Consider the following 57,671-nt stretch of genomic DNA (forward strand, 5'->3'; position numbering starts at 1 on the left):
ATCGGAGTGAAAGGCTAATCAAGCTCGGAGATAGCTGGTTCTCCTCGAAAGCTATTTAGGTAGCGCCTCATGTATCACTGTAGGGGGTAGAGCACTGTTTCGGCTAGGGGGTCATCCCGACTTACCAAACCGATGCAAACTCCGAATACCTACAAGTGCCGAGCATGGGAGACACACGGCGGGTGCTAACGTCCGTCGTGAAAAGGGAAACAACCCAGACCGTCAGCTAAGGTCCCAAAGTTATGGTTAAGTGGGAAACGATGTGGGAAGGCTTAGACAGCTAGGAGGTTGGCTTAGAAGCAGCCACCCTTTAAAGAAAGCGTAATAGCTCACTAGTCGAGTCGGCCTGCGCGGAAGATGTAACGGGGCTCAAACCATACACCGAAGCTACGGGTGTCACGCAAGTGACGCGGTAGAGGAGCGTTCTGTAAGCCTGTGAAGGTCAGTTGAGAAGCTGGCTGGAGGTATCAGAAGTGCGAATGCTGACATGAGTAACGACAATGCGAGTGAAAAACTCGCACGCCGAAAAACCAAGGTTTCCTGCGCAACGTTAATCGACGCAGGGTTAGTCGGTCCCTAAGGCGAGGCTGAAAAGCGTAGTCGATGGAAAACAGGTTAATATTCCTGTACTTCTGGTTACTGCGATGGAGGGACGGAGAAGGCTAGGCCAGCCTGGCGTTGGTTGTCCAGGTTTAAGGTGGTAGGCTGGGATCTTAGGTAAATCCGGGATCCTTAGGCCGAGAGCTGATGACGAGTGCCTTCGGGCATGAAGTGGTCGATGCCATGCTTCCAGGAAAAGCTTCTAAGCTTCAGGTAACCAGGAACCGTACCCCAAACCGACACAGGTGGTTGGGTAGAGAATACCAAGGCGCTTGAGAGAACTCGGGTGAAGGAACTAGGCAAAATGGCACCGTAACTTCGGGAGAAGGTGCGCCGGCGAAGGTGAAGGGCTTGCCCCGTAAGCTTTTGCCGGTCGAAGATACCAGGCCGCTGCGACTGTTTATTAAAAACACAGCACTCTGCAAACACGAAAGTGGACGTATAGGGTGTGACGCCTGCCCGGTGCCGGAAGGTTAATTGATGGGGTTAGCGCAAGCGAAGCTCTTGATCGAAGCCCCGGTAAACGGCGGCCGTAACTATAACGGTCCTAAGGTAGCGAAATTCCTTGTCGGGTAAGTTCCGACCTGCACGAATGGCGTAACGATGGCGGCGCTGTCTCCACCCGAGACTCAGTGAAATTGAAATCGCTGTGAAGATGCAGTGTATCCGCGGCTAGACGGAAAGACCCCGTGAACCTTTACTATAGCTTTGCACTGGACTTTGAGCTTGCTTGTGTAGGATAGGTGGGAGGCTATGAAGCGTGGACGCCAGTCTGCGTGGAGCCATCCTTGAAATACCACCCTGGCAACCTTGAGGTTCTAACTCAGGTCCGTTATCCGGATCGAGGACAGTGTATGGTGGGTAGTTTGACTGGGGCGGTCTCCTCCCAAAGAGTAACGGAGGAGTACGAAGGTGCGCTCAGACCGGTCGGAAATCGGTCGTAGAGTATAAAGGCAAAAGCGCGCTTGACTGCGAGACAGACACGTCGAGCAGGTACGAAAGTAGGTCTTAGTGATCCGGTGGTTCTGTATGGAAGGGCCATCGCTCAACGGATAAAAGGTACTCCGGGGATAACAGGCTGATACCGCCCAAGAGTTCATATCGACGGCGGTGTTTGGCACCTCGATGTCGGCTCATCACATCCTGGGGCTGAAGCCGGTCCCAAGGGTATGGCTGTTCGCCATTTAAAGTGGTACGCGAGCTGGGTTTAGAACGTCGTGAGACAGTTCGGTCCCTATCTGCCGTGGACGTTTGAGATTTGAGAGGGGCTGCTCCTAGTACGAGAGGACCGGAGTGGACGAACCTCTGGTGTTCCGGTTGTCACGCCAGTGGCATTGCCGGGTAGCTATGTTCGGAAGAGATAACCGCTGAAAGCATCTAAGCGGGAAACTTGCCTCAAGATGAGATCTCACTGGAGCCTTGAGCTCCCTGAAGGGCCGTCGAAGACTACGACGTTGATAGGTGGGGTGTGTAAGCGCTGTGAGGCGTTGAGCTAACCCATACTAATTGCCCGTGAGGCTTGACCATATAACACCCAAGCAATCTGTGTAAGCACAGAGCGCGGCGGTGAAGACACACCGAAAATTGGCGACATCACAAACATCACATACCCAGATTCGCGACCGCGTGCAAACGGGGCCGCTACCGAATTTCTTGACGACCATAGAGCATTGGAACCACCTGATCCCATCCCGAACTCAGTAGTGAAACGATGCATCGCCGATGGTAGTGTGGGGTTTCCCCATGTGAGAGTAGGTCATCGTCAAGATTCAAACCCAGAACCCCTGATCGCCCTGCGATCGGGGGTTTTGTCTATAAGTAGAAGTACCAAGAATTTTGCCGATGCGCCTCTGGCGACTCGGCTACCGAATTTCTTGACGACCACAGAGCATTGGAACCACCTGATCCCATCCCGAACTCAGCAGTGAAACGATGCATCGCCGATGGTAGTGTGGGGTTTCCCCATGTGAGAGTAGGTCATCGTCAAGATTCAAACACCAAAAGCCCTGGCCGCTCACGCGACCAGGGCTTTTGTCTTTCGGGGATACCTTACGCTGCGTTTAACACCCGCGCAGCTTCAGCCATTGCGCCATCCGCGAAGGCCTGCAGAAAGCCCCTGAAGGCCTCTGTATCCTGCAAGTCCCCGTACGACAACGGCTCGGCCTGGATTGTCCATACTGCCCTGGAGCGGGTCTCGTCCAAAGCTTCGACCTGCATAGCAGCCCAGAGGTTACCTACGGGAAGCGAGGTATGGATAAGGGTCCAGGTCATGCTCATCCCCACCGCATCGTAAGTGTTCAATTGTTCAATGGCGAAATTGCCGTCCTTGAACGTCTTGTTTCGGACCTGACCCTCTCCAGTGCCTGTGACCTGTATGCATTCCAGCGCGGGTATGAAACGTTCAAACCCGCCAAAGTTACCAATCAGGGCCCACGTCTGCGCAGCAGGTGCAAATACGTCTACTGCGGATTGAATGCGTACGCCGGCAGGGTTATGGATACGAGTGTCTGGCTGTAAGTGATTCATGGTTGCTGCTCCTGTTTAGCGGTTTGGTTAGATGAAGCCGATGGACCGAAGGTAGGTAGTGCCAGATGCCAGTAGCGCTGCGTTCTTCACGGGGTATTGGTCGCCCATTCGGGTTACTGCTGCAGCGGCGCTGGAATGATGGATGCGGGAAATGTCGCCGATGTCCTCCTCGAAGCCATTGAGGTAGAACCCGAGAACGCCAAACAGCGCGTTGTCTTTGTCCACCTCCCGCAGCCTTGCTTGCCAGGTGGTGATCGGAACCAGATCGAAGTTGTGCCCGAGTGCCCCAAAAGAAGCGACGTAGTCTGTCCAGCTCAAAGGCTGGGGGTTGTGCAGATTGAAAACGGCGGCGCCTGGTTCGTAGCGGCTACTTTGAAAGGCGATAAGCTTCGCCAGAAAGTCCACCGGCATAAGGTCGAAGCTCATATCCAACGCTGGAACTGCGGCGAGCTGGAGCGAGCCCTTGAGCATCAGCATCAGTCGATTCTTGTGGGGCTGGCATACACCAGTAGAGCTGTTGAAGCTGATATTCCCCGGGCGGAATATGTTCACGAAGCATCCCAAGGCGCTCGCGCGGCCCAATAGCCGTTCACCGACCCACTTGCTCAGGTTGTAGCCATTGCGGATATAGATCGGCGGCGTTTCAGTAGCGCCGGTTTCAAGCACGTCACCGTTGTTATCCACAGCGCTGCAGGCGGAGAGTGTGGACACAAAATTGAGAATCTTCTTGCGGCGACCCTCGCAGAATCTCAATAGCTCAAACAACGGTTCAACGTTATCGGGCACCAGCGACGCGTAATCCAGTACGTGATTCACATTGGCAGCGTTGTGGATAAGTGAGCCGTAATGGTCGTCCAGATACCTATGCTCAGCTCCACTCAATCCAAACAGGGGCTGGGTCAAGTCTGCGGCAAATACTTTTATCCGGGATTGATCCACCTCCAGCCTGTTATCCACAAGCGCCCCAGCGAACCGCTGCCGGGCGCTTTCCGTACTTGATGCACGTACAAGGCAGGCCACTTCGCTGGCCCCCCAGTCAAGCAACGCCGCTACGATGTGCACACCGACGAAACTGTTCGCACCGGTGACAATGACCTTATGCACGTCTCCCATTTGGGAAAGGGGTAGGGGGTTAACGTCGATCGCGCGCTCGGCGTCCCGTAGTGCTTTTGGAGCAACAAGGCCTGCGGTATTGCCCTGTTCCGCCTGCAGAAGCTGCTCAAGGCGTTCAATGGTAGGCAGCTCTATAAAGCGGTTGATGGAGACGCTACGGTCAAACCGCTCTCTCAGCCCGAGCAACATTTTCGAGAGCAGAATGGAATGACCGCCGAGGTTGAAGAAACTTTCGCTTGTGGATATCTCCTCGGGTGCAAGTTCCAGCAGTTCTGCCCACAGGCCCTGAAGCACCGTCTGGCATTCGGTAAGCGGCACAGCTGCTTCAGTAGCGGCAAAAGGAACGGGAAGGGCGCACAGTGCCTGGCGGTCTACTTTTCCATTAGCAGCTGCGGGAAGTGTGGATAACTCAATGTAGTGGGCCGGATGCATGTAGGCCGGCAGGTGAGCGGCCACGTAGTCCCGGATAGCAGCATCCCCCGAGAGATCAGGCGAAAGCGGGCGAGCTACGAATGCAAGGATCCGTCGACGCTCATCGATGATGACCGCGACTTGCTCGAAAAGCCGGGCTTCTCGCAGGCAATATTCGATTTCCTCGGGTTCAACCCGGAACCCCCGGATTTTTACCTGATTGTCTTTCCGGCCTACCAACTCGAGCCCGTCCGCGCCCCAACGTCCAAGATCGCCGGTTCGATAAGCGCGTACGCAATCGCCATCAGGCAACTGAATCTGCACATAACGTTCGAGGGTCTGGGTGGGATTTTCGATGTAGCCGAGGCCCACCCCAGGGCCGATTATGTGCAGCTCGCCAACTTCGTTGTTGCGTGCCGGCTTTCCGTCTTCCCCCAACAGCCATACCTGGCTGTTAGCGATAGGCCAGCCCAGCAAGCGATTCGAGCAACCTGGAAGGAACTGGTTGGCCGTGACCAGTACCGTCGCCTCGGTAGGTCCGTAAAGGTTGAGGAAGCGGCACCGATCGGCGAGGCTATCAATTACCCAGGGTTCACACACATCACCGCCTGTGGCAATGCACTGCACCTGCGCTAATTCATCCAGAGCAAGGATGCTGAGCATTGCGGGCGGGATAAAACCATGTGTAACCGCTTCCCGGGTAATCATGGCGGTCAACAGCGCCGGGTCGCGGCGTTCGTCATCGCTTGCGACGATTAGCGTTGCGCCACTTAACCAGGTAGGGAAGATATCAATGGTCGCCGAATCGAAGCTGAGGGTGGAGAACTGAAGCACCCGGGAAGCTTCATCAAGCTGCACGTAACTCGCATACCACGCCGTAAAGTGGCTCAGGTTCCGCTGGCTGAGCAATACCCCCTTCGGCTGGCCGGTGGTACCGGATGTATAAAGCGCCATACAGGGAGCGTCGGCTTTTGACGGTGGAGTAGCGAACAGGTAAGGCACTTTTGGAAGGCGACGCGGGTCTTGGCGCTGCCAACTTCCCAGCAGTGCTGGTTCATCATCGGGCTGAAAAAGTACCTGTGCGCCGCTGTTTTCCAGGATGTACCTGCGGCGCTCTATCGGATGGGCAGGCTCGAGCGGTAGATAAACCCCGCCGGCGAGAACAATACCTAACACGCAAGCGAACAACTCCGGGCTTTTGGCCATGCATACGCCAACCACCGTGGGCTGCGCCAAGGTGTTCAGGCTTGATACGTAGTGACGAACCGGCTCGGCGGCAGCGCGTAGCTCAGCGTAGGTCCAGGCCTGGCCGTTGCAGCGCAGCGCCGTCAGGGAGTTGTAACAGGTGACCGCGTTATCCAATCGCTGAGCCAGCGTCTGCTCCGCCACGCTCAGGAGTTCCGGCGCTGCGGTTGCGTTGCCCTGGTGGCGGTAGGCAATGGCATCGAAGGCGCGTAGATCCATCGAAGCGCGCGACCATGCGTGGGATATTCCTCGCGCCGCAAAGGCCGCCTCGTCGCGAGCGTACTCTCCCACTACCTCGGCCAACTCTGCTACCCAGCATGCCAAGGCTTGTTCGTGCAGGGTCCGTCCATTGCCGCCGTGCTCAACGCTTGCCTGGCAATACATAAGCCCTTGCTCTCCGAGCGAGGCGGCCAGTGCGACCTCTGGTAACCCGTAGGCATCGTCGCTCCCGATGCACACTTTCAGTGAAATCTGTACCGCTTGCCCCAGGTCGCGCCTGTGCGCACTGGCGAAGGGTACGCTACCGTCCTCGATCACCAGATCCAGAGGGAGTGAAGGCAAGGTGTGTACTGGAGCCGCCTGTGTCAGGCATTGATGACCGAAGCCGTTCAGCTCTTCATTCAACGCCTGTAATAGCTCGCTGCGGCCCAGCAGCCAGATGGTTAACCGTTTCATGGATATCTCCAGCTATCAGGGCAGATAAGGTGCGAGGGCAGCCTGTACGCAGGGGGTCTCGAGCAAGCCGGCGCGCTTGAAAAACCTGACGATGTTCTGCACCAGGGGGTGCTGTGGCCCGATAGGGAAAGCCAGGCTGAGTACCTCCTGTCGAAGCGCGGCCGCGACCTGCGCCGGTACAGGCAACGCATCGATAAGGCGCAGATCGAACGCCTTCTGGATGTCATTGGTGAGGTAGTGCTCAATGAAGGTCGGCAGGCACCGTGAGATGGCTTCCCGGTCATCTTCGCCAGCGCTGCTCCAATACAGCCGGGTAAGGTCAGTCCAGAAGCTGGAATGGCGGCCCTCATCGGCCAAATGATCGGCCATCAAGCCCTTGATCGATGGTTTAACGGTGTCGTCCTTGGCAAACGCCGCCACGTCGTTGGTGACCGTGTTTTCGGCTATCGCAACGCAGATAAGCTCCATGGCCGGTTGTAACCGCTGCGGGGCCCTGGACATGGCGGCGGGAATGGCTCGGCTGAGCTCGATCTCATCAGGCATCTCGATCGGCGCAATACCGGTACTCGCGATGGTCTGCTGCAGAAAGTCCATCGCTACCAAGGCGTGGTAGTCCTCGTCCACCACGACGGTCATGGCGTCATAACGGCAGGGGAGTGGGAATGTGAGACCAAACCGTCCCTTGGCGATGCTACGAGCGGTCTTGTCGACGATTTCGGTTTCGAAGATCACGATATCGTTGATGAACTTGTAGAGCGTCTGTACCAGCACGAAATCCCGCTGCTCGGGGCAGGCCTCTTGCAATATCGCGCTGATTGCCATGGGCTGCCGGCTCAAGGGGTAGATCAGCCGGTCATCGGCTTCAAGCGTGCGCCGGGGTCGCGTTCTGATAGTGGCGCGCCGCTCCCATTGGTCGGCAAAGGACACATAGCTGAGAGCGTTCATGCCAATGCCCCCTCACGCGCCTGCCTCAAGTAATCGCGAAGGCGGTCCCAGAACGCGAGACGACTTTCTACGGCAGCAATGGCCGCCTGCAATACCTCTCTTCGCAGTATCAGGTCGTTGCCGGTCAAACGCTGCAATAGCTGCTCGGCAGCCGGCCCGTGGTCGTCGCTGTCGACGTCGATATGCCGCTGCAGGTAATACCGGAAAGTGGGGGCCTGGCCGTTGGAGACACCCAGGTCGTCCAGCAACTGCTGGAACATCGCAGGGATCACACTTTCACGCCCGTGCAGGAACGCTGCGGCAACCTGATGAGCGGGCGCCTGGCAGGCGATCTCCAGGGTATGGCCTACAAAGTGAAGGGCAGCGTCGTTTGCGCCGACCGTTTTCAAGGCGGCCTGGTACCCAACCCCCTCCCGCTGCAACGCTACAAAGCGTTCGATGGGGGCCGTATCGGCACCTACTTCACGCATGGCATCCAGATAGAGTTCGAAATGGCTGTAGTGCCCGCCACTCACACGCTGATCTGACTCTTCGCCAAGAACAATATCGTTGATCAGTCGAGCCGAGGCAGGATCTTTCGGGGGGAGCCATGGCAGCGAAACCGAGGTTAACTCGATCTGCAATCGTTTGGTCAATGACATGAAGTCCCACACCGCATAAACATGGGTTTGCATGAACTGGCGGAGGTCTTCGAGGGTTGTTATTTCCGAGAATATCGGGTGACGACCTAGCGCTTCCTTACGACTCAACAACAAGTCTTCCAAATATTGCATGATAGATCTCCATTTCGATAAATGTAATTCGCCACCGCCATCAGAAGTTTCGGGCAAAGCGAAGCCGAAGCCTCTGGAACGGGGCGTTCCAGCGAGCGGTGAGTTTCATCGAGCGAAGCAGTGCCTCATGCGACAGCAAGGCTTATCGCACGCTTACAACGGCCGCTAAATGGATCCGCGTTGGCGTAATTAACTTAGTCCAGGGAAAAAGCACTTTGCAAGTTATTTATGTTTAAATTGATTGGCTGACTTTTTTGGCGTGAGTTAACCTGTTAAAACTTTAAGTAAAGTTTTAGCAGGCGTAAGGCTGCTCCTTTCGATCAAATATGATCAAAATAAAGTAGTGCGCTTTAATGGCGCGGTACGCATGTGATGAGGTATTCAAGAATGATTTCTTTGTAGTCGGCCTTACATCCCGGCCATTAGCGATCCTCCCGTCCTTGTTGCCGGTACCTTCAGAAAAGGCCCATGCTGATCCAAAGCCAAGAGTGTGCGCTTTGCGTGGCTAATGCCATGGTTGGTCACGCGTCGGGCTGGCCGAGACGCCAAAAAAAGCGCGAGCCAAGACTCCCCTCGGCGCTTGTGGCCAAGAGAGGAGCGGAGGAAGGGTTAATGCCAAAGGAGGGTGCGCGCCGGTTGGCCGGCGCTTCGGTTACTTCTGGGGATTGCTTTGGAGGTAGCGCGTAATGGCTTCTATACCGCGTTGCAGGTGTGCAGTAAGCAGTTCGACGGCCAGGTTTACATTGCCTTGGCGAGCCGCCGCGATCAGCTCGCGGTGATCATCCTGGGACACCTTACCCAAGCCCATCGCCTTCAGGTTGAAACGCAAAAAGCGTTCTTCTTCATCCAGGCCTGTTTCCACCAGCTTCAACAGTCGACGGTTGCGGACCTTGGCGTAGAGTGCCAAGTGAAACTGCTTGTTCAACTCCCCCATCACCGAATAATCGGTTTCGGCTTCCATTTGATCAACCAAGCGATCAGCCTCGCTCAATTCCGTTTCGGTAAGCTCCGGAACAGAAAGGCGCAGTGCCTCGGATTCGAGCAGTATCCGCAACTCATAGGTTTCCGTTGCATCCCAGGAAATCACCGGGGCAACTACGGCCCCCTTGTGCTGTTCAACCGCCAAAAGCCCTTGGGCCTCGAGTTGGCGGAGGGCTTCGCGCACGGGCATGCGGCTCACGCCAAACAGCGTGGCGAGCTCTTGCTGACGAACCGCGGTTCCCGTTGGCAGGCTGCCGTCCAGGATGGCGGTGCGCAACCGCTCTTCGATAATCGACCGGGCAAGATGCGGAGCCAACTGCTCGGCCGATAGCACGACGCTCAATGGGCTGGGTTTTCTAGGCACTTTGACTACCTTGATAAATGTGAAACCACTAAAGGCTATCGACCGAAGTCTCAGCGGATTTAGCTCCCTGCCAAAAGACATTCCGCATTATTTGTGGCGAGCTTGCGCCCGCCGTTGCGATGAACCGGAGCTTACGTCCTTTGCAGCAGCTTTTCAGCACTTATCATTGCCATTCAGGGTGTTATGCCGCTAATTGACAGCGGCCTTGTAAGGGTCGTTCAAGTGATCGCAAGTTGCCATTGTTTTTTGCGGTTTCTACCCGCACCATTCCATGCTTTCCAGTGTTCATCAGGCTGGCTGTGGTGGTGATGGCTCGTTCCGCAACTTTGCTGCTGCTTCGCCGCCTTGGCCTGGCGCTGGCGCTGAGCTTCGGCTTGCTTGGCCTGCTGCAGGCCGACTGGGATTTTTCGCTGATCAGCCGACGAGCCCAGGCACTGTATGGGCCCTTGGGTGCAGGGCAGCAGCGTATCGATGCCTGGCAGCGGCTGCTGGCTACCCAGCGCCAAGTGCCGGAAGCCGAGCAACTGAAGGTGGTGAATCTGTTTTTCAATCACCAGATGCAGTACCAGGAAGATATCGATCTCTGGCGGGAGGTGGACTATTGGGCCACGCCGATCCAGTCGCTCTGGAAGGGGGCCGGAGATTGTGAAGATTACGCCATCGCCAAATATTTCAGCCTGCGTCGCCTTGGGGTCTCGGGCGACAAGCTACGCATCACGTACGTCAAGGCGCTGCGCCAGAACCGTGCACATATGGTGCTCACTTATTACGCAAGCGCGGACGCGATGCCGCTGGTACTCGACAGCCTGATGGATGAAATACTTCCCGCCAGCCAGCGGGCCGACTTGTTGCCGGTCTATGCCTTCAACGCAGAAGGGCTGTGGCTGACAGGTGCGGGTGGCAACAAGCGGGTCAGTGATACCAAGCGACTGTCTCGCTGGCAGGACCTGCTGAAGAAAATGGCGGCGGAAGGTTTTCCCGCCGACCCTACCGAATAATCAGGAGCCCTGATGTCTCTGTTCAAGCAATTACTCATAGCCATCTGCCTGTTCCTGATCGTAGCGTTCGGCGGGAGCTTTACTGTCAGCCTGGAGAGTTCTCGCGCCCAATACGTGAATCAGTTGCGGTCGCATGCGCAGGATGCTGCCACGGCGTTGGCGCTCTCGCTTACGCCAAACATCGACGACCCGGCGATGGTAGAGCTCATGGTTACTTCAATCTTCGACAGCGGCTACTACTCGAGCATCCGGGTAGTAGACCTGACTGATAATAAAACCATGGTGGAGCGCAGCGCCGAACCGGACAGCACCGGTGTGCCTCAATGGTTCATTCGGTTGATAGGCCTGGAGCCGGCGGGTGGGGACGCTATCGTCAGCCGCGGCTGGCAACAGGCCGCGCGAGTAGAGGTAGTCAGCCATCCAATGTTTGCCTTGGCAAAACTATGGGAAAGCGCCTTGGGTAGCCTGGGCTGGCTGTTGCTGTGCGGCGCGGTCAGTGGCTTGCTGGGCGCACTGCTGTTAAAGCGGCAGTTGCGACCGCTCGATTACATGGTTGAACAATCCCATGCCATCGCGCGTCGGGAATTTCTTGTACTGCCGGAACTGCCGCGCACGCCTGAATTGCGTCGAGTAGTTCAAGCGATGAACCAGATGGTCGAAAAGCTCAAGGCGCTGTTCACCGAGCAGGCGGAGCGCAGTGAGCGGCTGCGGGTGGAGTCCTATCAGGACACCCTGACGGGCCTGGCCAACCGCCGCTATTTCGATATGCAGCTGCAGGCCCGTGTAAGCCATGCCGAGGAGAACGGCGCTGGCTACTTGTTGCTGTTGCGGGTAAATGACCTGGCCGGGCTTAACTTGCGCAAGGGTGCTGCCGCAGCAGATGCCCTGCTCAAGGAAGTAGCGGCAATGCTGGTGCGCCACTGTGCTCGCCACCCTGAAACCAGCAATCTGATCTGCCGCAGCCGCGGTGGAGAGTTCTCCGTGCTAGCGCCGGGGCTCACGCTGGAAGAAGCCCGCCAGCTGGCCCAGGCGCTGGATACTGCGTTGCATAGCCTGTATGAAACCGCGGCGTCGGACGTTTACCCGGTGGCCTGGATGGGCCTGGCGCCCTATACAGCTGGCGAGGCGCCACACGACCTGCTCAAGCTTGCCGACCAGGCGCTGGCGCAGGCGGAAGGGGCGGGCGAAGAGCATTGGGTGTGCCTGGATCAACAGGCGATGCAGTCTGGCGGCGACGACCATCATGCCTGGCACCGGTTGCTGGACGATGCGCTTCAATCGTCACGCTTGCAGTTGTTCTTCCAGCCGGTGGTCAATGCCGCCGACAACGCGCCGATGCATCACAAGGTGCTGTCGCGAGTCCTTGATGCCCAAGGGCAGGCGGTGGCGGCGGGGCGGTTCCTTCCGTGGATCGAACGCTTTGGCTGGTCCAGCCGGCTCGACCTGACCATGCTCAAACTGGTGATTACCCACCTTCAGGCACGGCCTGGCGTACTTGCCCTGAACCTGTCGGCCGCAACGCTGGATGATCCCCAAGCGTTGAATCGCATCTTCGATGTGCTCAACCAGCACGCCAGCCTGGGCCCTCGGCTGATTTTCGAGATCGGTGAGGAGCAGTTGCCAGAGCAGCAAGTGCTCGAGCAGGTCACGCGCCGCTTGCATGCGCTTGGGTTTGGCCTGGCCCTGCAGCACTTCGGTGGCCGCTTCAGCATGATCGGCAACCTGGCGCATCTGGGCCTGGCGTATTTAAAAGTGGACGGCAGCTATATCCGTGCAATCGACCAGGAAAACCACAAGCGGCTGTTTATCGAAGCCATCCAGCGGGCGGCGCACAGCATCGACCTGCCGCTTATTGCCGAGCGGGTGGAAACCGAAGGCGAGCTGGCGGTGATCCGGGAGATGGGCATCGAAGGCGTGCAGGGCCGCTTGATCGGCGAGCCCGGCCCCTGGCAATAAACAGCTCAACGCGCCATGCCCCAGCGTTTGATCGTGAGCCGTTCCAGGGTATTGAACACCAGGTTCTCCACCACCAGGCCGATCACGATCACCACGGCAAGCCCGGCGAAGACCTTGTCGGTGAACAATTCGTTGCGGTTCTGATAGATGTACCAACCCAGGCCGCCCTTGCCATTGGTAGCGCCGAATACCAGCTCAGCGGCGATCAAGGTGCGCCAGGCGAAGGCCCAGCCGATCTTCAGGCCTGACAGAATCGACGGCAATGCCGCAGGAATGAGGATCAGCGCCACTAGCCGTAGCCCGCGCAGGCCATAGTTACGGCCCGCCATGCGCAAGGTTTCCGACACGCCCATGAAGCCTGAGTAGGTGTTGAGCGCGAGGGGCCAGAGCACCGAATGCACCAGCACAAACACCAGGCTCTTTTCGCCCAGGCCAAACCACAGCAACGCCAACGGCAGCAAGGCGATCGGGGGCAGCGGATTGAGCATTGAGGTGAGGGTGCTCAGCAGGTCGCGGCCCAACTGGGTAGTCACCGCCAGGGTAGTGAGCACGAATGCGAGTGCGATCCCCAGCGCATAGCCTTTGAGCAGCACACCTAGCGACACCATTACCTTGGCCGGCAGCTCACCACTGGCCGTGTCTTCAACCAAGGCCCGTGCTGTTTGAGTGACGCTGGGCAGCAGCAGGTCATTGTTGGTGTAAAGCGCCGCGGCTTGCCATAGCGCGCCTATCACCAACAGGATGACTGCCTTGCGAAGCCAACCTTGTTGCCATAAGCGTCGCGGCAGTGAAAGGTTGCGCTCCAGCGGCACGTCCACCAGCGGGGCGAGGACGATTTCATATTCATGTCTCATGGCGTGCCCCTCAGTAAGCAATACGGATGTCAGTAAAAGCCGGCTCATGTTCACGGGGGGCATGCGGCTGCTCGTTGAACAACAGCTCATGGATGCGGCGAGCAGAGGCCTGGAAGCCGTCGCTGCCCAAGCTATGCAGGCCATAATGGTGGCTATGGACTTCAGCCCGTACACGGCCCGGGTGGGGCGATAACAGCAAGATGCGGTTGCCCACAACCAGCGCTTCTTCGATCGAATGGGTGACGAACAACAGCGTGAAGCGCACCTCTTCCCACAGCTCGAGCAGTTCCTCCTGCATCTTGCGGCGGGTGAGTGCATCCAGCGCCGCGAATGGCTCGTCCATCAAAAGCATTTTCGGTTGTGTGGCCAAGGCACGGGCAATGGCAGCACGCGCTTTCATACCGCCCGATAACGTATGCGGGTACGCGTCGGCAAAGGCGGCCAGCCCAACCTTGTTCAGGTAATGCACAGCGCGTTCCTCGGCTTCGGCGCGGCTGGCGGCTCGTGAGGCTAGCAGGGGAAACATCACGTTCTGCTTCACGGTTTTCCACGGCGGTAGCTGGTCGAATTCCTGGAACACCACCAGGCGATCCGGCCCGGGCCCGGTGACGCGCTCCCCGGCCAGGCGGATAGTGCCTTCGGCGGGTGACAGAAAGCCGGCAATGGCTTTGAGCAAGGAGCTTTTGCCGCAGCCCGAGGGCCCAAGCAAGACGAATCGGTCGGTGGCGTCGACCTCAAAGCTCACCTGATGCGTGGCGCGTACGATCTGTTTCGGCGTTCTGTATTCCAGGGTCACCTTGTCCACGGTAAGCAAAGGCACCGGCAGCAAGGGTTGCGAGAGGGCCGAATGGTCTGGGGCGGGGAGCGTCATGGGTCAAGCTACCTGATAGCAGCCGCCCTCGGTCTCGAAACCGTAGAGCGGAGAACCGAGGGGCAGGCCACGCGGCTGCGTGGCCGGATAGGCGGTTTGCCGAAGGAGGCCCTTAGAAGGGAGCGTCACCTTGGATAGTGGTGCGGTACAACTTGCGCCGCAGGTGGCTCGGGCAACCGGCGGCCAGGTGGATCAGCGAGCGGTTATCCCAGAAGACCATGTCGTGCGGCCGCCATTGGTGGCGATAAATGTTTTCAGGCAGCACGCTGTAGCGATAGAGCTCTTCCAGGATCTGCCGGCTCTCGGCCTCGGGCACGCCTACGATCCGGGTGGTAAAGCCCTCGCTTACAAACAGTGCCTTGCGCCCGTTTTCCGGATGGGTACGGACGATAGGGTGAATCACCTCCTGCACCTGGGCCAACTGCTCGGGGCTCAACCGGGGCCGCCAATCGCCTTCGAATTTCGGCTCGCTGTACCGCGCGGTGTAGGAGTGTGCTGCCTGTTTGCCCTCGATCGCCTTGCGCAGTTCGGCCGGCAGGGTATCGAGCGCCTTGTGCATGTCAGCGAACAGCGTATCGCCGCCTTCGCTCGGCAGTTCCTGGGCGTGCAGCATGGAACCCAGGCTTGGGAGGGGCTTATAAGAGAGGTCGGAGTGCCAGAACTTGCCAGCATCGCCCAGCCCGATAGGGTGGCCCTGCTCAATGATATTGGAAACGATCAGGATTTCCGGATGGCCCGCCAGCAGGAACTGCTTGAGCACATGGATCTGCAATTGGCCAAACCGGCGGCTGAAGGCGATCTGCTGTTCCGGCTTAATACGCTGATCACGGAACACCACCACGTGGTAATCCAGATGGGCGCGATGTATGCGGGCGAAGTCGGTATCGCTTAGCGGCCCGGTAAGGTCCAGGCCGATGATTTCGGCGCCAACTGCGCCATCGAATGGAAGGATCTCGAACGCCTGCCCGTTGGAAACGGTGGCAGCGTTAGGGGCCGAAGACATATTGACTCTCCACGCATGCGCTGATCACGCATGTACAAGAAACTCACGGGGGACGACCGTGTTCGTTCTGTTCGTGCGGCGCGCCGGTGGGCCGGCAGGTACGCGAGAGCCAATATAAAAGAATAAGAATTGGGGATTAAATACTGTTGCGGAATAACGATAGTACCGTTGCCTCTCATAGACCAAAACTGTTCTGGCCGGGACAACTTCCCACAGGGTGAACGTGCTACAGGGCCAAGTGATGGCCCTGTAGGACTGGGCGCAGCGCAGGCGGAGCCCGGGAACCGGTACTACCGCTCGTGCAGCGCCTCTGCCCGCGCCCGCAAGATTGGCTTGAGCAGGTAGCTGAGGATGCTCTTGTGGCCGGTGATGATGTCTACCGAGGCAACCATGCCCGGGATGATGAGCAATGGCTTGTCATCCGGCCCGAGGTGGTTGCGGTCGGTGCGCAGGCGGATCAGGTAGTACGTCTGCTTTTTATCTTCATCGGTGATGGTGTCCGCGCCAATCTGCTGCAGTTGGCCCTTGAGCCCACCATAAATGGTGTAGTCGTAAGCCGTGAATTTGATCATCGCTTCCTGGCCGGGGTGCAGGAACGCGATATCCTGCGGGCGGATCTTCGCTTCCACGATCAAGGTATCATCCAGCGGAACGATTTCCACGATATCGCTGCCCGGCTGGATCACGCCGCCCACCGTGTTCACCAGTACCTGCTTGATGATACCGCGCACTGGCGAGGACACCATGGTACGGCTTACGCGATCCTCCAGCCCCTTGGCCGTGGCGGTGTACTTGCTCAGGTCCGTACGGGCTTCGTTCAGTTGGGTCAGGGCGTCACTGCGGAACTTGCCGCGCGTTTCGTCGATCTTGCGCTGCACTTCCGAAATCGCCGCCTGGGCGCGGGGGATAGCCAACGTAGTAGCGTCAAGCTGCCCGCGGGTTTCCACCTCGGACCGCTTGAGGCGCAGCACTTCCACCGGCGATACGGCGCCTTGCTTCACCAATGGTTCGGACATGCCGATTTCCTGGCGCAGCAGGCTCAGGCTGTTGCGGTACTGCTCCTGTTTGGAACCAAACTCGCGCAGTTCCTGTTGCTTCTGCGTCAGTTGCGCCTGCAAGCCGCCGATCTCGTCAGCAAGCTGCTGGCGACGGCTGCGATACAGCTGCTCCTCGTCGCCGGCCTGCTTGGGCGCCGCCTTACGCAGGTCTGCCGGGATATTCAGCGGGCGGTCGTCCACCTCGGCGCTCAAGCGCTCCACGCGCAGCGCCATGCCGATACGGTCCGCCTCGGTTTCGCCCACATTGGAAGCGAAGCGGGTATCGTCCAGGCGAATCAGCGGCGCGCCTGGCTCTACGATCTCGCCTTCCTTCACATAAATCTGCGCGACGATACCGCCTTCCAGGTTTTGCACCTTCTGGATTTTCGAGGACGGAATAGCCTTGCCTTCGCCCTTGGTGACCTCGTCGATAATCGCAAAATGCGCCCAACCGATAAGGAACACAAAGAAGAGAATCACACCCCAGATGGTCAAGCGAACGATACGCGGCGCATCGTCGATCAACGCCTTGTTCACTTCAGGCAAAGGCTGGCCGGACAAGTTGTCCCGGCCTTTGAAGTAGGCGCCAATACCGCCCTTGTCTACTTTAAGCGACATTGACTTGCCCCTTCTTCAGCGCTTCGAGCACGGCGGCTTTCGGGCCGTCCGCCACAATCTGCCCCCGATCGATCACGATCAGGCGCTCCACCAGGGACAGCAACGAAGCGCGGTGGGTAACCAGTACCACGGTCTTGTCGCCAATGAAGGGCTGCAACCGCTGCTTCAAGCGTTCTTCACCGCTGTTGTCCATGGCGCTGGTAGGTTCATCCAGCAGCAATATCTGGGGGTTGAGCAACAGGGCGCGGGCCAATGCCACGTTCTGCCGCTGGCCACCAGAGAGGTTCTGCCCCCGCTCGCCTACCTGCAGTTCATAGCCTTGCGGATGCAGCCGGGCGAATTCATGCACACCGGCAAGCTCCGCCGCTTGCAGCACCATTTCGTCTTCCACGTAACGAGCGCCCGACACCAGGTTATCGCGCAAGGTACCTGCCAGCAGTTGGATGTCCTGAGGGACGTAACCGATGTTGTGGCGAAGCTCGCTCACGTCGATCTGGCGGATGTCCACGCCGTCGATGAGCAGGGCGCCTTCATCGGCCTCGTACAGGCCCACGATCAATTTGGCCAGCGAGCTTTTGCCCGAGCCGCTGCGGCCGATGATGCCGATCTTCTCGCCCGGGCGGATGCTGAGGTTGATATTGCGCAGGGCAACGTTCTGTTGGTTAGGGTAGGTAAAGCCCAGGTTGCGGAACTCAACCGCGCCCTGAAGAACCGGCCGGCTAAGCGGGCGCTCTTCGAAGTTGCGCTCCTGCGGCAGGTCCATCATCTGGTTGACCGACACCATGGTGACTTTGGTCTGCTGGTAGCGCGTGAGCAAGCCGGACAGTTGCGCCAGGGGGCCAAGGGCGCGGGTGTTGAGCATATAGCAGGCGATCAGGCCACCCATGCTGAGGTTGTTATCAATGATCTGGTACACGCCAAAGATGATCATCGCCACGCCAGCCAGCTGCTGAATCATCAAGGTGAGGTTCATTGCCAGGCTGGACAGCACCTTTACGCGCAACTCCAGGCGGCTCAGCGTGCCAATGGTTTGCTCCCACTGGTATTGGCGCTCGCTTTCCGCGTTGTTCACTTTGATGCCATCAAGCCCGGCCAGCGTCTCGATCAGCGCGGACTGGCGCTCCGAGGCTAGCGCCATGGTGCGCTCAAGGGTAGCGGTCAGCGGCTTTTGCAGCAGATGGCCAAGGGTGAGTGCTAGCGGGAAGGCCACAACGGGAATCCACACAAGGTTCCCGCCAAGGATCGCGATCACCAGCAGGATCAGCAGCGTAAAGGGCAGGTCAATCAGGCTGGTAAGGGTAAGCGAGGTGAGGAAGTCCCGCATGCCCTGGAATTCATGAATGTTCTGCGCATAACTACCTACCCGGGCCGGGCGCATCTTCATGGCCATACCCACCACGCGCTCGAACAGCGTGGCGGAGATGATCAGGTCGGTCTTCTTGCCGGCAAGGTCCAGGCACAGCCCGCGCAGCCCCTTGAGCAACAGGTCGAACAGGTAGGCGCCGGTGATACCGGCGGCCAGCACCCACAGCGTGGCCGTGGCCTGGTTGGGTACTACACGGTCGTACACGTTCATCACAAACAGCGGCGCGGCCATGGCGATCAGGTTGATCACCAGGCTGGCGGCGATGGCGTCCATGTACAGCCAGCGGGAACGCTTGAGGGTGTCTTTGAACCACGACTTCGCTCGGGGAATCAGCGAGCCATGGCTTACGTCGAATTTGTGCTGGGGCTGAGCGAAGAACACGCGGCCGCTGTAATCCTCTTCCAGCAACTCGCGGCTCACACTCACTTCGCCACCGTCGCTTTCGCTCAGCAACAGGCGGGCCTGGTCGCCTTCCCAGCCCACCAGCACCGCGCTGCGGTTGTCTTTCAACAACAGCAGCACAGGCATGGCGATGGCGGGAATCTGCTCCAGCTTGCGCGTAAGCAACCGGCCCTGCAGCCCGGCGCGTGCAGCAGCGCGGGCAAGCAAGGCAGGTGAAAGGCGTTGGTCTGGCAACGGCAAGCCTGTAGTGAGCATGGCTCGGCTGGCCGGCTTCTGGTGCAGGTAACAGAGCGAGAGCAAACCGTCCAGCAACGGATCGTCGTGCAAACTGCGTGGATCATGACTGGGTAGATTTCGACCGGCTTCTGAGTCCACGCTGCGCTCTCTGTTTTTTCGAAGTTACGAAGGGCTGATCCGTCAAGAATCAGTTCATGCCGGGCAGTTTAACCTCCGGCTTGATGTCCTGCTGCACAACCGATGCCAGCGGGGGCACAACGCCCTGGCTGCGCAGCAGCTGACCCATCACTGCCTTGATCCGGTACTGGCTGAACAGCTTGAGGTTCTGAACCTCTGCCAGGCGGCGGGCAGCGGTGAAGGTTTCGTTCTCGCTGTCGAGCAGGTCGAGCAGGGTACGCTCGCCAAGGCTGAACTGCGACTGGTAAGCCGTACGCACACGGGTGTTACGTTCAACGTATTGCTGGGCGATCGGCAACTGAGCAGTGGCGTTGTTATAGGCGTTCCACGCCAGGCCAAGCTCTTCGTTCAGCTGGCGCAGTGCGTTGTTGCGGATATCCAGCGCCTGGCCCGACAGGTAGGACTTGGATTCCAGGTCTGCCTTGTTCGCGCCGCCAGCGTACAGGTTGAAGGTCATGCGTACCATCGCCGACCAGCCGTTGTAATGGCCTTCCTCGCCGCTGATGTTGTTATCGGCGCTGCGCGACAGTTCTGCATCGAAGCGCGGATAAAACGACGAGCGGGCAGAGGAGTACTGCTTTTCAGTGGCAGCGATATCTGCTTCGGCAGAACGCAGTACCGGGCTGTCCGCAACCAGTTGCTCACGTGCCTGGTCCAGGCTGCCGGGCATGCCGTCTACAACCGGCGCGGGCATTTCCAGTTGGTCAGGCATCTGGCCCACTGCGCTGTAGTAGTTGGTCGTGGCGTCGGCCAGGTTGGTCTGCTCGGTCAGCAAATTATTGCGTGCTTGAGCGAGACGGGCTTCTGCTTGATCCAGGTCTGCGTTGCGGCCTATGCCGCGAGCAGTGCGCAGTTTGATCTGATCGAAAATTCGTTCGTGGTTCTTCAGATTTTCTTCAGCCAGCCGAACATATTCCCGACGAGTAAGCACATCCAGGTAAACCTGAACCACGGTCAAAGCGGTGCGCTCGGAAGTACCCAGCAGCGAATATGCCCGAGAATTGGCGGTGGCTTGTTGACGTGCCACTTCGTTCTGCGTCGCAAAACCGTCAAAGATCATTTGTTGCAAACGGACGCTGGATTCGCCTCGCGTCAGTACGTCGAACTTGTCGTCACCCGTTGTGTTGCGGGTGGTTGGGCTATCGGTACCCTCCCGACCATACCCCGCCAAAACATCGACACGTGGCAGGTAGCCACCCTTGGCGGCTTTAACGGCGTAGTCAGCAGCCGTCCGAGCATTGACGCCAGCTTGTACTTCAGGATGGACCTCAAGGGCGTGCTGGATGGCACCCGACAGGGTGTCAGCCTGGGCGAAATTGGCGGCAACGGCGAGGGGAAGCAGAGCGAAAATGTACGAACGCATTGTGAGGATTACCCAAAAAATCCTTTGAAAACAATAACTACGACCGAGAGTCGGAGCACGCGAGATTGGCAACCGAAGCGCGCGGATGTCGGCAAGTCCTTAAAGGAAACCGGGGACACACAATGCAGGCGGTTAGCCGGGTGAATATCAATGTGACATTACGCGGCGGATTGTTTAGGATGCCGGACAATAGGTCAATAGTTTGTCGGATAGTTAATTTCCTACAAGCTGCGTCATATAACTGACGCCACTCAATATCATCCCTTTATACATCACGCTCCCCACTGAAATGTCAGGGCTTTTCCCTGCCAGTCGTACGGAAGCGACCAGAACGGTAGTCTCGGAGAAGTCACATGAGCGTCGTCGCCATCGTAAAAAGCATTGTTGGCCAAGTGATCGCAGTTTCGCCCGAGGGGATCCGCCGGGTCCTTGTCGAGGGCGACCGATTGCTCGCTGGTGAGGTGGTTGAAACGGGCGCTTCGGGCGCCGTGACGCTGACGCTCAATGACGGCCGTAGCCTGGACATCGGGCGGGATTCCCAGTGGAGCGCGAATACTCCGGACATGACTCGCCCGGTCGAAGACCCGGCACATCAGGCGCCTTCCGTAGCCGAGCTGCAGAAGGCCATCGCCGCCGGCGCTGACCCGACGACAGACCTGGAAGCCACCGCTGCCGGCAACACCGTGGATACCGGCGGTTCGGGCGGCGGCAGCCATAGCTTTGTATTGCTGGAGGAAACCGCAGGCGCGGTAGATCCCACCATTGGCTTCAACACCGCCGGCATTAGCAGCGGTGATTCGATTACCGCCGAGCAAGCCAGCCCCACCGATAGCCCCACCCTCGTTGGCGCGGACACCGCTACTGTTGACGAGGACAACGCAGCTACCGGCAATGTGCTTACCAACGACAGCGATGCCGACAATGCGCTGAGCGTGACCGGTTATACCGTTGCTGGGGTTACCGGTACGTTCACGGCGGGCCAGGCCGCGACCATCGCGGGTGTTGGCACTATTACGATTGCGGCGAATGGTGATTACACCTTCACGCCAGTCGCTAACTACAGCGGCACAGTTCCTACGATCACGTACACCACCAATACCGGTGCGTCGAGTACGCTCGACCTGACAGTTACACCGGTGGCCGACGCACCAACGGTCGATAGCCAGACCGTTACCGGCAACGAAGACACCTCAGTTGCCCTGGGCGCCGTGGCCACCTATGCCGACAATGACGGCTCGGAAACCCACACCACTGTTATCAGCGGTATTCCGGCTGGTGCGACCATCACCGATGGCACCAACACCTTCACCGCCACTGCCACTAGCGGCAGCGTGGACGTGAGCAGCTGGAACCTGTCGGGCATCAGCTTCAACGCGGGCACTAACGTCAGCGGTAGCTGGAACCTCACCGTTACCGGCACTTCGACCGAAGCGGCCAATGGCAGTACCGCAGCCACCTCGAACACCATTACGGTGAACGTCACGCCAGTAGCCGATGCTCCGGTCCTGGATGAAAGCCGTGCCGTTTCCGGCAACGAAGACACCTCGATTGCCCTGGGCACCGTGGCGACCTACGCCGACAACGACGGCTCGGAAACCCACACCACCGTGATCAGCGGTATTCCGGCTGGTGCGACCATCACCGACGGCACCAACACCTTCACTGCAACCGCCACCAGCGGCAGCGTGGACGTGAGCGGCTGGAACCTGTCGGGCATCAGCTTCAATGCGGGCACCAACGTCAGCGGCAGCTGGAACCTCACCGTTACCGGCACGTCGGTAGAAGGCGCTAACAACAGCACCGACACCACCGTCGGCACCATCGCCGTGACCGTGACCCCGGTGGCTGACGCTGCCGTTATTAATGCTCAAGAGCTGACCACCGCCGAAGACACCAGCATCGCGCTGGGTACCGTGGCCACCTACGCCGACAATGACGGCTCGGAAACCCACACCACTGTTATCAGTGGCATTCCGGTTGGCGCCAGCATCAGCGACGGCACCAACACCTTCACCGCCACTGCGACCACTGGCAGTGTGGATGTCAGCAGCTGGAACCTGTCGGGCATCAGCCTGACCCCGGCGGCCAACTCCAGTAATACCGTCACGCTGACCGTCACCGGCACCTCGACCGAGAACGCCAACGGTGACGTCGCAACCACCTCCAATACCATTGTGGTGAACGTGACGCCGGTTGCTGACGCCCCTGTAATCAGCGAATCGCGCGAAGTCACCGGTAACGAAGACACCGCGATCAGCCTGGGTACTGTCGCTACCTACGCTGACAACGATGGCTCGGAGGCGCATACCACCGAAATCGGCGGTATCCCGGTCGGCGCTACTATCAGCGATGGCAACGGTCACAGTTACACGTCCGAAGCGGGCGGCGACGGCACTGTTGATGTATCGACCTGGGACCTGGGCGCGATCACCATAACCCCGCCTGCGAATGCCAGTGGCACTATCACCCTGACTGTCACCGGTACTTCGGCCGAGAACGCCAGCGCCAGCACTGCGACCACCACTGGCACCATTGTGGTGAACGTGACGCCTGTGGCCGATGCCCCGGTCATCGCCCAGCAGACGCTGACCACTAGCGAAGACACCCCAATTGCCCTGGGCACCGTGGCCACCTACGCCGACAATGACGGCTCGGAAACCCACACCACTGTTATCAGCGGTATTCCGGTTGGCGCCAGCATCAGCGACGGCAACGGCCACAGCTACACCTCTGAAGTGGATGGCGACGGTACCGTCGATGTCTCGACCTGGAACCTCAGCACCATCACGCTGACCCCGGCGGCCAATTCCAGCAACACCGTCACGCTGACCGTCACCGGCACCTCGACCGAGACCGCCAACGGTGACATTGCCAGCACCTCGAACACCATCGTGGTGAACGTGACCCCAGTGGCCGATGCTCCGGTCCTGGATGAAAGCCGTGCCGTTTCCGGCAACGAAGACACCTCGGTTGCCCTGGGCACCGTGGCGACCTATGCCGACAACGACGGCTCGGAAACCCACACCACCGTGATCAGCGGCATCCCGGCTGGTGCGACCATCACCGATGGCACCAACACCTTCACCGCCACTGCCACTAGCGGCAGCGTGGACGTGAGCAGCTGGAACCTGTCGGGCATCAGCTTCAATGCGGGCACCAACGTCAGCGGCAGCTGGAACCTCACCGTTACCGGCACGTCGGTAGAAGGCGCCAACAGCAGCACCGACACCACCGTCGGCACCATCGCCGTCACCGTGACGCCTGTGGCTGACGCTGCGGTCATCCCGGCTCAAACGCTGACCACCGCCGAAGACACCAGCATCGCGCTGGGCACTGTGGCCACCTATGCCGACAACGACGGCTCCGAGACGCACACCACCGTCATCAGCGGCATTCCGGTTGGCGCCAGCATCAGTGACGGCAATGGCCACAGCTACACGTCCAAGGCAGATGGCGACGGCACCGTCGATGTCTCGACCTGGAACCTCAGCACCATCACGCTGACCCCGGCGGCCAATTCCAGCAACACCGTCACGCTGACCGTCACCGGCACCTCGACCGAGACCGCCAACGGTGACATTGCCAGCACCTCGAACACCATTGTGGTGAACGTGACCCCGGTTGCAGATGCTCCAGTCATTGCACAGCAAGCGCTGACCACCAACGAAGATACCCCAATTGCCCTGGGCACCGTGGCCACCTACGCCGACAATGACGGCTCGGAAACCCACACCACTGTTATCAGTGGTATCCCGGTTGGCGCCAGCATCAGCGACGGCAACGGCCACAGCTACACTTCGCAGGTTGATGGCGACGGCACCGTTGATGTCAGCAGTTGGAGCCTCAGCACCATCACGCTGACCCCGGCGGCCAACTCGAGCAACACCATCACGCTGACCGTGACCGGTACTTCGCTTGAAACCGGCAACCAGAGCAGCGCCAGCACCTCGAACACCATCGTGGTGAACGTGACGCCGGTTGCCGACGCCCCGGTCATCGCACAGCAAGCGCTGACCACCAACGAAGACACCCCAATTGCCCTGGGCACCGTGGCGACCTATGCCGACAATGACGGCTCGGAAACCCACACCACTGTTATCAGTGGTATCCCGGTTGGCGCCAGCATCAGCGACGGCAACGGCCACAGCTACACTTCGCAGGTTGATGGCGACGGCACCGTTGATGTCAGCAGTTGGAGCCTCAGCACCATCACGCTGACCCCGGCGGCCAACTCGAGCAACACCATCACGCTGACCGTGACCGGTACTTCGCTTGAAACCGGCAACCAGAGCAGCGCCAGCACCTCGAACACCATCGTGGTGAACGTGACGCCGGTTGCCGACGCCCCGGTCATCGCCCAGCAAGCGCTGACCACCAACGAAGACACCCCAATTGCCCTGGGCACCGTGGCGACCTATGCCGACAATGACGGCTCGGAAACCCACACCACTGTTATCAGTGGTATCCCGGTTGGCGCCAGCATCAGCGACGGCAACGGCCACAGCTACACTTCGCAGGTTGATGGCGACGGCACCGTTGATGTCAGCAGTTGGAGCCTCAGCACCATCACGCTGACCCCGGCGGCCAACTCGAGCAACACCATCACGCTGACCGTGACCGGTACTTCGCTTGAAACCGGCAACCAGAGCAGCGCCAGCACCTCGAACACCATCGTGGTGAACGTGACGCCGGTTGCCGACGCCCCGGTCATCGCCCAGCAAGCGCTGACCACCAACGAAGACACCCCAATTGCCCTGGGCACCGTGGCCACCTACGCCGACAATGACGGCTCGGAAACCCACACCACTGTTATCAGTGGTATTCCGGTTGGCGCCAGCATCAGCGACGGCAACGGCCACAGCTACACCTCTGAAGTGGATGGCGACGGTACCGTCGATGTCTCGACCTGGAGCCTCAGCACCATCACGCTGACCCCGGCGGCCAACTCGAGCAACACCATCACGCTGACCGTGACCGGTACTTCGCTTGAAACCGGCAACCAGAGCAGCGCCAGCACCTCGAACACCATTGTGGTAAACGTGACGCCGGTTGCCGACGCTCCGGTCATCGCCGCCACCCATCAAGTGACTGGCAACGAAGATACCGCCATTGCCCTGGGCACAGTGGCCACCTACGCCGATAACGACGGCTCGGAGACCCACACCACGGTAATCAGCGGCATCCCGGCGGGAGCGACCCTCACCGATGGCACCAACAGCGTAGTGATCGGTGCATCGGATACCGGGTCGGTAGATGTCAGCACCTGGAACCTGAGCACCATCAGCGTCACTCCGCCGACCAACTCCGGCGACAGCTTTACCCTGACTGTGACAGGCACCTCCACCGAGAGCGCCAACACTGCCAGCACCGCGACTACCACCGGCACCATTCTGGTCAATGTGACACCGATCGCCGATGCGGCCGTAATTGCCAGCCACACCGTGACGGGCAACGAAGACACCGCAATCGCCTTGGGCACCGTAGCGACTTACGCGGACAATGACGGTTCCGAGACGCACACTACTGTGATCAGCGGTATCCCGGCGGGCGCGACCCTCAGCGACGGCACTAAGACCGTAACCATCGGCGGATCCGGTGGTGGTTCGGTCGACGTCAGCACCTGGAACCTGGGCAGCATCAGCGTTACCCCGCCAGCCAACTCCAGCGCCAGCTTCACGCTGACGGTTACCGGTACGTCCACCGAAAACGCCAACACCGCGAGTACCGTCACCACCAGCGGCACTATCGCGGTCAACGTGACGCCGATCGCCGACGCGGCGGTGATCGTCAATCACACTGTGACAGGTAACGAAGACACCTCGATTGCCCTGGGCACCGTGGCCACCTACGCCGACAACGACGGCTCGGAAACCCACACCACCAAGATCAGCGGCGTGCCAGTTGGCGCGACCCTGACCGATGGCACCCACAGCTACACCTCCGTGGCGGGTGGCAATGGTACCGTCGACGTCAGCAGCTGGAACCTGAGCACTATCAGCGTGAAGCCTGCAGCCAACTCCGGCGATGACTTCACCCTGACCGTGACCGGCACCTCGACCGAGAAGGGCAACACCAGCAGCACCGTCACCACCACCGGCAGTATTGTGGTGAACGTGACCCCGATCGCCGACGCGGCCCTGATCGTCAACCACACGGTCAGCGGTAAAGAAGACACCGCCATCTCTCTGGGCACCGTGGCGACCTACGCGGACAACGACGGCTCGGAAACCCACACCACCAAGATCAGCGGCGTGCCAGTTGGCGCGACCCTGACCGATGGCACCCACAGCTACACCTCCGTGGCGGGTGGCAATGGTACCGTCGACGTCAGCAGCTGGAACCTGAGCAATATCAGCGTGAAGCCTGCAGCCAACTCCGGCGATGACTTCACCCTGACCGTGACCGGCACCTCGACCGAGAAGGGCAACACCAGCAGCACCGTCACCACCACCGGCAGCATTGTGGTGAACGTGACCCCGGTCGCCGATGCAGCTTCGATCGTGACCCACATCGTCAGTGGCAAAGAAGACACCGCGATCGCCCTGGGCACGGTAGCGACCTACGCCGACAATGACGGCTCGGAAACTCACACCACAGTCATCAGCGGTATCCCGGCGGGCGCAACCCTCACCGACGGCACCAATACCGTGACCATCGGCGGATCCGGTACCGGTTCGGTCGACGTCAGTACCTGGAACCTGAGCGCGATCAGCGTGACGCCGCCGGCCAACTCCGGCGACGACTTCATGCTGAAGGTAACCGGCACCTCTACCGAGAATGGCAATACCAGCAGTTCTGTAACCACCAGCGGCTACATCGTGGTGAACGTGACGCCGATCGCTGATGCGGCGGTGATCGTCAATCACACCGTAACTGGCAACGAAGACACCTCGATTGCCCTGGGCACTGTGGCGACCTACGCCGACAACGACGGCTCGGAAACCCACACCACCAAAATCAGCGGTGTGCCGGTTGGCGCGACCCTGACCGATGGCACCCACACCTACACGTCCGTGGCGGGTGGCAATGGTACCGTCGACGTCAGCAGCTGGAACCTGAGCAATATCAGCGTGAAGCCTGCAGCCAACTCCGGCGATGACTTCACCCTGACCGTGACCGGTACTTCGACCGAGAAGGGCAACACCAGCAGCACCGTCACCACCACCGGCAGCATTGTGGTGAATGTGACCCCGATCGCTGACGCGGCCGTGATCGTCAATCACAGCGTGACCGGCAAAGAAGACACCGCCATCTCTCTGGGCACCGTGGCGACCTACGCGGACAACGACGGCTCGGAAACCCACGTCACCAAGATCAGCGGCATCCCCGCCGGCGCGACGATAACGGATGGCACCCATAGCTTCACTGCCACCGCAACCACCGGTACCGTGGACGTCAGCACCTGGAACCTGTCGGGCATCACCTTCAGCGCAGGCACCAACGTCAGCGGCAACTACACGCTGACCGTGACCGGTACCTCCACCGAGAACGGCAACAGCAGCAGCACCGCGACTACCACTGGCACCATCCAGGTGAACGTGACCCCGGTGGCCGATGCGGCTGTGATCGTCAACCACACCGTCAGCGGCAACGAAGACACCTCGATTGCCCTGGGCACCGTGGCGACCTACGCCGACAACGACGGCTCGGAAACCCATACCACCAAGATCAGCGGCATCCCCGCCGGTGCGACGATCACGGATGGCACCCATAGCTTCACTGCCACCGCAACCACCGGTACCGCGGACGTCAGCACCTGGAACCTGTCAGGCATCACCTTCAGCGCGGGCACCAACGTCAGCGGTAGCTACACCCTGACCGTGACCGGCACCTCGGTTGAAAGCGCGAACAGCAATACCGCGACCACCACCGGCACCATCGTGGTAAACGTGACCCCGATTGCCGATGCGGCTGTGATCGTCAACCATGCGGTCAGCGGTAACGAAGACACTGCAATTGCCCTGGGCACCGTGGCGACCTACGCCGACAACGACGGCTCGGAAACGCATACCACCAAGATCAGCGGCATCCCCGCCGGTGCGACGATCACGGATGGCACCCATAGCTTCACTGCCACCGCAACCACCGGTACCGCGGACGTCAGCACCTGGAACCTGTCAGGCATCACCTTCAGCGCGGGCACCAACGTCAGCGGCAACTACACCCTGACCGTGACCGGCACGTCCGTCGAAGGCGCGAACAACAACACCGCGACCACCACCGGCACCATCCAGGTGAACGTGACGCCGGTGGCTGATGCGGCTGTGATCGTCAACCACACCGTCAGCGGCAACGAAGACACCTCCATTGCCCTGGGCACCGTGGCGACCTACGCCGACAACGACGGCTCGGAAACCCACACCACCAAGATCAGCGGCATCCCGGCCGGTGCGACGATCACGGATGGCACCCATAGCTTCACTGCCACCGCAACCACCGGCACCGTGGATGTCAGCACCTGGAACCTGTCGGGCATCACCTTCAACGCAGGCACCAACGTCAGCGGCAACTACACCCTGACCGTGACCGGTACCTCCACCGAGAACGGCAACAGCAGCAGCACCGCGACTACCACTGGCACCATCCAGGTGAACGTGACCCCGGTGGCCGATGCGGCTGTGATCGTCAACCATGCGGTCAGCGGTAACGAAGACACTGCAATTGCCCTGGGCACCGTGGCGACCTACGCCGACAACGACGGCTCGGAAACGCATACCACCAAGATCAGCGGCGTGCCGGTGGGCGCAACCCTGACTGATGGCACCCACACCTATACGGTCCCGGCTGGTGGCAACGGTATTGTCGACGTCAGCAATTGGAACCTGAGCACTATCAGCGTGAAGCCGCCAACCAATTCTGGCGATAGCTTCACCCTGACCGTGACCGGCACGTCCGTCGAAGGCGCGAACAACAACACCGCGACCACCACCGGCACCATCCAGGTGAACGTGACGCCGGTCGCCGATGCGGCTGTGATCGTCAACCACACCGTCAGCGGCAACGAAGACACCTCGATTGCCCTGGGCACCGTGGCGACCTACGCCGACAACGACGGCTCGGAAACCCACGTCACCAAGATCAGCGGCATCCCCGCCGGCGCGACGATCACGGATGGCACCCATAGCTTCACTGCCACCGCAACCACCGGTACCGTGGACGTCAGCACCTGGAACCTGTCGGGCATCACCTTCAGCGCAGGCACCAACGTCAGCGGTAGCTACACCCTGACCGTGACCGGCACCTCGGTTGAAAGCGCGAACAGCAATACCGCGACCACCACCGGCACCATCGTGGTAAACGTGACCCCGATTGCCGATGCGGCTGTGATCGTCAACCATGCGGTCAGCGGTAACGAAGACACTGCAATTGCCCTGGGCACCGTGGCGACCTACGCCGACAACGACGGCTCGGAAACGCATACGACTGTTATCAGCGGCATTCCCGCTGGCGCGACCCTCACCGATGGCACCCACACCTACACGGCCCCGGCCGGTAGCAGTGGTAGCGTTGATGTCAGCACCTGGAACCTGAGCGCGATCAATTTCACCGCGACCAAGGATGCCAGCGGCACCTATACCCTCACCGTGACCGGTACCTCCACCGAGAAGGCCAACACCAGCAGCACAGTCACCACCAGTGGCAACATCGAGGTTACCGTTAACCCGGTCACCGACACGCCAACCCTGAGCTTGATCGGCCAAAGCACCCTGGCATCCACCGACCTCCAGGAAGTGGCGGCCGGCAGCAAGGCCACCGTAGCGGTGAGCAAGCTGGGCAGCGGCGAGTGGCACACCGACAACAGCGGCAATACCGTTGAAATCGGATCGGGTACCACCTACGGTGCCGGCACCACCAGCCAGGTGATCGAGCTGGAGCGCAACCCCAACGATCCGAGCAATCTCTACACCACCGTGAGCGCGCAAAGCGGGGCGACCTACACCGTAAGCTTCGATTACTCGGCGCGCAGCGGTGCTGTGGGCGATTCGAAGATCAATGTGTACTGGGGCGGTCAGCTGATCACTACCCTGACTGCCAGCAGCACTGGCATGACGCACTACACACTCAACCTGCCGGTCAGCGCCGATGGCACTGAAAAGCTGGAGTTCGTAGCCGTCGACCAGAACAGCACCGGCGGCGTGCTGGATAACATTCAGCTCGTGGAAACCCGCAACAGCGGCCTGGAAGACCAGCCGATCCTGTTGTCGACGATCAAGGCAGCCACTACGGACGTGGATGGCTCCGAAAGCCTGAAAGTGACTATCAGCAAAGTACCGGAAGGCTCCGTGCTGACCGACGGCACCGCTGCGCATACCGTCAAGGTTGGCGCCGACGGCACCGTGGACGTGACCGGGTGGGACCTGTCCAGCGTGAAGTTCACCGCACCGCTGAACGTCAACGGCGACATCACCCTGACCGTTACCGCAACCGCCCAGGACGGCAATGCCGCGCCGAAGAGCGTCAGCCAGGACCTGGTGGTCCATGTGGCTGCGGTCAACGACGCACCGGTTGTGGCGAACAGCGCTGCAAGCGGCGACGAAGACCATGCAGTGGCTGTGGTGCTGAGCGGTACGGACGTGGACGGCACCGTCAGCTCCTTCAAGATCACCTCGATCCCGGAGAACGGCGTACTGCTACGTGATGCCAACGACGCCAACAGCATTGTGCATGTGGGCGACGTCATCACGGCCAGCAGCAACAGCGCCACGCTGACCTTCGTGCCGAACGCCAACTGGAACGGCAGCGACACCGTCAGCTACACCGCCACCGACAACCTGGGCACTACCAGCACCACGACCGGCACCGTAAGCATCACCCTGGCCGCGGTCGACGATGCCAGCGTGCTCACCGCCGACACCGGTAGCGCGAACGAAGATAACGTGGCCCAAGGCAACCTGCTGAGCAACGACATCGACGTAGACAACACCCTGAGCATCAGCTCGGTCAGCGTTGGCGGCACCACCTACGCCACTGGCACCGACATCGCACTGGCCCACGGCACCTTGAACGTGGCGGCTGACGGTACCTACACCTTCACCCCGGCTGCGGATTGGGCCGGCAGCGTGGAGCAGGTGACCTACACCACCAATACCGGTTCGACCAGCACCCTGAACATCACCATCAACCCGGTGGTGGACATTCCGGTCGTAACCGTAGACGCGGCCACCATTACCTCTACCGGCCTGAACAAGGACACCTGGACCACGCTGTCCAAGGCTACCCTGGGCACCGGCGGCAATGGTGCGGACACCGCCACGCTGATCAACACCGTAGGCAGCGCCGCAACTGTCAACACGACGGTCCACGGCGTGACCTCGCTCGCCAGCAGCGGTGATATCGCCGCCGGCACCGCCACCAAGGTCAGCGGCCTTGTTTACCTGGAAGCCGGCAAGACCTACAGCTTCTCAGGCACCGGCGATGACAGCCTGGCAATCACCCTGGGCGGCACCACCGTAGCGACCGCCAGCTGGGGCAAGAACTCCGGTGCGATCACCAGCATCACCTTCACGCCGACGGACACCGGCTACTACACCATCGACCTGTACCACTACAACCAGAGCGGCCCGGGCAACTACAACGTGACCGTACTGGTAGATGGCGTAGCCACTTCGCTCAACAGCCTGTTGACCTTCGGCAGCGTGCAGGACATGGCCGCCGCCGGCCTGGACGTGTCTGCGCTGCATGGCAGCAATGGCGAGGGTTACTACACGGCAACCAGCCTGAACCACGGCCTGGAAGATGGCAGCACCAAGCTGGCCCCGATCAGCGTGACCTACGGCGACACCACTGACGGTTCGGAGACCCACGTCACCACCCTCAGCGGCGCGCCTGCCGGCACCACCCTGACCGACGGCACCACCACCGTGACCTTCGACGCCAACGGCTCGGCGGTCGTGACCGGGATGAACCTGGCCAACCTGACCCTCAGCACGCCGCTGAACTACAACGGCAGCTTCGTGCTGACCGTAACGGCGACCGCGACCGAGCAGGGCGTGGCTACGCCTGTAGTGCGTACCGGTACCCTCACCGTTACCGTTGATGCCGTGAACGATGCCCCGGTGGTAAACCTTACCCCGACCACTGGCACCACCGCAGACCTGAACTACACCGAAAATGACCCGGCTACTCAACTGGTTAAGCAGTTGAGCATCGTTGACCCCGACGGCACCACCACGCTCAAGGGCGCGACCGTAACGCTGAGCAACGCGCAGGCTTACGACGTGCTCAAGGCCGGCAGCTTGCCGGCTGGCATCACCGCCACCGTGGACACCAGCGTCAGCGGCAAGATCACCGTGACCCTCACCGGCACGGCGTCTATCACCGACTACGTGGCCGCGATCAAGTCGATCACCTATGCCAACACCAGTGAAGACCCAAGCGCCGCAGACCGCACCTATACGGTGGTGGTCAACGATGGCGGTACCAATTCGGTTGCCGTAAGCGGTGCGGTGCACGTTACGCCGGTGCCGGATGCGCCGGTTGCAGGGAACGGCGTTGCGAGCACCAGCGAAGACACCGCCGTGGTACTCAAGTGGGCCAACTTCAGCGTCACCGACGTGGATACCGCGCCCAGTAAAATGACCGTACAGATCACCACGCCAGCGGCAACCCAAGGCACCATCGAGTACTACAACGGCGGCAAATGGGTGAGCGTGGCGGCGAACTCTTCGCTGACAGTTTCGCAAACGACCATCGACGCCGGCCTTATCCGCTATGTGCCGTACGCCAATGCCTCGGGCATCGTCACCCTTACCTACAAAGTGAGCGACGGTACGACGTACAGCAACGACGCGGCAGTGAAGATTGCGATTGCCCCCGTGGCGGACGCGTCCACCCTCACCGTGGGCGGCGACACGACTGTAGCCGAAAACGGCTCGACCACCCTCAAACTGGTTGCGGGCGTAACCGACACCGATGGCTCGGAAACCGCCTCGGTCACCAAGATCAGCAGCATCCCGGTAGGGGCCACGCTGTCTGACGGTGCTGGCCATACGTTCACGTCCACCACCGGCAATACGTCCGTGGATGTAACCCAGTGGACCATGACCACGCTTACCTACACCCCGGCAACCTACCACAGCGGCACCGACACACTGAAAGTGACCACCACGTCCAAGGACGGCACGTCCACCCTGGATACGGTCAGCAACCTGCCGATCACCATCACTCCGGCGGTGTACACGCACCAGAACGGTACCAGCGCGGCGGATACCATTACCGGTGACGCCGGTAGCAACATCATCGTTGGTGATGTGACCAGCACCACCTTGCAGCCAGGCACGAACTACAACATTGCATTCATCGTAGATACCTCCGACAGCATGGGTTCCGATGCAGTAGCTGCCGCCGTGAAGTCGCTGACCACTGTCTTTACCAACCTGGTCAACAGCGCCAAGACCGCCGGTGCGGGGACCGTGGTCGTATACCTCGAAGACTTCGACACCACTGTGAAACAGTCGGTGGCGGTGAAGCTGTCCGATCCTGATGCCTTGAGCAAGCTCATTGCAGTATTGAAGAGCATGACCAGCGGCGGCACCACCAACTACGAAGATGCCTTCAAAGCCGCGTCCAACTTCTTCGAAAGCGACCTGGCGCAGAACAACACCAAAGCGGTCACCAAGACCTACTTCATCACCGACGGCGAGCCCAACACTTACCAGAAGAGCGAAACCGATCCGAAGCTCTACACGGGCGTGACCGGTGACACCGGGGGCAAGGGCACTACCTACCTTGACGACCTGGTGGACGTGAACAACTACACCCTTAATTCCGGGCAGGTTGTAACCGCGGTCATCGGTGGTGTAACCCGCACGGTCGTGGACTCGTCGGGCCAGGTGTACCAGTGGACCCACTCCGACAAGGACGGCTGGACCTACAAGGTGCTGGGTACCCTTCACGCCGAAGGTGACGGCACCTACGAGGTGTCGACCACTGACAGCAGCGCGGCCAGCAGCGGTTCGACCAAAACCGCGACCACGCAGGCGGGGGACGCGTTTGATACCCTCAGCAATCTGAGCAGCACCGTGGAAGCGATCGGGATCAATTCCACGATTACCGCAGCCAAACTGGTGCCCTACGACACCGATGGCCAGGTACAGACCAACGTTGACCCGGCCAAGCTGCAGGCGGCGATCGAAGGCCATTACGTTACCGCCGCGCCGGCGATCGACACTATCTCTGGCGGTGCTGGCAATGACATCATCTTCGGAGATGCCATTACCCTCAGCGGCAGCAGCAACGAAGGCGTGGAAGCCCTGCGCGCCTACGTGTCGACGGCTACCAGCGTTACCACGGTGACCGACTCCGCGCTGCACGAGTACATCTCGGAAAACGTGGCGACCATTGCCAAGCTGGTCAATACCACCTCCGGTGGCGCGGACCTGCTGTCCGGCAACGACGGCAACGACATCCTCTTCGGTCAGGGTGGCAATGACACCCTCAGCGGCGGCGCGGGCAATGACATCCTGGTCGGCGGAAACGGCAACGACACCCTCACCGGTGGCGCTGGCGCGGACACCTTCGTGTATGTGAAGGGCGAAACCGGTTCGGACACCATTACCGACTTCAACACCGGTGAAGGCGACGTGATCGACCTGAGCGACCTGTTGTCCGGCCATGGCAGCGACCTTACCCAGTACCTGCAAGTGACCCAGAACACCGACGGTACGGGTACCTTGTTGGTCAGCAGCGCTGGCAAGCTCAGCACTACTGCAGCAGCAAGCACCAACGCCTCGGCGGCTGACGTGAGCATCAAGGTGTCTGGCATCGGCTACGATGCGCTCAAGAGCCTGGTTGCTGGCGCCGACACTCACATCAAGGTGGACCACGCCTGATGCCCACGGCCCGGCAATGGCTTATGCTGTTGCCGGGCCAAAGGCGTAACGCCGAACAAGAGGGTTCATAGATGTTTTACGTCCAGCGCAACGCCGAAGGCCGCCTCGTTCGGGTGCAGCCCACGGAATTTTCCGGCTACAGCGAAACCCTCGCCGCCGACCATCTGGATATCCAGGCCTGGTTCAGCAGCGAAGCCGTGGAAACCAGCCTGAAGGCTTTGCAGCAAAGCGACCTGGACATGGTGCGGGTGCTTGATGACCTTATCCAGTTGCTTACCAGCAAAGGGGTGATCCGCATCACCGACCTGCCACCGGCTGCCCAGGCCAAGCTGATGGACCGTACCCAGGCGCGTGAAGCCCTCGGCGGGCTAAGCCGGCTGATCAACGACGAAGAAACCGGCCTCATCTGAGGCCGTTTTTTTGCCTGCCGGAAAGTTTGGTGGGCCATCCATCGCTGTGGCAATTTGTAACTATTGACTACACAACCGACTTGATCGAGTATTGATAGTTAGCAACCTATCAATTATGTGGCGCCTGTGAACACTCTCGACAAGCTCCAGCTCAATATCAGTAGCGGCATGGTCGTAGCGGCCCGGCATTGGCGGCGGATCTGCCAGACCACCCTGGCCAACTACGGCATCTCCGAAGCGTGCGCGGTACCGCTGCTGGCCATCGTGCGCCTGGGCGACGGTGTGCGGCAGGTGACCGTGGCGCATGCTTCAGGCCTTGAAAGCCCCTCGCTGGTACGCCTGCTCGACCAGCTGTGCGCGCAAGGCTTTGTGCAGCGCACCGAAGACACTACCGACCGCCGCGCCAAGGCGCTAAGCCTTACCCCACAAGGGCGCGAGCTAGCCGAAGCCATCGAAGGCGAGCTGGTGCGGCTGCGCCGAGACGTGTTGAAAAACGTCGACAAGGCCGACCTCGAAGCCGCGCTGCGCGTAGTGAGGGCGTTCGAAGAAGCAGGGCAGGGGTCCGCCGTATGGGCTTCCTGAAAGGCTTTTTCAGCGACCTGCCGCCAGCCCGCGATTGGTGGTATGGCGTACGCACCTTCTCTGCTTCGATGCTGGCGCTGTACATCGCGCTGAAGCTAGAGATGCCCCGGCCCTACTGGGCCATGGCCACGGTGTACATCGTTTCCAGCCCTTATGTAGGGCCCACCAGCTCCAAGGCGGTGTATCGCTTCCTGGGGACGTTGCTGGGGGCCAGCGCGGCGGTGTTGCTGGTGCCGCTGTTCGTGCAGGCGCCGGTGTTGCTGGTGATCGTGGTGTCGCTGTGGACAGGTACATTGCTGTTCCTGTCGCTGCACCTTCGCACGGCCAACTTCTATGCCTTGATGCTGGCTGGCTACACCATGCCCATGATCGCGTTGCCGGTGGTCGATAACCCGTCGGCGGTATTCGACGTAGCCTCTTCGCGTACTCAGGAAATTTTCATCGGCATCGTTTGCGCCGCTGTGGTGGGCGCCATCTTCTGGCCGCGCCGCCTGGCCCCTGTGGTCGCAGGCGCGCTGGACAAATGGTTCAGCGAGGCGGATGCCTACAGCCTGCGCTACTTGTCACGTAGCGTGAGCGCTGACGAAGTAGGGCCGCTGCGTTCGTCGATGGTCGTGACGTTCAATTCGCTGGAGCAGATGATCGGCCAGTTGCCTCATGAAGGCGCTACACCGCAGAGCGTGCGTAACCGTAAGGAATTACGCGGGCGGATGATCCACCTGCTGCCCACCATCGACGCGCTGGACGACGCACTCGTGGCGCTGGAGCGGCGTACGCCGGAACTCGCCGCCCGTATGGCGCCCGTGCTTGAACACGCTCAGCAATGGCTGGCGTCCAGCGGCGACAACCCCAGCGAAGCGGCCTGGCAGGCGCTGCATGATCATATCGATCAGGTGCGACCCGCCCCCGAAGCCTTGGCGGATCGGCAGCAACTGCTACTGGCCAATGCCTTGTATCGCCTGGAAGAATGGGCCGACCTCTGGCAAGACTGCCGCACGCTCCACCTGGCCATCCGCAACGAGCAGCGCGAGCCCTGGAAGGCCGTGTATCGGCACTGGCGCCTGGGCCGCCTTACGCCGTTCTTCGACCGCGGCCTGATGTTCTATTCCGCCATGTCGTCGGTGACCGCGATCGCTGCCGCCTCGACTATCTGGATACTGACCGGCTGGGCCGACGGCGCCAGTGCAGTCATCCTGGCGGCCGTTTCGTGCAGCTTCTTCGCCTCCATGGACGACCCTGCCCCGCAGATCTACCGGTTCTTTTTCTGGACCATGGTGTCTGTAGTGCTGTCTGGCCTATACCTGTTCCTGGTGCTGCCCAACCTGCACGATTTCGCCATGCTGGTTCTGGCGTTCGCGGTGCCTTTCATCTGGATCGGCGCACTCACGGTGCAACCGAAGTTCTATCTGGGAACCCTACTGACCATCGTCAACAGCTCTACCTTTATCAGCATTCAGAGCCAATACGACGCCGACTTCATGAGCTTCATCAATGGCAATATCGCGGGCCCTGCCGGGTTGTTGTTTGCCTTCTGCTGGACCCTCGTGGTGCGCCCCTTTGGCACCGAAGCCGCCGCCCGCCGCCTGACGCGCTTCGGCTGGCAGGACATCACTCGCCTGGGCGAGCCCGGCACGCTGCAGGAACATCGGCAAATGGCCGTGCGTTTGCTCGACCGCCTGATGCAGGTGCTGCCGCGCCTGGGCCAGGTGGGCCAGGACACCGGTGGTGCCCTGCGCGACGTGCGCGTGGCGCTCAACCTGCTGGATATCCTTGCCTATGCGCGCCGGGTGGATAGCGGCGCGCAAGTGTTGCTCAAACAGGTGGTGAGCGAAGTGGCTGCGTATTTCGCCGCCAACCTCAAGGCCGGTGAGCGCCTGCCGCCACCCATGGCCAGCTTGAGAACCATGGACCGGGCCCGGCGCGCGCTCAATAGTTGCCTGGACGCCGAAGCCTGCCCTCATCTGTTGCTCGCGCTGAGCGGATTGCGCCTGGCGTTGTTGCCTGGCACCGAGGTAGTGGTGGAAGGCGACCAAGCCGAGGAACAACCGCCCTATGGTATCGATGGAGCCCCGCTGTGATCGGTGAACTGGATATCGGCGGGATCTTCCTGCCCACCCTGCTGGGCATCATGGCCATTGCCTACGCGCTCTTTCTAGGCGTGCATGCCGTGCTCAACCGGCTGCACTTCTACCGCCTGGTCTGGCACCGGGCCCTTTTCAACATTGCCCTCTACACCGTGCTGCTCAGCGCGGTAGACGTAATCTGCCGAAGCCTGATGACATGAAAAAACCTTTGCTGACGTTTGGTCGCTTTTTTCTCACCTTGATCGTAGTCGCCCTCGCCGTGGTACTGGTATGGCGGATGGTGATGTATTACATGTTCGCGCCCTGGACCCGAGACGGGCACATCCGCGCCGATATCGTGCAGATCGCGCCGGACGTTTCCGGCCTGATCGAGCAGGTGCCGGTGCACGACAACCAGCTGGTCAAGCGTGGTGACGTACTGTTTACCATCGACCAGGACCGCTTCCGTCTTGCCCTTCGCCAAGCCCAGGCAGGCCTGGCCGACCGCAGGGAAACGCTCGCCCAGGCGCAGCGCGAGAACAAGCGCAACCGTGGGCTGGGCAACCTGGTGGCCAAGGAGCAACTGGAGGAAAGCCAGTCTCGCGAAGCCCGCGCCCAGGCCGCCGTGCTCGAAGCCCAGGTAGCCGTGGATGCCGCCCAGCTGAACCTGGACCGCTCCGTGATCCGCAGCCCGGTGAACGGCTACGTGAACGACCGCGCCCCCCGCGAGCATGAATTTGTGGCAGCTGGCCGGCCGGTGCTGTCGGTTGTGGATAGCGACTCCTATCACATTGATGGCTACTTCGAGGAAACCAAGCTGCCGCATATCCACATCGGCCAAGCCGTCGACATTCGGGTGATGGGCGATACCGCGCGGTTGAGCGGTACCGTGCAAAGCATCTCGGCCGGTATCGAAGACCGCGACCGCAGCAGCGGCAGCAACCTGCTGCCCAACGTAAACCCGGCGTTCAGTTGGGTGCGCCTGGCCCAGCGTATTCCGGTGCGCATCGCCTTCGATCAGGTACCCGCGGATTTCCGCATGATCGCTGGCCGTACGGCCACGGTTTCGTTGCTCGACGACGCACCGGCGGCAGGCCAGCAAGGAGCGGCGCAATGAGTACTGCCTTGCGTGCCTTGGTGCTGGCTGCGTTGGCCAGCCTCGCGGCCTGCCAGACCGTGGGCCCGGATTACCAGTTGCCCAGCACCGCGGCCGTCAACCGGCCGGACCTTCAGGCGAAGCTGGGCGAAGGCAATCCGAACGTGGTGTCCGCGCCCGTGCCTGCCAACTGGTGGCAGCTGTACCATGATCCGCGGCTGGACCAGCTGGTGCGTGAGGCATTGGCCTCCAACACCGACCTGCGCGTAGCGGCCGCGAACATCGCGCGGGCCCGCTTCCAGACCGAGCAGGCCGAAGCCGAGGGTGGCTTCAACGCCAGTGTGAGCGCCGAGGCGCAGCGGTTGCAGGAATCCGGGCAGGCCTTTTTGCTGACCGAAAAAGTACCCGTGGCGAACATCGGCGCGGCATCGATCAAAACCTCTTATGAGTTCGACCTGTGGGGCACCCTCAAGCGTGGCGTGGAAGCTGCCAACGCCAATGCCGATGCTGCCCAGGCGGCCGCCGATACCGCTCGCATCACCGTGGTGGCGGACGTGGTACGTGCGTATACCCAGGTATGCGCGGCGAATGAAGAACGTGATATCGCACTGCATTCCCTCGAGTTGCAGCAACAAGGCGTAAACCTGGCGCAACGGTTGCGCGACGCGGGCCGTGGCGATGAAACCCAGGTTACCCGTACGCAAACCCAGTTCAAATCGCTGCGCGCCGAGTTGCCTCGCTACCAGGCCGAGCGCGCCGCCGGCCTGTACCGGTTGTCCATGCTGCTGGCCAAACCCGTTGAGCAATTGCCGGCTGGCGTAGGGGACTGCGCCGAGCTGCCCCATATCGCCCAATTGCTGCCGGTAGGGGACGGCGCCACGCTGCTCAAGCGTAGGCCCGATGTACGCCGCGCCGAACGGCAATTGGCGGCTGCCACGGCACGCATTGGTGTGGCGACCGGTCAGCTTTACCCGGACATCAGCATCGGCGCCACGGTTGGCACCGTGGGCATTCTCGATGAGCTGGGCGACCCTTCTACCAACCGCTGGGGCTTCGGCCCCCTGATCAGCTGGACCATCCCCACCAATGGGGCTCGCGCCCGTATACGCGAGGCCGAAGCTGCGACCCAAGGCGCGCTGGCAGGCTTCGATGGGGTAGTGCTCAACGCGGTACGCGAAGCCCAGACCAGCCTGTCCACCTATGCTGCGGTACTGGAACGCCGCGACGCCCTGGCCGAGGCCGAGCGCTCCGCCCACCAGGCCGCGGACCAGTCCCATCAGTTTTACCTGGCCGGCCGGCAGTCCTTCCTCGAAGACCTGCAGGCTACCCGTACCTACACCACGGCTCGAGCGCAGCTGGCCGAAGCCAATACTCGGGTGGCCATGGAACAGATCAACCTGTTCCTGGCGCTGGGCGGGGGGTGGGAAAGTGCGCCGGCTACTGTGGGAGCACGGGGACGGCCATCCGCCGAAGCCGCAGGCGGAGCTCGCGAATAAGGGCTACCGCAACAAACTGAACACACCCTTGGCGCCGCGCTTGATCCGCTCCAGCTCGCGGCTGACCGAGAAACCGCCGGCTTCGCGCCGGCGGCGGTTGAGTTGCACGTTCACGGCCTTGGCATATAGCGCTTGCAGCCCCTGCTGCAACTCGGCCAGGCCGAATGCAGGCTGCTGCTGCGGCAACGCCACGCCTACCCAGTCGGGCAGGTCCAGCAGCTGGCTGTTGTAGGCGCCTGCCTCCTGCACCGCACGCGCGGCCTTGCTGCCTTCCTCCAACGCGCTGGCCGCAGGCCAGCTGCCACCCGGCACCAGCCGGTCCGCCTGGGTGAGCACGGCGAGGATCGCCGGCGGTTCGTGGCCAAGGTTTTCAGGGCGGGCGAACCAGGCTTTCAGCTTTTCCCGAAACTGCCGGTCCAGCGCCCGCGCTGGCTGGTTGGCTTTGAGCGTCCAGAGCAGCAGGTCGCATTCCCGTGCTTCCTTGAACACCAGCTTTTCCACAGCCTCGGTGCCATCTAGCCCTGGCAAGTCGATCAAGCGAATGTTGGGCGCGCCTTCGATCATGCACTCATAGACCGCCACGCCATCGGTAGCCGGCAATGCGCTCACCTCGGCATTCAAGCTGCCGGTCAGCGCATTGATCAGGGAAGACTTGCCAGCGCCTACCTGGCCAACCAGCCCGATGCGTACCGGGTCCAGCGGTGGCGCCTTGCGATCTTCGTCGAGGGCTGTCACACGGGCCTGTTGCAGCTGGTCATCCTCCAGGCGGAAATGCCCGCCATACAGGTCGATCGCCGCGCGCAGCACCTCCATCAACAACAGGTATTTCAGGCGGCTTTGCAGCTCATCGCTCAGGCCGCTGAATACCTCGCCGCGGATTTGCGTAAGCGCTTCGGCCACCAGCCCCTGAGGCGAAATCAAACGTGCCGCCCGGTACAGGTTGAACACCTTGCGTGCCAGGGGGCCGTAGCGTTCAACCTGCTCGTTGAGGTTCATCAGCGTGGATATCCGCAGGTGCTCCACGCCTGGCACGTGGGCCTTGAGCACACGGCGATAACGCCGGCTGACCTGCTCCACGATGGCCAGCAACTCCGGTGCGGTGAAAGCCCAGTGAGCGCGAGCAGAGCGTTCGTCATAGCGGGCGGCCACCAGCCGCACCACGGCCAGGCCGGTTTGCGGCAGGGCTTGCCAAGGGAAGTCCGTGGCGACCAGTTCCTTGAGCTCCGGGATCAGCGCCTGCTGCACCTCGCGGTCCTGGGCGCGCCAGTAGTCGGGCGTGCGCGGGGTGGCTTCGAGCGCCTCTTTCACAGCGGGGCCCACCCGCTGGCCGAATCGGCGGCGTGCCAGCAGCAGGCCCAGGCTGCTGAGCAAGGTACACGCCAGCAGCACAAGAATCAGGTGCAGGATGTAGCCGTAGCGCACCACGGCATACAGCCCGAAACCGGCCAGCACCAGCACCGGCAGCACCACCGAAAGCAGGGCATAGGGCATTACCCGGTCTGACAGCCGCGTGAGCGCTGCCAGGCCACTAAAGGTTCTTTTCATTACGTGCCACCGGAAGGATGTGTTCAAAGGCTTGCTTGTACAGGGCCTGCACTTCGGCTGCGGTGATGGGCTCGCCCCGCGACAAACGATAGAAGTACATGCAGGCGGCGCGCCCAAGTGCATAGGTGAACCCGTAACTGGCCACTGCCGCAGAGGCGCCGCCCACGGTCTGGCCTACCACCGGGATCAGCTTCATCAGCTGGCGCAGCCCCAGCCGCGAGGCGTATTGCAAGCCAAAGCCGGTGCCCAATGCTGCGGCGAACTCGGCCAACAGCCGCCGGTTGTAACTCAGGCCGTACCGGTTAGCCAGGCTATGCAGCATCTTGAGCTGCAGGGTGGGCACCGCTACCAACCCTACGGCCGGTAGCGCATCGGCCGCGCCCGCCGCTCCGGCGTACCACATCACTTCTTTCTTGAGGCGCTGGAAGTTGCGTTCTTCCACATCCGCGTGGCCTTGGTCGTCGAACAGCTCGGTGACGATCGGCAGGCGAGCGCCAAGTTTTTCCGTTAGGGCTTGCAGCCCGTACGGCTGGCCGTCCACGCCTAGAAAATCCACGGTTACGCTTTCCACCGGCCCCCAGGCCTGCTCGACCTGGTGCTGGTTGCGAGCGATGCAGCGGTCACGCTCACCCGGGTCGCTGATCTGCTGCACGCCGGTGTGCACCAGCAGTGTTTCGCGGATCTTGCCGGAGCGGCGGATCTGCTTGAGCGCATCCAGCACCTGTGACTGTTCCGGGTCCTCGGCCTTCATCACCACAATCAGGGCGTGGCTGTTTTGTTCAAGGTTGGCCAGGTCGGCTTCGGCGTCGTAATCCGCTTCAGCCAGCCCTCGCGTGTCCATGAAGGCCATTACCGGCGTGTCCGTGGGGTAGGCGTAACGGGCGGAAGTCATGGTGCAGGGCCGAAATCCCGCCCCAACTTCCACCTGGTCAAGGCCCGTGAGGGCGCGCACCAGGGAGGATTTGCCCGCGCCGGTCTTGCCCAGCAGCCAGAGAGTGGGCAGTTGCCCTTCGCTGCGCTCAAAGGCGGTTTCCAGCGCCGGGTTCGCTTCGGGGTTCAGCGTTCGGTAAACGCGGTCGAGCAGGCTCATGGTGGTGGCTTCCGGTCGGGCATGGGGCTTAGGCCCGTTGCGCTGAAGAAAGGTCCTTGGGTGCAGGGTGCGGCACCCTGCCGCAGCGGCGGCGCGGCGAAAATTGACCCAGGTCAACGTGCCCGGGGCAGCGCCGAGCACAATGCCCGCACCCCCAAGAGTATCCGTGATGGCCGCACATTTCGACGTTCTCAAACAGCCTTTGGCCCGGGAAATCGCTGTGATCCTGCTGCTCAAGCTGGTTCTGCTCCTGGGTATCCGGGCCCTGTGGTTCGAGGTACCGGCGCCCATCGCGGGCGATAGCGCAAAAGTCGGCCAGCACCTGCTTGGCTCAGTTCCCGACTCTTCCGAGAAACCTCAACGATGATTACCGAATCGGTTGTCGACCTCTCCCGGCTACAGTTCGCCATGACGGCGCTGTACCACTTTCTGTTCGTGCCGCTCACCTTGGGCATGACGTTCCTGCTGGCGATCATGGAGTCGGTGTACGTCATGACCGGCAAGCAGGTTTACAAGGACATGACCCAGTTCTGGGGCAAGCTCTTCGGTATCAACTTCGCGCTGGGGGTCACCACCGGCCTGACCATGGAGTTCCAGTTCGGTACCAACTGGGCCTATTACAGTCACTACGTGGGCGATATCTTCGGCGCCCCGCTGGCGATCGAAGGCCTGATGGCGTTTTTCCTCGAATCGACCTTCATCGGCTTGTTCTTTTTCGGCTGGGATCGCCTTTCGCGGCGGCAGCATCTGGCGGTGACCTGGCTGGTGGCACTGGGCTCGAACCTGTCGGCGCTGTGGATTCTGATCGCCAACGGCTGGATGCAGAACCCGGTGGGCGCCGCGTTCAACTACGAAACCATGCGCATGGAGCTCACCAGCTTCTCGGCGCTGGTATTCAACCCGGTGGCTCAGGTGAAGTTCGTGCACACGGTGGCCTCCGGGTATGTCACCGGCGCGGTGTTCGTGCTGGCTATTTCCAGCTTCTACTTGCTCAAAGGTCGCGACGTTGCCTTCGCCCGCCGTTCGTTCGCCATCGCTTCAGCGTTCGGCCTGGCCTCCATCCTGTCGGTGATCGTGTTGGGCGACGAGTCCGGTTACGAAATCGGGGACGTGCAAAAGACCAAGCTTGCCGCGATCGAAGCCGAGTGGGAAACCGAGCCGCCGCCGGCGGCGTTCACGCTATTCGGGCTGCCGAACCAGGCCGAGCAACGCACCGACTATGCGGTAAAGATCCCGTACGTAATGGGTATTATCGCGACCCGCTCGGTGGACACACCGGTCACCGGCATCAAGGACCTGGTGGCAGAGCACCAAGGGCGCATTCGCAACGGCATGGCCGCCTACGAACTGCTCGGCAAGCTGCGCGCCGGTGACCGCAGCATCGAAACACGCGAAGCCTTCGACGCCGTAAAGGGCGACCTGGGTTATGGCCTGCTGCTCAAGAAATACACCGACAAGGTAGTGGATGCCAACGACGAACAGATCAACCAAGCGGCCCTGGATTCGATCCCGGGCGTGGCCTCGATCTTCTGGACGTTCCGCCTGATGGTGGTGAGCGGCGTATTGATGCTGGCGCTGTTCATTTGTGCGTTCTGGGCTTCTGCCCAAAAGGCCGAGCATCGCCGCCGGTGGTTGCTCAAATGGGCACTGTTCAGCCTTCCGCTGCCCTGGGTGGCTACGCAAACGGGTTGGTACGTGGCGGAACATGGCCGCCAGCCGTGGTCCATCGGCGAAGTGCTGCCCACGCACCTGTCCGCTTCCACGCTCACTGCCGCTGACGTGTGGGGCTCGCTGCTGGCGCTCGTGGCCTTCTATACCGTGCTGCTGGTGATCGAGATGTACCTGATGATCAAGTTCGCGCGCCTGGGCCCAAGCAGCCTTCACACCGGGCGCTATCACTTCGAGCAGGGGCATTCGCCCGCGCCCGTACCTACCCCGACCGACACGCTGGCTGCTGCCTGAGGAGCCGATCATGTTCGATTACGAAACGCTGAAACTGCTGTGGTGGGTGATCGTTGGCGTGCTGCTGATTGGTTTCGCGATAGCCGATGGCTTCGATCTGGGCGCCATGTTGTTGCTGCCGTTGGTAGGGCGTGATGACCGGGAACGGCGGGTGGTTATCAACGCCATCGCGCCGCACTGGGATGGCAATCAGGTATGGCTGATTACCGCCGGTGGTGCGCTGTTTGCCGCATGGCCGTTGGTGTATTCAGCGGCGTTCTCGGGGTTCTACTGGGCGCTGCTGCTGGTTCTGTTCGCATTGTTTGTACGGCCGGTCGGCTTCGACTACCGCAGCAAGGTGCAGAATACCCGCTGGCGGCAAGGCTGGGACTGGGCGCTATGCGCAGGGGCCGTGGTGCCCTCGCTGGTGTTCGGTATTGCTTTCGGCAATTTGCTGCTGGGCGTGCCGTTCCGCTTCGATGACACGCTGCGAGCCAGCTACCACGGAAGTTTCTGGCAGCTGCTGAGCCCCTTCGGTTTGCTGGCGGGCGTGGTCAGCCTGGCGATGCTCGCCGCCCATGGTGGTAGCTGGCTGATGATCCGCACTGACGGTGTGATCGCAGAACGCGCACGCCGCGCGGTATTAGGCTACGGCGCGCTGTATGTGGTCGCCTTTATTGGCGCAGGCGTGTGGTTGGCGATGGGTTCGATTCATGGGCTGGTGTTGGGCAAAGGGCTCGACCTGGGCGCCGCGCTCAACCCGATGGCCAAGTATGTACAAAGCGGCAACCCTGGCTGGATGGCCAACTACCGGCTGTATCCCTACACCGCAGTCGCGCCCTTACTAGGTGTACTGGGTGCTTGCGTGGCCCTGCTGGCTGCCACCTTGAGGCGAGGGGTCATGGCTTTCCTCGGCACTACGATGGCGATTGTAGGCACCCTATGCACCGCCGGGTTCGCACTGTTCCCCTTCGTGATGCCTTCCAGCATCGACCCCGCTTCAAGCCTTACCGTGTGGGATGCGGTATCCAGCCGCACCACGCTCAGCATCATGACCGTCGCGGCGGGGATCTTCGTGCCGGTGATCCTGATGTACACCCTGTGGTGCTATTGGAAACTCTGGGGGAAGGTCACGCCGGCGCACATCGACCGTAACCCCCACGGCCTTTATTGAGGAGCCTGACCATGTGGTATTTCGCCTGGATGCTTGGCGTGTTGCTCGCCTGCAGCTTTGGAATCATCAATGCCCTGTGGCTGGAGAACGCGGGTTGCCTGGAAGAGGACACACAGGATGACCGCTAGGTCGCTGGTTGCCCACAGCCTGGCGTCCACGCCCAGCCGTGTACTGTCGTTGCTGCTGGCAGTGCCGCTTAGCCTGGTAATGCTCCTGCACCCGCTGGCGTTGCTGGACGCGGATGGCCGCTACAGCCATGGCCTGCTGGCCCTGGCGATGTGGGGTATCAGCGCAGGTTTTGTGCACGGTGTGGGCTTTGATCCACGGGCACTGGTTTGGCGTGGGTTGTTCAGCCCCGTGGTGGCCTGGCCCTTGATGCTGATCGGTTACCTGCTACTCACCTGAATGGCTGCCGGCGCTGCGGTTATTCAGCCGCAGCGCCGGTACAGCGGCAGCGGTCACTGCATATCAATCACCACGCGGCCCTCGATCTTGCCCTGGCGCATCTGCTCGAAAACACTATTGATATTCTCCAGGCGCTCGGTGCTCACCGTCGCCCGTACCTTGCCCTCGCCGGCAAAATCCAGCGCCTCTTGCAGGTCCTGCCGGGTACCCACGATCGAGCCCCTCACCGTGGTGCCATTGAGCACCATGTCGAAGATCGAAAGCGGGAAGTCACCGGGTGGCAGGCCGTTGAGCGCAATGGTGCCGCCACGGCGCGTCATCCCCATGGCCTGCTCGAAGGCCTTTGGCGAGACCGCCGTGACCAATGCGCCATGGGCGCCGCCAATCTGCTCTTTGAGGTAACGCGCAGGGTCCAGCTCACGGGCATTCACGGTCACTTCCGCGCCCAGGCGCCGAGCGAGCTCCAGCTTGCTGTCGTCAATGTCCACAGCCGCTACGTTCATCCCCATGGCCTTGGCGTATTGCACCGCCATATGGCCAAGGCCACCAATGCCTGAAATCACCACCCATTGCCCGGGCTTGGTTTCGGTCATTTTCAGGCCCTTGTACACCGTGACGCCCGCGCACAGCACCGGGGCTATCTCCACAAAGCCGACGTTGTCGGGCAAGCGGCCCACGTAATTGGCATCAGCAAGGGCGTATTCGGCAAAGCCACCGTTCACCGAATAGCCGGTGTTCTGCTGGGTTTCGCACAACGTTTCCCAGCCCCCCAGGCAGTGCTCGCAGTGGCCGCAGGTGGAATACAGCCACGGGACGCCAACGCGGTCCCCCTCTTTCACGTGCTTGACCCCGGCGCCTACCGCCACCACATGGCCGACGCCCTCGTGGCCCGGGATGAAGGGCGGGTTGGGTTTGACCGGCCAGTCCCCTTCGGCGGCATGTAGGTCGGTATGGCATACACCGGATGCGGCGATCTTCACCAGCAACTGCCCCGGGCCCGGCTGGGGCACGGCAACTTCCCGAATGGACAGCGGTTGCCCGAAGGCATGAACGACGGCGGCTTTCATTGTTGTAGTCATGGATCGTTCCTTTGGAAGGGATCTGAAGAACAACGCGCGTCTCGACGCACTGCCTGTCGAGCAAACCCTGAGCCAGCTCCGTGGAAGGCTCTGGCGCGGGCGGTGCGGAGGCAAGGGCTATGATCGCTGTGCCAACGCCGCCACGCCTCGCCGCCACACTGTGCCGTTGTTGACACATCCTGTTATTGATCCAGGGCAGTAATTGCCCCGAATCGATACGCCGTTCGTGCCTTCCGGTCGCTTTCATGGAAAGCTGTGCGGCTTAACGCAAGGAGCAGCTTTTCCCATGAGCAAAACCCTACCTATCGCCGTTGGCGCCCTGATCATCGTCGCCGCAGGCACCACCGGCGTGGCGTGGTACACCGGTACGCAAGTCGAGCCTTTGCTGCGCCAGCAGGTGGTCGATGGCAACAAGCAGCTCGAAGAGGCGCTGGCGGGCTATGGCGCCACAGGCACCCTCGAGATGACGAGTTTCGAGCGCAGGCTGTTCACCAGTACCGCCCACTACGTGATGACCGTGCAAAGCCCCGGCTTCAACGGCGGGCAGCCTTTGCAGGTCGATTCCGTTGCAGACATCGAGCATGGCCCGTTCCCATGGTCCCGTGTGAAGCAGCTCAAGTTGCTGCCGGTGATGGTTGCAATGAATGTACGGGTGCAGGGAAGCGACGGCCTGGCTCAACTGTTCGGCACGCCGCAGGGCGAGTCCCCGGTCCAGGCACACGCCGCCATCAGCTATAGCCGTAACCTGGAAAGCCAGGTCAGCATACTGCCCGGCCAATGGCAGGGGCCGCAGGGCACGTTCAAGTTTTCCGGTATGCAAGGGGTGCAGCGCGGCAGCCTCGATGCGAAGAAGCTGGTGGTAGACGTTCAAACGGACAGCCTCGAATTCACCGCAAGCGACCCTGCGCGGCCGATGACCCTGTTGGTGCAAGGCTTCAAATTCCACACCGGCGGTATCAAGGGGGCCTCGGACTTCTATCTGGGCAACAGTTCGCTGCGCATCGACAGCATGGCTGCTACCGCGCCCGGCAAACCACTGTTCAAGGTGAACAACCTCACCGCCGAGGGCTCGCTCGAAGAGCTGAGCGGCAAGCTCAAAGGCTCCGGAGACTACCGCTTCGAGGCCGTGAGCATTGGCGACAAGCCCATCGGCAGCGGGCAGATGCGCTGGGTGTTCGATAACCTGGACATCGAAGCCAGCCGCAACCTTACGCATTTCTATCAGTACGTGGTCGCCCCCCAGGCAGCGGCGGCGTCCCAGGCGCAAGTGCCGCTGCGGCTGCAACTGACGCCAACGCAGCAGGCGGAACTGCAAACCAACCTCGAAAAACTCCTCGATGGCCAGCCTCATGTGGAACTGCAACCGCTGGGGCTGAAAACCGCCACGGGTGAGAGCCATCTGAACGTTTCCCTCGACCTCGCGCGCCCCGCCAACCTCGACCTGCCCGCTGAGTTACTGGCGCAACAAATGGTCTCCAAGGTCGACGCGCAGCTGTCCGTGGCCAAAGGCACCATCCGCGACCTGGTGACCGTTCAGGGCCAACTGGGCGGCCTGACAGACCCTGTGGCCCTGAAGCAGAACGCCGACGGCGCCGCCAACCTCGCTTCCACCATGGCCACGCTGCAAGGGCTGGCGAAGCTTGAAGGCGAAAACATCGTCTCGTCCCTGCACTACGAGGCCGGGAACGTGGACTTCAATGGGCAGAAGATGACAGTCGAGCAGTTCGCACAGTTTTTGATGGGGGCGGTTGGGCGGCAGTGAGGGGGTAGAGGATAAAAAGGGCCTGGGTTTTGTCTGGGCTCTTTTGGAGGCAATGGCGTCGCGCGACTCCTCTCGCCGCATGGAACGACGCGTTTCGGCTTGTTTCTCCTAGAAGGCGACTTGGTCCCTACTTGGTCCCGACTTGATCCCTACTTAGTCCCGAGAGCGTCCCGCTCTCAACGGGTTGCTGAATTAGTGAACACGCTTCTATCAGAGCGCGAACCCCGAACACAAAAAAGGCCCAGGTTTTCACCTGAGCCTTTTTAAGAAGATGGCGCACTCGACGGGATTCGAACCCATGACCCCTGCCTTCGGAGGGCAGTACTCTATCCAGCTGAGCTACGAGTGCAACGCGGGCGCCATGATACCCATGTCAGCGGTGCCCGTCTATGCTGACGAGCTACGTATCGTTTCGTGGTGTGTAAGCGCTGCCGGTTAAAGAGAAAGCTACTCACCTGTGCCCGCGCATGTTCTTTTTTTCGAACAGCTATTGTCCTTTTACGCCCCAGATCCTACGATGCGTTTGAGATTTCAAACGCCCATACCTCGGGTAACCTCCGTCCACTTCGGGTTTCGCCAAGGTGAAACCAGCCAAGGGAGCCGACATGCAGCTTAAAGACGCCCAACTGTTCCGCCAACAGGCCTATGTAGATGGTGCCTGGGCGGACGCCGACAGCGGCCAGACCCTCAAGGTCAACAACCCGGCTACGGGTGAGATCCTCGGCAGCGTGCCGAAGATGGGCAAGGCCGAAACCCGCCGCGCCATCGAGGCGGCTGACCGTGCGCTGCCGGCGTGGCGTGCCCTGACAGCCAAGGAGCGTGCGGCGAAGCTGCGCCGCTGGTACGAGCTGATGCTTGAAAACCAGGATGACCTGGGCCGCCTGATGACCCTCGAGCAGGGCAAGCCGCTGGCCGAAGCCAAGGGCGAGATCGCCTATGCCGCTTCCTTCCTGGAGTGGTTCGCTGAAGAAGCCAAGCGTGTGTATGGCGACGTGATCCCTGGCCACCAGCCAGACAAGCGCCTGATCGTGCTCAAGCAGCCGATTGGCGTAACCGCTGCCATCACCCCGTGGAACTTCCCGGCGGCGATGATCACCCGTAAAGCCGGCCCTGCCTTGGCTGCTGGCTGCACCATGGTGCTCAAGCCTGCGTCGCAAACCCCTTACTCGGCGCTGGCCCTGGCCGAGCTGGCTGAGCGCGCCGGCATTCCGAAAGGCGTGTTCAACGTGGTCACCGGCAGCGCTGGCGAAGTAGGCAGCGAGCTGACCAGCAACCCGATCGTGCGCAAACTGTCGTTCACCGGCTCCACCGACATCGGCCGCCAGCTGATGGCCGAGTGCGCCGCTGACATCAAGAAGGTGTCCCTGGAGCTGGGCGGCAACGCGCCCTTCATCGTGTTCGACGACGCTGACCTGGATAAGGCAGTAGAAGGCGCGATGATTTCCAAGTATCGCAACAACGGCCAGACCTGCGTGTGCGCCAACCGCATCTATGTACAGGACGCCGTTTACGACGCCTTTGCCGAGAAGCTAAAGGCCGCAGTCGCCAAGCTGAAGATCGGTAACGGCTTGGAAGAGGGCACCACCACTGGCCCGATGATCGACGAGAAAGCCGTTGCCAAGGTCAAGGAACACATCGCCGACGCGCTGAGCAAAGGTGCCACTGTGCTTACTGGCGGCAATCAGATGGAAGGCAACTTCTTCGAACCCACCGTGCTGCTGAACGTACCGGCTACCGCTGCTGTGGCGAAGGAAGAGACCTTCGGCCCGCTGGCGCCGCTGTTCCGCTTCAAGGACGAGGCCGAAGTGATTGCGGCGGCCAACGACACCGAGTTTGGCCTGGCTTCGTACTTCTATGCCCGCGACCTGAGCCGTGTGTTCCGAGTCGCCGAAGCCCTGGAGTACGGCATGGTGGGTATCAACACCGGCCTTATCTCCAACGAAGTGGCGCCGTTCGGTGGCGTGAAAGCCTCGGGCCTGGGCCGCGAAGGTTCCAAGTACGGCATCGAAGATTACCTGGAAATCAAATACCTCTGCCTGAGCGTATAACGCCGGCAGCCACAACTGGGCACTGAGTACCGCTGGGCAGTCGATCATCGCATGCTGCCCAGGCTTGTCGCAGTGCCATCCTGATCAGCGCCGCCGATGAGCGGCGATTGAGGAGCTTTCATGAGCAAGACCAACGAATCCCTGATGCAGCGCCGCATGGCTGCTGTTCCCCGCGGCGTAGGGCAGATCCACCCGATCTTTGCCGATCACGCGAAAAACTCCACCGTTACCGACGTTGAAGGTCGCGAATTCATCGACTTCGCCGGCGGCATCGCGGTACTGAACACCGGCCACTTGCACCCGAAAATCATCGCGGCGGTCGAGGCTCAGCTGCACAAACTGACCCACACCTGCTTCCAGGTGCTGGCCTACGAGCCCTACGTTGAGCTGTGCGAAAAAATCAACGCCAAGGTGCCAGGTGATTTCGCCAAGAAAACCTTGCTGGTGACCACCGGCTCCGAAGCCGTTGAAAACGCCGTGAAGATTGCCCGTGCCGCCACCGGCCGCGCTGGCGTGATCGCCTTCACCGGCGGCTACCACGGCCGCACCATGATGACCCTGGGCCTGACCGGCAAGGTTGTGCCGTACTCTGCCGGCATGGGCCTGATGCCAGGCGGCATCTTCCGCGCGCTGTTCCCGTGCGAGCTGCACGGCGTGAGCGTTGACGATTCCATCGCCAGCATCGAGCGTATCTTCAAGAACGACGCCGAGCCACGTGATATCGCCGCGATCATCATCGAGCCGGTCCAGGGCGAAGGCGGCTTCTATGTAGCGCCGAAAGACTTCATGAAGCGCCTGCGTGCGCTGTGTGACCAGCACGGCATTCTGCTGATCGCCGATGAAGTACAAACCGGCGCCGGCCGTACCGGTACCTTCTTCGCCATGGAACAGATGGGTGTAACCCCAGACCTGACCACCTTCGCCAAGTCCATCGCCGGTGGTTTCCCCCTGGCCGGCGTTTGCGGCAAGGCCGAAATTATGGACGCCATTGCTCCAGGCGGCCTGGGTGGTACCTATGCCGGTAGCCCGCTGGGCTGCGCCGCTGCCCTGGCGGTAATGGAGGTGTTCGAGGAAGAGAAGCTGCTGCAGCGCTGCCAGGACGTTGCCGAGCACCTGACGTCGCGCCTGCGCGCCATTCAGGCCAAGTACCCGGTAATCGGCGATGTGCGCGGCCTGGGTGCGATGATCGCCGTGGAGCTGTTCGAAGGCGGCGATAGCCATAAGCCAAACGCTGCCGCAGTGGCCCAGGTTGTGGCCAAGGCGCGTGAAAAAGGCCTGATCCTGTTGTCGTGTGGCACCTACGGCAACGTGCTGCGGATTCTCGTGCCGCTGACCGCGCCGGACGAGCAACTGGAGAAGGGCTTGGCCATTCTCGAAGAGTGCTTCGCCGAGCTGTAAGGCAAGCCTCGCTCGTACTGTGAAGAACCCGCCAAAAGGCGGGTTTTTTACTTGGAGAACCGAGGATAGACGCCTATAAATCTCTAGTGGCCGGGTACCGCAGTACCGCCCATTGGAGAGATGTTCGATGACTGGACCATCAAATGCCGTGCCCCGGGTGCTGATCGCCGAGGCAGACCCCTGGAGCCGTGACCTGCTCATGCAACTGCTGCTCAGCGTACGTTGCGACGCGAGGGTAGAGGTGTATGAAGACGGCAAGCAGGCGATGCGGGCGCTGGTCACCCCGCCAGACCTCATCATCGCCAGCCGCGAGCTGCCGGGCACCGACGGCCTGGAGCTCTTGCGCCACGTACGTCGCGGCAACAAAAACGCGCCTGGCTTGCCCTTTCCTGCTCAGTAGCCGCGGTGACAGCACCAGCGTGCGAGAGGCAGTGCCGCTGGCCCCGACCGCCTACCTCACCAAGCCGGTAAATTTCGAAGCCCTGCGCGAGCGCTTGAGTGCGCTGCTGCTGGATGAAGATGAGCAGGTTATTTGCGAAGTCCCGCCCGTATTACCAGGGCTCAAGTTGGACAGCTTTCTTGAAATGCGCCGCGAGGCCTCGGATGGCGCACCGGTGATGAACGAGGTCCATGATGCTGTTGTGCGTAGCCTCAAGGCACGAACGCTAAACCTCCGTGTGCTCGAAGAGGATATCCGCACCGACCCGCAGATCACCGCCGTACTGCTGGCCGCGGCCAACACTGCCGCGCGCCATCGTGAAGGCCCGGTTACCACGTTGATGCAAGCGCTGACGAGATTGGGCGCCACCCAAAGCATGAACCTCATTCTGGGGCTCGCGCTCAAGCGCACCGCAAGGTTGGACGACCCACAGCTGACCGATCACGCCCAGCTGTTCTGGCAGCGCTCCCTGGCCACGGCGGAGCTGGCGCGCACATTGGCTCGCCAACAGGGTATCGACCAGGAGATTTGCTATTGCGCCGGCCTGTTGCATCGGTTGGGTGAGCTGGCCTTATTGCGCACGCTCCACGAATGGAAGCTGGCCGGCGGCAAGCTGGAAGCAGGGCAGGTTGAAAGTGTTATCCAACGGTTCGGCGCGAACTTTGGCTCGGCATTGCGCGCCCGCTGGCGCCTGCCGCTTGACCTGCGCGAGCTTATTGCTTCGGTCTACGCATTGATGGGGGTATACGGCAAGCCGGCGCTGGTGATGAACCTCTCAGGCCAGCTGGTGAACCTGGCTGCAGAGGATGACATCAAGCCTGTAGCGGAGAGCAAAGCAGCGCGCCTGCTTGGCATGGATGCCGCAAGCCTTTCGGCATTACGCAAGCACGGCTGAGCATAAAGCTCAGGACATGATGATCTGGTTCTTGCCCTGCCGCTTGGCCTGGTACATGGCCGCGTCCGCGCGTGAGTAGAGGTTGTCCAGCGCCTCGTCGTCGGCCTTAAGGTTAGTCAGCCCCTGGCTCACGGTTACACCGTAGGTTTTCCCGTTCTGGCTGAAGCTCAATCGCTGCACTTCGCGTTGCAGCCGTTCGGCGATCTGCCGCGCCATATCGGGCGCGCAGCCGGGGAAGACCGCGGCAAACTCTTCGCCGCCGATACGCCCGAACAAATCACCCCGCCGCAGCGCGGCCTTCCCGCTTTCCGCAATGCGCTGCAGCACCGAGTCGCCATCCTGATGACCGTAGGTATCGTTGATCATCTTGAAGTCATCGATATCCAGCAAAAGGAATGCCATGGGCGTGTCATTGAGCCGGGACTGCTCGAACTCGCGGTGGGCGCACTCGAAGAAGTGGCGCCGGTTGCTGCTCTGCGTAAGCACGTCGGTGGTGGCAAGGCGCTGAAGCTCTCCTTCCAGATGCTTCTTTTCGGTAATGTCCTCGGCGATGCCAACCACGATCACCCGCTGGCCCGATTCCGGGCGATGGCTGATGAAGCATTTGTCGCTAAGCCATCGGATCTGGCCGTCCGCGCGGATAATCCGATACTCCCGGTCCTCGATCGAGCCTTTTTCCAGCACTTCAGCCAGGCTGCGCTCGGCATAATCCAGGTCGTCGGGATAAATGCTGTCTCGCCATTCGTTGTAATCGGCCAGCAACAAGCCGGCGGAGCGGCCGAAGATCCGCTCATACGCCGGGCTTACATAGATCATCTGCTGGGTTTCCCAGTCGAACGCCCAGAGTACGGCGTTCACGCTCACCAGCAAGGCACTGAAGAGTTCTTCCCGTTCCTTCAGCCGCGCGACTTCACCTTGGGCATGCATCAGTGCAAGCAGGGTTTCGGCCGCTTCAGGGATTTGCTCAAGGGATGTGGACGGAGCTTGTGTGTTGGCCATCATCACGGCTTCTTTCGGAACACGGCGAGGGGTGGCCCACCGACAGTGGCCACGATAGGGCCCGCTGAACCAGCGAGTATCTGCCTAAGATGCAAAACAGTGCTTGAAGTTCCCTGCCTGCGGGCCCTGCTACAAGGCTCGCAGGCATTTGCTTCAGGCAGCAGCGGGCCTGAGGGAATAGGTTTTCAAACTGTCGGCAAAATCACGCAGGGACTGGATGCCGCTTGCCTCGGCCTCGTGTACCCATTCTTTCATGGCCGCCAGCATGTCGTGGCCATTCGCGCTGGTACGGGTCCAGATGTGCTGTAGCGCCAGCCTTTTTTCATAAATGACCTTCAAGGCCTGGCTGGTTTCAAGCATGCGGTTGATGCGGTCATGGTGGCGTTCATTGAGCAGGCTTGGCTCCCGTGAAAGCAACCGCTTCGCGCGCCGCAGGCGATAGCGCAGCGAATGGTCCACCCGGGCAAGTTCCTGCTTCACCAGCGGGCCGATAACATGCTTGCGGTACTGGGCCATGATCTGGAAGCGGTTGTTAAGGATCGCCATGGCGGTGTCCATGTCCATGGAGCCCTTGCCGGGAATCCGATGAGCGACCGGTGCGACCCGGTTGACGCGTGCCAGGCGTAGCGCGGTGAACACCCGAATCCATAGCCAGCCCATGTCGAATTCCCATTTGCGCACGGACAGCTTTGCCGAGTTGGGATAGGTGTGGTGATTGTTATGCAGCTCCTCACCGCCAATGATGATGCCCCAGGGCACCAGGTTGGTGGCGGCATCGCGGCATTCGAAGTTGCGATAGCCCACTGCATGGCCAAGGCCATTGACCACGCCTGCGGCCCAGAAAGGTATCCACACCATCTGCACGGCCCATACGGTAATGCCGATAACCCCGAACAGCGCCAGGTCGATCACCGCCATCAACGCGATACCGCCCATGGTGAAGCGACTGTAGAGGTTGCGCTCGATCCAGTCGTCCGGACAGTTCTTGCCGTAGATGCGCAAGGTTTCCGGGTTATTGGCCTCTGCTCGATACAACTCCGCCCCGGTGCGAAGAACCGTTCCAAGGCCTTTGACCACGGGGCTGTGGGGGTCTTCGGTGGTTTCGCACTTGGCGTGATGCTTGCGATGGATAGCGGTCCATTCGCGGGTGTTCTGGCCCGTAGTGAGCCATAGCCAGAAACGGAAGAAATGCTTGAGCCCGCTGTTCAGTTCCAGCGAACGATGCGCTGAATACCGGTGCAGGTACACCGTTACGCCAACGACGGTGATGTGAGTCATCAGCAGCGTTGCGGCGACTACCTGCCAGGCGGTCAAGTCCAGGAAACCGTTGTACCACATAGGCAAGAAGGCCTCGGTTGAAGTAATGGATAGCTGCGAAGAATCTATCGGTAAACAGGGTTGATCGACCAGTCGGTGTTTTTGATGGTTAGGGGGCTCAGGCAGGGGCATGAGCGCGGGCAACATGGGCGCATTCCCAAGGGAGGCAAAGGCGTCAACGCTGCATGCCACAGCGCGCGCCGCTTGCGGCAGGCGATGCCAGGTGCTGGTAACCGCGAACCACTCCCTAAATGGAGCAAGGTTTTCGATACATTGGCTGGCTTGAATGAGCTGTAGTTTAGTAAGTAGATGTTTCGCAAGATGCGAAAGTCGACCCTGCGCTCTCTATATTCGATCCGAGTCTATAAAAGTGCCCAAATATTATTTCTGAGAATAAACCGTCGCTCTTATAGTAAGCCCAAGCCAGGTACCGCACCCGGCAACCTTTCACAGGAGCTGAACCATGAGCGCACCACTGCGTAGTGTCGACGGGCAGGATGAAACCGCGATCCTTCGAGAAATCCAGAGCGCATTGCGTGACCTGCGTTTCGGCGCGGTGGAGATCACCGTGCACAACGCTCAGGTT

At 60.9% G+C, this 57,671-nt stretch carries 34 protein-coding genes, 1 tRNA gene, 3 rRNA genes and 1 pseudogene (2 of these 39 cut by a window edge); 22 read left to right on the forward strand and 17 right to left on the reverse strand.

Features of this window, described 5'->3' with window-relative positions:
• The 3 genes from AC3Z8Y_RS00500 to rrf (AC3Z8Y_RS00510) form a co-directional block, all read left to right on the forward strand.
• Nucleotides 1-2,127, forward strand: a 23S ribosomal RNA gene (locus AC3Z8Y_RS00500); it begins 761 nt to the left of the window's first position.
• Nucleotides 2,128-2,252: 125 nt separating this feature from the next.
• Nucleotides 2,253-2,368, forward strand: a 5S ribosomal RNA gene (gene rrf, locus AC3Z8Y_RS00505).
• Between the two features lie 105 nt (nucleotides 2,369-2,473).
• Nucleotides 2,474-2,589 (forward strand): 5S ribosomal RNA (rrf, locus tag AC3Z8Y_RS00510).
• A 60-nt stretch (nucleotides 2,590-2,649) separates the two neighbouring features.
• On the opposite strand, the gene AC3Z8Y_RS00515 is transcribed toward rrf (AC3Z8Y_RS00510), so the two are convergent.
• The 5 genes from AC3Z8Y_RS00515 to AC3Z8Y_RS00535 all read right to left on the reverse strand — a co-directional run bounded on the left by AC3Z8Y_RS00515 (nucleotide 2,650) and on the right by AC3Z8Y_RS00535 (nucleotide 9,633).
• Nucleotides 2,650-3,126 carry an SRPBCC family protein gene (locus AC3Z8Y_RS00515; RefSeq protein WP_490088005.1) on the reverse strand — a complete coding sequence of 159 codons (477 nt, stop codon included), beginning with the start codon at nucleotides 3,124-3,126 and terminating at the stop codon, nucleotides 2,650-2,652.
• A gap of 27 nt (nucleotides 3,127-3,153) precedes the next feature.
• Nucleotides 3,154-6,570 carry an amino acid adenylation domain-containing protein gene (locus AC3Z8Y_RS00520; RefSeq protein WP_490088006.1) on the reverse strand — a complete coding sequence of 1,139 codons (3,417 nt, stop codon included), beginning with the start codon at nucleotides 6,568-6,570 and terminating at the stop codon, nucleotides 3,154-3,156.
• Between the two features lie 15 nt (nucleotides 6,571-6,585).
• Complete coding sequence (locus tag AC3Z8Y_RS00525) at nucleotides 6,586-7,515, reverse strand: diiron oxygenase (RefSeq protein WP_490088007.1); 930 nt, start codon at nucleotides 7,513-7,515, stop codon at nucleotides 6,586-6,588.
• On the reverse strand, nucleotides 7,512-8,288 hold the full coding sequence (locus AC3Z8Y_RS00530) for a DUF3050 domain-containing protein (protein WP_490088008.1): 777 nt from the start codon (nucleotides 8,286-8,288) through the stop codon (nucleotides 7,512-7,514). The genes AC3Z8Y_RS00525 and AC3Z8Y_RS00530 overlap by 4 nt, the downstream gene beginning before the upstream one ends.
• A 652-nt stretch (nucleotides 8,289-8,940) precedes the next feature.
• A complete protein-coding gene (locus AC3Z8Y_RS00535) occupies nucleotides 8,941-9,633 on the reverse strand; it encodes a GntR family transcriptional regulator (RefSeq protein ID WP_490089906.1) in 693 nt (230 codons plus the stop codon).
• Nucleotides 9,634-9,941: 308 nt separating this feature from the next.
• On the opposite strand from AC3Z8Y_RS00535, the gene lapG reads away from it, so the two are divergent.
• Together lapG and lapD are read left to right on the forward strand one after the other, a co-directional pair.
• Nucleotides 9,942-10,631: a cysteine protease LapG gene (lapG, locus tag AC3Z8Y_RS00540; protein ID WP_490088009.1), complete on the forward strand. Its 690-nt coding sequence runs from the start codon at nucleotides 9,942-9,944 to the stop codon at nucleotides 10,629-10,631.
• A gap of 12 nt (nucleotides 10,632-10,643) precedes the next feature.
• Nucleotides 10,644-12,587, forward strand: coding sequence for a cyclic di-GMP receptor LapD (gene lapD / locus AC3Z8Y_RS00545; protein ID WP_490088010.1), 1,944 nt, complete (start codon nucleotides 10,644-10,646; stop codon nucleotides 12,585-12,587).
• 5 nt (nucleotides 12,588-12,592) lie between these two features.
• On the opposite strand, the gene AC3Z8Y_RS00550 is transcribed toward lapD, so the two are convergent.
• The 6 genes from AC3Z8Y_RS00550 to AC3Z8Y_RS00575 all read right to left on the reverse strand — a co-directional run bounded on the left by AC3Z8Y_RS00550 (nucleotide 12,593) and on the right by AC3Z8Y_RS00575 (nucleotide 20,515).
• Nucleotides 12,593-13,441, reverse strand: a complete 849-nt coding sequence (locus AC3Z8Y_RS00550; protein WP_490088011.1) for an ABC transporter permease — start codon at nucleotides 13,439-13,441, stop codon at nucleotides 12,593-12,595.
• Nucleotides 13,442-13,451: 10 nt separating this feature from the next.
• Nucleotides 13,452-14,312, reverse strand: a complete 861-nt coding sequence (locus AC3Z8Y_RS00555; protein WP_490088012.1) for an ABC transporter ATP-binding protein — start codon at nucleotides 14,310-14,312, stop codon at nucleotides 13,452-13,454.
• A gap of 112 nt (nucleotides 14,313-14,424) precedes the next feature.
• Complete coding sequence (locus tag AC3Z8Y_RS00560; protein WP_490088013.1) at nucleotides 14,425-15,315, reverse strand: TauD/TfdA dioxygenase family protein; 891 nt, start codon at nucleotides 15,313-15,315, stop codon at nucleotides 14,425-14,427.
• A gap of 290 nt (nucleotides 15,316-15,605) precedes the next feature.
• Nucleotides 15,606-16,970: an HlyD family type I secretion periplasmic adaptor subunit gene (locus AC3Z8Y_RS00565; protein WP_490088014.1), complete on the reverse strand. Its 1,365-nt coding sequence runs from the start codon at nucleotides 16,968-16,970 to the stop codon at nucleotides 15,606-15,608.
• Complete coding sequence (locus AC3Z8Y_RS00570) at nucleotides 16,960-19,113, reverse strand: type I secretion system permease/ATPase (RefSeq protein ID WP_490088015.1); 2,154 nt, start codon at nucleotides 19,111-19,113, stop codon at nucleotides 16,960-16,962. Before AC3Z8Y_RS00570 ends, AC3Z8Y_RS00565 begins: the two co-directional genes overlap by 11 nt.
• Nucleotides 19,114-19,162: 49 nt before the next feature.
• Nucleotides 19,163-20,515, reverse strand: a complete 1,353-nt coding sequence (locus AC3Z8Y_RS00575) for a TolC family outer membrane protein (RefSeq protein WP_490088016.1) — start codon at nucleotides 20,513-20,515, stop codon at nucleotides 19,163-19,165.
• 353 nt (nucleotides 20,516-20,868) lie between these two features.
• Here AC3Z8Y_RS00575 and AC3Z8Y_RS00580 point away from each other — a divergent pair, with 353 nt between their 5' ends.
• From AC3Z8Y_RS00580 to AC3Z8Y_RS00610, 7 genes are all read left to right on the forward strand, one after another.
• Nucleotides 20,869-35,346: a cadherin-like domain-containing protein gene (locus AC3Z8Y_RS00580; protein WP_490088017.1), complete on the forward strand. Its 14,478-nt coding sequence runs from the start codon at nucleotides 20,869-20,871 to the stop codon at nucleotides 35,344-35,346.
• A 71-nt stretch (nucleotides 35,347-35,417) separates the two neighbouring features.
• On the forward strand, nucleotides 35,418-35,756 hold the full coding sequence (locus AC3Z8Y_RS00585; RefSeq protein WP_181113958.1) for a tryptophan synthase subunit beta: 339 nt from the start codon (nucleotides 35,418-35,420) through the stop codon (nucleotides 35,754-35,756).
• Between the two features lie 168 nt (nucleotides 35,757-35,924).
• Nucleotides 35,925-36,338 carry a MarR family winged helix-turn-helix transcriptional regulator gene (locus AC3Z8Y_RS00590; RefSeq protein ID WP_181113986.1) on the forward strand — a complete coding sequence of 138 codons (414 nt, stop codon included), beginning with the start codon at nucleotides 35,925-35,927 and terminating at the stop codon, nucleotides 36,336-36,338.
• A complete protein-coding gene (locus AC3Z8Y_RS00595; protein WP_490089907.1) occupies nucleotides 36,335-38,416 on the forward strand; it encodes an FUSC family protein in 2,082 nt (693 codons plus the stop codon). Before AC3Z8Y_RS00590 ends, AC3Z8Y_RS00595 begins: the two co-directional genes overlap by 4 nt.
• The gene (locus AC3Z8Y_RS00600) at nucleotides 38,413-38,622 is read left to right on the forward strand and encodes a DUF1656 domain-containing protein (RefSeq protein WP_490088018.1); all 210 of its coding nucleotides are present in this window, start codon (nucleotides 38,413-38,415) and stop codon (nucleotides 38,620-38,622) included. The genes AC3Z8Y_RS00595 and AC3Z8Y_RS00600 overlap by 4 nt, the downstream gene beginning before the upstream one ends.
• Entirely contained in the window at nucleotides 38,619-39,518 is a 900-nt protein-coding gene (locus tag AC3Z8Y_RS00605; RefSeq protein WP_181113954.1) for an efflux RND transporter periplasmic adaptor subunit, read from the forward strand. Before AC3Z8Y_RS00600 ends, AC3Z8Y_RS00605 begins: the two co-directional genes overlap by 4 nt.
• On the forward strand, nucleotides 39,515-40,993 hold the full coding sequence (locus tag AC3Z8Y_RS00610; RefSeq protein ID WP_490088019.1) for an efflux transporter outer membrane subunit: 1,479 nt from the start codon (nucleotides 39,515-39,517) through the stop codon (nucleotides 40,991-40,993). The genes AC3Z8Y_RS00605 and AC3Z8Y_RS00610 overlap by 4 nt, the downstream gene beginning before the upstream one ends.
• A 3-nt stretch (nucleotides 40,994-40,996) precedes the next feature.
• Here the strand turns inward: AC3Z8Y_RS00610 and AC3Z8Y_RS00615 are convergent, their stop codons facing one another.
• Complete coding sequence (locus AC3Z8Y_RS00615; RefSeq protein WP_490088020.1) at nucleotides 40,997-42,538, reverse strand: GTPase family protein; 1,542 nt, start codon at nucleotides 42,536-42,538, stop codon at nucleotides 40,997-40,999.
• Nucleotides 42,522-43,628 (reverse strand): YcjF family protein, encoded by a 1,107-nt coding sequence (locus AC3Z8Y_RS00620; protein ID WP_490088021.1) that lies wholly within the window; start codon nucleotides 43,626-43,628, stop codon nucleotides 42,522-42,524. The genes AC3Z8Y_RS00615 and AC3Z8Y_RS00620 overlap by 17 nt, the downstream gene beginning before the upstream one ends.
• Nucleotides 43,629-43,797: 169 nt before the next feature.
• Here AC3Z8Y_RS00620 and cydP point away from each other — a divergent pair, with 169 nt between their 5' ends.
• Genes cydP through AC3Z8Y_RS00645 form a run of 5 tightly spaced genes read left to right on the forward strand, consistent with a single transcriptional unit; the run spans nucleotide 43,798 to nucleotide 47,148 of the window.
• Nucleotides 43,798-43,995, forward strand: a complete 198-nt coding sequence (cydP, locus tag AC3Z8Y_RS00625) for a cytochrome oxidase putative small subunit CydP (protein WP_181119141.1) — start codon at nucleotides 43,798-43,800, stop codon at nucleotides 43,993-43,995.
• Nucleotides 43,992-45,590, forward strand: coding sequence for a cytochrome ubiquinol oxidase subunit I (locus tag AC3Z8Y_RS00630; RefSeq protein WP_490088022.1), 1,599 nt, complete (start codon nucleotides 43,992-43,994; stop codon nucleotides 45,588-45,590). The genes cydP and AC3Z8Y_RS00630 overlap by 4 nt, the downstream gene beginning before the upstream one ends.
• A 10-nt stretch (nucleotides 45,591-45,600) precedes the next feature.
• A complete protein-coding gene (gene cydB / locus AC3Z8Y_RS00635; RefSeq protein WP_490088023.1) occupies nucleotides 45,601-46,743 on the forward strand; it encodes a cytochrome d ubiquinol oxidase subunit II in 1,143 nt (380 codons plus the stop codon).
• A gap of 11 nt (nucleotides 46,744-46,754) precedes the next feature.
• Nucleotides 46,755-46,871, forward strand: coding sequence for a cytochrome bd-I oxidase subunit CydX (gene cydX, locus AC3Z8Y_RS00640; RefSeq protein ID WP_490088024.1), 117 nt, complete (start codon nucleotides 46,755-46,757; stop codon nucleotides 46,869-46,871).
• Entirely contained in the window at nucleotides 46,861-47,148 is a 288-nt protein-coding gene (locus AC3Z8Y_RS00645; protein ID WP_490088025.1) for a cyd operon YbgE family protein, read from the forward strand. The genes cydX and AC3Z8Y_RS00645 overlap by 11 nt, the downstream gene beginning before the upstream one ends.
• 53 nt (nucleotides 47,149-47,201) lie before the next feature.
• Here the strand turns inward: AC3Z8Y_RS00645 and adhP are convergent, their stop codons facing one another.
• A complete protein-coding gene (gene adhP / locus AC3Z8Y_RS00650; RefSeq protein WP_490088026.1) occupies nucleotides 47,202-48,227 on the reverse strand; it encodes an alcohol dehydrogenase AdhP in 1,026 nt (341 codons plus the stop codon).
• Nucleotides 48,228-48,513: 286 nt separating this feature from the next.
• Between adhP and AC3Z8Y_RS00655 the strand changes: the two genes are divergently transcribed.
• Complete coding sequence (locus AC3Z8Y_RS00655; protein WP_490088027.1) at nucleotides 48,514-49,989, forward strand: YdgA family protein; 1,476 nt, start codon at nucleotides 48,514-48,516, stop codon at nucleotides 49,987-49,989.
• A 272-nt stretch (nucleotides 49,990-50,261) separates the two neighbouring features.
• Here AC3Z8Y_RS00655 and AC3Z8Y_RS00660 read toward each other — a convergent pair.
• Nucleotides 50,262-50,338: transfer RNA gene (locus tag AC3Z8Y_RS00660), tRNA-Arg, on the reverse strand.
• 256 nt (nucleotides 50,339-50,594) lie between these two features.
• Between AC3Z8Y_RS00660 and gabD the strand changes: the two genes are divergently transcribed.
• The 3 genes and pseudogenes from gabD to AC3Z8Y_RS00675 all read left to right on the forward strand — a co-directional run bounded on the left by gabD (nucleotide 50,595) and on the right by AC3Z8Y_RS00675 (nucleotide 54,769).
• Nucleotides 50,595-52,037 carry an NADP-dependent succinate-semialdehyde dehydrogenase gene (gabD, locus tag AC3Z8Y_RS00665; protein ID WP_490088028.1) on the forward strand — a complete coding sequence of 481 codons (1,443 nt, stop codon included), beginning with the start codon at nucleotides 50,595-50,597 and terminating at the stop codon, nucleotides 52,035-52,037.
• A 120-nt stretch (nucleotides 52,038-52,157) separates the two neighbouring features.
• A complete protein-coding gene (gabT, locus tag AC3Z8Y_RS00670; RefSeq protein ID WP_490088029.1) occupies nucleotides 52,158-53,435 on the forward strand; it encodes a 4-aminobutyrate--2-oxoglutarate transaminase in 1,278 nt (425 codons plus the stop codon).
• A 127-nt stretch (nucleotides 53,436-53,562) separates the two neighbouring features.
• Nucleotides 53,563-54,769 (forward strand): annotated as a pseudogene (locus AC3Z8Y_RS00675) (HDOD domain-containing protein).
• 9 nt (nucleotides 54,770-54,778) lie between these two features.
• On the opposite strand, the gene AC3Z8Y_RS00680 reads toward AC3Z8Y_RS00675, so the two are convergent.
• Both AC3Z8Y_RS00680 and desA read right to left on the reverse strand, forming a co-directional pair.
• Entirely contained in the window at nucleotides 54,779-55,771 is a 993-nt protein-coding gene (locus AC3Z8Y_RS00680; protein ID WP_490088030.1) for a GGDEF domain-containing protein, read from the reverse strand.
• A gap of 150 nt (nucleotides 55,772-55,921) precedes the next feature.
• Nucleotides 55,922-57,106 carry a delta-9 fatty acid desaturase DesA gene (gene desA, locus AC3Z8Y_RS00685; RefSeq protein ID WP_490089908.1) on the reverse strand — a complete coding sequence of 395 codons (1,185 nt, stop codon included), beginning with the start codon at nucleotides 57,104-57,106 and terminating at the stop codon, nucleotides 55,922-55,924.
• 442 nt (nucleotides 57,107-57,548) lie between these two features.
• Between desA and oscA the strand changes: the two genes are divergently transcribed.
• Nucleotides 57,549-57,671, forward strand: partial view of a sulfur starvation response protein OscA gene (oscA, locus tag AC3Z8Y_RS00690; protein WP_181113917.1) — the 5' portion only. The gene runs 60 nt beyond the window's last position; only the first 123 of its 183 coding nucleotides appear in the window; it begins with the start codon at nucleotides 57,549-57,551; its stop codon lies off the right edge, out of view.

It is taken from the genome of Pseudomonas sp. 3MAES_34.3B (genome assembly GCF_058145875.1).

Excerpts from the sequence above, each read along its gene's own strand:
- AC3Z8Y_RS00515 (WP_490088005.1), bottom strand. The coding sequence starts at position 3,126 with ATGAATCACTTACAGCCAGACACTCGTATCCATAACCCTGCCGGCGTA.
- AC3Z8Y_RS00520 (WP_490088006.1), bottom strand. The coding sequence starts at position 6,570 with ATGAAACGGTTAACCATCTGGCTGCTGGGCCGCAGCGAGCTATTACAG.
- AC3Z8Y_RS00525 (WP_490088007.1), bottom strand. The coding sequence starts at position 7,515 with ATGAACGCTCTCAGCTATGTGTCCTTTGCCGACCAATGGGAGCGGCGC.
- AC3Z8Y_RS00530 (WP_490088008.1), bottom strand. The coding sequence starts at position 8,288 with ATGCAATATTTGGAAGACTTGTTGTTGAGTCGTAAGGAAGCGCTAGGT.
- lapG (WP_490088009.1), top strand. The coding sequence starts at position 9,942 with ATGGCTCGTTCCGCAACTTTGCTGCTGCTTCGCCGCCTTGGCCTGGCG.
- lapD (WP_490088010.1), top strand. The coding sequence starts at position 10,644 with ATGTCTCTGTTCAAGCAATTACTCATAGCCATCTGCCTGTTCCTGATC.
- AC3Z8Y_RS00550 (WP_490088011.1), bottom strand. The coding sequence starts at position 13,441 with ATGAGACATGAATATGAAATCGTCCTCGCCCCGCTGGTGGACGTGCCG.
- AC3Z8Y_RS00555 (WP_490088012.1), bottom strand. The coding sequence starts at position 14,312 with ATGACGCTCCCCGCCCCAGACCATTCGGCCCTCTCGCAACCCTTGCTG.
- AC3Z8Y_RS00560 (WP_490088013.1), bottom strand. The coding sequence starts at position 15,315 with ATGTCTTCGGCCCCTAACGCTGCCACCGTTTCCAACGGGCAGGCGTTC.
- AC3Z8Y_RS00565 (WP_490088014.1), bottom strand. The coding sequence starts at position 16,970 with ATGTCGCTTAAAGTAGACAAGGGCGGTATTGGCGCCTACTTCAAAGGC.
- AC3Z8Y_RS00575 (WP_490088016.1), bottom strand. The coding sequence starts at position 20,515 with ATGCGTTCGTACATTTTCGCTCTGCTTCCCCTCGCCGTTGCCGCCAAT.
- AC3Z8Y_RS00580 (WP_490088017.1), top strand. The coding sequence starts at position 20,869 with ATGAGCGTCGTCGCCATCGTAAAAAGCATTGTTGGCCAAGTGATCGCA.
- AC3Z8Y_RS00585 (WP_181113958.1), top strand. The coding sequence starts at position 35,418 with ATGTTTTACGTCCAGCGCAACGCCGAAGGCCGCCTCGTTCGGGTGCAG.
- AC3Z8Y_RS00590 (WP_181113986.1), top strand. The coding sequence starts at position 35,925 with ATGGTCGTAGCGGCCCGGCATTGGCGGCGGATCTGCCAGACCACCCTG.
- AC3Z8Y_RS00605 (WP_181113954.1), top strand. The coding sequence starts at position 38,619 with ATGAAAAAACCTTTGCTGACGTTTGGTCGCTTTTTTCTCACCTTGATC.
- AC3Z8Y_RS00610 (WP_490088019.1), top strand. The coding sequence starts at position 39,515 with ATGAGTACTGCCTTGCGTGCCTTGGTGCTGGCTGCGTTGGCCAGCCTC.
- AC3Z8Y_RS00615 (WP_490088020.1), bottom strand. The coding sequence starts at position 42,538 with ATGAAAAGAACCTTTAGTGGCCTGGCAGCGCTCACGCGGCTGTCAGAC.
- AC3Z8Y_RS00620 (WP_490088021.1), bottom strand. The coding sequence starts at position 43,628 with ATGAGCCTGCTCGACCGCGTTTACCGAACGCTGAACCCCGAAGCGAAC.
- cydP (WP_181119141.1), top strand. The coding sequence starts at position 43,798 with ATGGCCGCACATTTCGACGTTCTCAAACAGCCTTTGGCCCGGGAAATC.
- AC3Z8Y_RS00630 (WP_490088022.1), top strand. The coding sequence starts at position 43,992 with ATGATTACCGAATCGGTTGTCGACCTCTCCCGGCTACAGTTCGCCATG.
- cydB (WP_490088023.1), top strand. The coding sequence starts at position 45,601 with ATGTTCGATTACGAAACGCTGAAACTGCTGTGGTGGGTGATCGTTGGC.
- cydX (WP_490088024.1), top strand. The coding sequence starts at position 46,755 with ATGTGGTATTTCGCCTGGATGCTTGGCGTGTTGCTCGCCTGCAGCTTT.
- AC3Z8Y_RS00645 (WP_490088025.1), top strand. The coding sequence starts at position 46,861 with ATGACCGCTAGGTCGCTGGTTGCCCACAGCCTGGCGTCCACGCCCAGC.
- adhP (WP_490088026.1), bottom strand. The coding sequence starts at position 48,227 with ATGACTACAACAATGAAAGCCGCCGTCGTTCATGCCTTCGGGCAACCG.
- AC3Z8Y_RS00655 (WP_490088027.1), top strand. The coding sequence starts at position 48,514 with ATGAGCAAAACCCTACCTATCGCCGTTGGCGCCCTGATCATCGTCGCC.
- gabD (WP_490088028.1), top strand. The coding sequence starts at position 50,595 with ATGCAGCTTAAAGACGCCCAACTGTTCCGCCAACAGGCCTATGTAGAT.
- gabT (WP_490088029.1), top strand. The coding sequence starts at position 52,158 with ATGAGCAAGACCAACGAATCCCTGATGCAGCGCCGCATGGCTGCTGTT.
- AC3Z8Y_RS00680 (WP_490088030.1), bottom strand. The coding sequence starts at position 55,771 with ATGATGGCCAACACACAAGCTCCGTCCACATCCCTTGAGCAAATCCCT.
- desA (WP_490089908.1), bottom strand. The coding sequence starts at position 57,106 with ATGTGGTACAACGGTTTCCTGGACTTGACCGCCTGGCAGGTAGTCGCC.